Annotated in this window: 53 protein-coding genes and 1 riboswitch (2 of these 54 running past the window's edge); of the genes, 31 read left to right on the forward strand and 22 right to left on the reverse strand. The window is 57.4% G+C overall.

Annotated features, from left to right (window positions below):
* The 7 genes from trhP to AC6I8D_RS13425 all read left to right on the forward strand — a co-directional run.
* A protein-coding gene (trhP, locus tag AC6I8D_RS13395; protein WP_497820338.1) for a prephenate-dependent tRNA uridine(34) hydroxylase TrhP crosses the window boundary here: on the forward strand, positions 1 to 738 show its 3' portion. The gene continues 645 nt to the left of window position 1, outside the view; 738 of the gene's 1,383 nt are visible here — the last part of the coding sequence; the start codon falls outside the window, past its left edge; it ends in the stop codon at positions 736 to 738.
* Positions 739 to 960: 222 nt separating this feature from the next.
* Positions 961 to 1,860, forward strand: coding sequence for a lipid kinase YegS (gene yegS / locus AC6I8D_RS13400; protein WP_312055465.1), 900 nt, complete (start codon positions 961 to 963; stop codon positions 1,858 to 1,860).
* A 145-nt stretch (positions 1,861 to 2,005) separates the two neighbouring features.
* Entirely contained in the window at positions 2,006 to 3,220 is a 1,215-nt protein-coding gene (manD, locus tag AC6I8D_RS13405; protein ID WP_031377175.1) for a D-mannonate dehydratase ManD, read from the forward strand.
* Positions 3,221 to 3,230: 10 nt separating this feature from the next.
* Positions 3,231 to 4,241 carry a Zn-dependent oxidoreductase gene (locus tag AC6I8D_RS13410; protein ID WP_031377176.1) on the forward strand — a complete coding sequence of 337 codons (1,011 nt, stop codon included), beginning with the start codon at positions 3,231 to 3,233 and terminating at the stop codon, positions 4,239 to 4,241.
* An 80-nt stretch (positions 4,242 to 4,321) separates the two neighbouring features.
* Positions 4,322 to 5,605: an MFS transporter gene (locus AC6I8D_RS13415; RefSeq protein WP_031377177.1), complete on the forward strand. Its 1,284-nt coding sequence runs from the start codon at positions 4,322 to 4,324 to the stop codon at positions 5,603 to 5,605.
* A gap of 67 nt (positions 5,606 to 5,672) precedes the next feature.
* The gene (locus AC6I8D_RS13420) at positions 5,673 to 7,136 is read left to right on the forward strand and encodes a mannitol dehydrogenase family protein (protein ID WP_497820339.1); all 1,464 of its coding nucleotides are present in this window, start codon (positions 5,673 to 5,675) and stop codon (positions 7,134 to 7,136) included.
* Between the two features lie 100 nt (positions 7,137 to 7,236).
* A complete protein-coding gene (locus tag AC6I8D_RS13425) occupies positions 7,237 to 7,923 on the forward strand; it encodes a GntR family transcriptional regulator (RefSeq protein WP_312055462.1) in 687 nt (228 codons plus the stop codon).
* Positions 7,924 to 7,973: 50 nt separating this feature from the next.
* Here the strand turns inward: AC6I8D_RS13425 and thiD are convergent, their stop codons facing one another.
* Both thiD and thiM read right to left on the reverse strand, forming a co-directional pair.
* A complete protein-coding gene (gene thiD, locus AC6I8D_RS13430; protein ID WP_312760300.1) occupies positions 7,974 to 8,774 on the reverse strand; it encodes a bifunctional hydroxymethylpyrimidine kinase/phosphomethylpyrimidine kinase in 801 nt (266 codons plus the stop codon).
* On the reverse strand, positions 8,761 to 9,558 hold the full coding sequence (gene thiM, locus AC6I8D_RS13435) for a hydroxyethylthiazole kinase (protein ID WP_497820685.1): 798 nt from the start codon (positions 9,556 to 9,558) through the stop codon (positions 8,761 to 8,763). The genes thiD and thiM overlap by 14 nt, the downstream gene beginning before the upstream one ends.
* A 34-nt stretch (positions 9,559 to 9,592) precedes the next feature.
* Positions 9,593 to 9,694, reverse strand: a riboswitch (TPP riboswitch).
* A 321-nt stretch (positions 9,695 to 10,015) separates the two neighbouring features.
* On the opposite strand from thiM, the gene AC6I8D_RS13440 reads away from it, so the two are divergent.
* Both AC6I8D_RS13440 and AC6I8D_RS13445 read left to right on the forward strand, forming a co-directional pair.
* Positions 10,016 to 10,213 (forward strand): hypothetical protein, encoded by a 198-nt coding sequence (locus AC6I8D_RS13440; RefSeq protein ID WP_312055507.1) that lies wholly within the window; start codon positions 10,016 to 10,018, stop codon positions 10,211 to 10,213.
* A gap of 98 nt (positions 10,214 to 10,311) precedes the next feature.
* Complete coding sequence (locus tag AC6I8D_RS13445; protein ID WP_312055460.1) at positions 10,312 to 11,271, forward strand: AEC family transporter; 960 nt, start codon at positions 10,312 to 10,314, stop codon at positions 11,269 to 11,271.
* Between the two features lie 52 nt (positions 11,272 to 11,323).
* Here the strand turns inward: AC6I8D_RS13445 and ahpF are convergent, their stop codons facing one another.
* Both ahpF and ahpC read right to left on the reverse strand, forming a co-directional pair.
* On the reverse strand, positions 11,324 to 12,892 hold the full coding sequence (gene ahpF / locus AC6I8D_RS13450; RefSeq protein WP_312055459.1) for an alkyl hydroperoxide reductase subunit F: 1,569 nt from the start codon (positions 12,890 to 12,892) through the stop codon (positions 11,324 to 11,326).
* 71 nt (positions 12,893 to 12,963) lie between these two features.
* Positions 12,964 to 13,527: an alkyl hydroperoxide reductase subunit C gene (ahpC, locus tag AC6I8D_RS13455; RefSeq protein ID WP_010617942.1), complete on the reverse strand. Its 564-nt coding sequence runs from the start codon at positions 13,525 to 13,527 to the stop codon at positions 12,964 to 12,966.
* A 237-nt stretch (positions 13,528 to 13,764) separates the two neighbouring features.
* Here ahpC and AC6I8D_RS13460 point away from each other — a divergent pair, with 237 nt between their 5' ends.
* On the forward strand, positions 13,765 to 14,220 hold the full coding sequence (locus AC6I8D_RS13460; protein ID WP_312760303.1) for a GNAT family N-acetyltransferase: 456 nt from the start codon (positions 13,765 to 13,767) through the stop codon (positions 14,218 to 14,220).
* On the opposite strand, the gene apbC is transcribed toward AC6I8D_RS13460, so the two are convergent.
* Complete coding sequence (gene apbC, locus AC6I8D_RS13465; RefSeq protein ID WP_312055457.1) at positions 14,217 to 15,329, reverse strand: iron-sulfur cluster carrier protein ApbC; 1,113 nt, start codon at positions 15,327 to 15,329, stop codon at positions 14,217 to 14,219. The genes AC6I8D_RS13460 and apbC overlap by 4 nt on opposite strands.
* Positions 15,330 to 15,506: 177 nt before the next feature.
* Here apbC and metG point away from each other — a divergent pair, with 177 nt between their 5' ends.
* The 6 genes from metG (at position 15,507) to sanA (ending at position 22,678) form a co-directional block, all read left to right on the forward strand.
* A complete protein-coding gene (gene metG / locus AC6I8D_RS13470) occupies positions 15,507 to 17,540 on the forward strand; it encodes a methionine--tRNA ligase (RefSeq protein WP_497820340.1) in 2,034 nt (677 codons plus the stop codon).
* A gap of 228 nt (positions 17,541 to 17,768) precedes the next feature.
* The gene (locus tag AC6I8D_RS13475; RefSeq protein WP_031377136.1) at positions 17,769 to 18,161 is read left to right on the forward strand and encodes a CidA/LrgA family protein; all 393 of its coding nucleotides are present in this window, start codon (positions 17,769 to 17,771) and stop codon (positions 18,159 to 18,161) included.
* Positions 18,154 to 18,846, forward strand: a complete 693-nt coding sequence (locus AC6I8D_RS13480; protein WP_031377135.1) for a CidB/LrgB family autolysis modulator — start codon at positions 18,154 to 18,156, stop codon at positions 18,844 to 18,846. Before AC6I8D_RS13475 ends, AC6I8D_RS13480 begins: the two co-directional genes overlap by 8 nt.
* Before the next feature lie 120 nt (positions 18,847 to 18,966).
* Positions 18,967 to 19,857, forward strand: coding sequence for a cytidine deaminase (cdd, locus tag AC6I8D_RS13485; RefSeq protein ID WP_312760307.1), 891 nt, complete (start codon positions 18,967 to 18,969; stop codon positions 19,855 to 19,857).
* Between the two features lie 269 nt (positions 19,858 to 20,126).
* Complete coding sequence (locus tag AC6I8D_RS13490) at positions 20,127 to 21,824, forward strand: NAD-dependent malic enzyme (protein WP_312055454.1); 1,698 nt, start codon at positions 20,127 to 20,129, stop codon at positions 21,822 to 21,824.
* Positions 21,825 to 21,958: 134 nt separating this feature from the next.
* Positions 21,959 to 22,678, forward strand: a complete 720-nt coding sequence (sanA, locus tag AC6I8D_RS13495; RefSeq protein WP_312055453.1) for an outer membrane permeability protein SanA — start codon at positions 21,959 to 21,961, stop codon at positions 22,676 to 22,678.
* A 214-nt stretch (positions 22,679 to 22,892) separates the two neighbouring features.
* Here the strand turns inward: sanA and mglC are convergent, their stop codons facing one another.
* From mglC to AC6I8D_RS13530, 7 genes are all read right to left on the reverse strand, one after another.
* Positions 22,893 to 23,903 carry a galactose/methyl galactoside ABC transporter permease MglC gene (gene mglC, locus AC6I8D_RS13500; protein WP_312055452.1) on the reverse strand — a complete coding sequence of 337 codons (1,011 nt, stop codon included), beginning with the start codon at positions 23,901 to 23,903 and terminating at the stop codon, positions 22,893 to 22,895.
* A gap of 19 nt (positions 23,904 to 23,922) precedes the next feature.
* Positions 23,923 to 25,443, reverse strand: a complete 1,521-nt coding sequence (gene mglA, locus AC6I8D_RS13505) for a galactose/methyl galactoside ABC transporter ATP-binding protein MglA (RefSeq protein WP_312055451.1) — start codon at positions 25,441 to 25,443, stop codon at positions 23,923 to 23,925.
* Between the two features lie 68 nt (positions 25,444 to 25,511).
* Positions 25,512 to 26,507, reverse strand: coding sequence for a galactose/glucose ABC transporter substrate-binding protein MglB (mglB, locus tag AC6I8D_RS13510; RefSeq protein ID WP_312055450.1), 996 nt, complete (start codon positions 26,505 to 26,507; stop codon positions 25,512 to 25,514).
* Between the two features lie 321 nt (positions 26,508 to 26,828).
* Positions 26,829 to 27,869 (reverse strand): HTH-type transcriptional regulator GalS, encoded by a 1,041-nt coding sequence (galS, locus tag AC6I8D_RS13515; protein ID WP_312055449.1) that lies wholly within the window; start codon positions 27,867 to 27,869, stop codon positions 26,829 to 26,831.
* Positions 27,870 to 28,016: 147 nt separating this feature from the next.
* The gene (gene yeiB, locus AC6I8D_RS13520) at positions 28,017 to 29,177 is read right to left on the reverse strand and encodes a DUF418 domain-containing protein YeiB (RefSeq protein ID WP_497820341.1); all 1,161 of its coding nucleotides are present in this window, start codon (positions 29,175 to 29,177) and stop codon (positions 28,017 to 28,019) included.
* A 50-nt stretch (positions 29,178 to 29,227) separates the two neighbouring features.
* Entirely contained in the window at positions 29,228 to 29,893 is a 666-nt protein-coding gene (folE, locus tag AC6I8D_RS13525; protein ID WP_031377128.1) for a GTP cyclohydrolase I FolE, read from the reverse strand.
* 115 nt (positions 29,894 to 30,008) lie between these two features.
* Positions 30,009 to 31,145, reverse strand: coding sequence for a YbfB/YjiJ family MFS transporter (locus AC6I8D_RS13530; protein WP_312760312.1), 1,137 nt, complete (start codon positions 31,143 to 31,145; stop codon positions 30,009 to 30,011).
* Positions 31,146 to 31,262: 117 nt separating this feature from the next.
* On the opposite strand from AC6I8D_RS13530, the gene ptrR reads away from it, so the two are divergent.
* The 3 genes from ptrR (at position 31,263) to fghA (ending at position 34,382) form a co-directional block, all read left to right on the forward strand.
* Entirely contained in the window at positions 31,263 to 32,174 is a 912-nt protein-coding gene (gene ptrR, locus AC6I8D_RS13535; protein WP_497820342.1) for a putrescine utilization regulator PtrR, read from the forward strand.
* A 225-nt stretch (positions 32,175 to 32,399) separates the two neighbouring features.
* The gene (locus AC6I8D_RS13540; protein WP_031377125.1) at positions 32,400 to 33,524 is read left to right on the forward strand and encodes an S-(hydroxymethyl)glutathione dehydrogenase/class III alcohol dehydrogenase; all 1,125 of its coding nucleotides are present in this window, start codon (positions 32,400 to 32,402) and stop codon (positions 33,522 to 33,524) included.
* Positions 33,525 to 33,536: 12 nt separating this feature from the next.
* The gene (gene fghA, locus AC6I8D_RS13545) at positions 33,537 to 34,382 is read left to right on the forward strand and encodes an S-formylglutathione hydrolase (protein WP_312759692.1); all 846 of its coding nucleotides are present in this window, start codon (positions 33,537 to 33,539) and stop codon (positions 34,380 to 34,382) included.
* A 73-nt stretch (positions 34,383 to 34,455) separates the two neighbouring features.
* Here the strand turns inward: fghA and AC6I8D_RS13550 are convergent, their stop codons facing one another.
* From AC6I8D_RS13550 to AC6I8D_RS13570, 5 genes are all read right to left on the reverse strand, one after another.
* Positions 34,456 to 35,244, reverse strand: coding sequence for an ABC transporter ATP-binding protein (locus AC6I8D_RS13550; RefSeq protein WP_312055444.1), 789 nt, complete (start codon positions 35,242 to 35,244; stop codon positions 34,456 to 34,458).
* Positions 35,244 to 36,320, reverse strand: coding sequence for a FecCD family ABC transporter permease (locus AC6I8D_RS13555; protein ID WP_312759688.1), 1,077 nt, complete (start codon positions 36,318 to 36,320; stop codon positions 35,244 to 35,246). The genes AC6I8D_RS13550 and AC6I8D_RS13555 overlap by 1 nt, the downstream gene beginning before the upstream one ends.
* Positions 36,321 to 36,674: 354 nt before the next feature.
* Entirely contained in the window at positions 36,675 to 38,141 is a 1,467-nt protein-coding gene (locus tag AC6I8D_RS13560) for an amino acid permease (RefSeq protein WP_312055442.1), read from the reverse strand.
* Positions 38,142 to 38,258: 117 nt separating this feature from the next.
* Positions 38,259 to 39,125, reverse strand: coding sequence for a DNA-binding transcriptional regulator YeiE (gene yieE, locus AC6I8D_RS13565; protein ID WP_312055441.1), 867 nt, complete (start codon positions 39,123 to 39,125; stop codon positions 38,259 to 38,261).
* Positions 39,126 to 39,143: 18 nt separating this feature from the next.
* The gene (locus AC6I8D_RS13570) at positions 39,144 to 39,509 is read right to left on the reverse strand and encodes a YkvA family protein (RefSeq protein ID WP_069728973.1); all 366 of its coding nucleotides are present in this window, start codon (positions 39,507 to 39,509) and stop codon (positions 39,144 to 39,146) included.
* A 106-nt stretch (positions 39,510 to 39,615) separates the two neighbouring features.
* On the opposite strand from AC6I8D_RS13570, the gene AC6I8D_RS13575 reads away from it, so the two are divergent.
* Complete coding sequence (locus AC6I8D_RS13575; RefSeq protein ID WP_497820343.1) at positions 39,616 to 40,671, forward strand: YeiH family protein; 1,056 nt, start codon at positions 39,616 to 39,618, stop codon at positions 40,669 to 40,671.
* Between the two features lie 54 nt (positions 40,672 to 40,725).
* A complete protein-coding gene (nfo, locus tag AC6I8D_RS13580) occupies positions 40,726 to 41,571 on the forward strand; it encodes a deoxyribonuclease IV (RefSeq protein WP_497820344.1) in 846 nt (281 codons plus the stop codon).
* 248 nt (positions 41,572 to 41,819) lie between these two features.
* On the opposite strand, the gene fruA is transcribed toward nfo, so the two are convergent.
* From fruA to AC6I8D_RS13600, 4 genes are all read right to left on the reverse strand, one after another.
* The gene (gene fruA / locus AC6I8D_RS13585; protein ID WP_312055438.1) at positions 41,820 to 43,523 is read right to left on the reverse strand and encodes a PTS fructose transporter subunit IIBC; all 1,704 of its coding nucleotides are present in this window, start codon (positions 43,521 to 43,523) and stop codon (positions 41,820 to 41,822) included.
* A gap of 16 nt (positions 43,524 to 43,539) precedes the next feature.
* Positions 43,540 to 44,478 carry a 1-phosphofructokinase gene (gene fruK / locus AC6I8D_RS13590; RefSeq protein ID WP_031377223.1) on the reverse strand — a complete coding sequence of 313 codons (939 nt, stop codon included), beginning with the start codon at positions 44,476 to 44,478 and terminating at the stop codon, positions 43,540 to 43,542.
* On the reverse strand, positions 44,475 to 45,605 hold the full coding sequence (gene fruB, locus AC6I8D_RS13595) for a fused PTS fructose transporter subunit IIA/HPr protein (RefSeq protein ID WP_312055437.1): 1,131 nt from the start codon (positions 45,603 to 45,605) through the stop codon (positions 44,475 to 44,477). The genes fruK and fruB overlap by 4 nt, the downstream gene beginning before the upstream one ends.
* Positions 45,606 to 45,876: 271 nt before the next feature.
* Entirely contained in the window at positions 45,877 to 46,131 is a 255-nt protein-coding gene (locus AC6I8D_RS13600) for a zinc/iron-chelating domain-containing protein (protein WP_031377225.1), read from the reverse strand.
* Positions 46,132 to 46,294: 163 nt separating this feature from the next.
* On the opposite strand from AC6I8D_RS13600, the gene yeiP reads away from it, so the two are divergent.
* The 10 genes from yeiP (at position 46,295) to yejF (ending at position 57,129) form a co-directional block, all read left to right on the forward strand.
* Positions 46,295 to 46,867, forward strand: a complete 573-nt coding sequence (gene yeiP, locus AC6I8D_RS13605; RefSeq protein WP_031377226.1) for an elongation factor P-like protein YeiP — start codon at positions 46,295 to 46,297, stop codon at positions 46,865 to 46,867.
* Positions 46,868 to 46,948: 81 nt separating this feature from the next.
* Positions 46,949 to 47,923 (forward strand): CobW family GTP-binding protein, encoded by a 975-nt coding sequence (locus tag AC6I8D_RS13610; protein ID WP_312055436.1) that lies wholly within the window; start codon positions 46,949 to 46,951, stop codon positions 47,921 to 47,923.
* 44 nt (positions 47,924 to 47,967) lie between these two features.
* Positions 47,968 to 48,675, forward strand: a complete 708-nt coding sequence (locus tag AC6I8D_RS13615; RefSeq protein WP_312055435.1) for a phosphatase PAP2 family protein — start codon at positions 47,968 to 47,970, stop codon at positions 48,673 to 48,675.
* Between the two features lie 21 nt (positions 48,676 to 48,696).
* Positions 48,697 to 48,972 carry a hypothetical protein gene (locus tag AC6I8D_RS13620; protein WP_312055434.1) on the forward strand — a complete coding sequence of 92 codons (276 nt, stop codon included), beginning with the start codon at positions 48,697 to 48,699 and terminating at the stop codon, positions 48,970 to 48,972.
* Between the two features lie 217 nt (positions 48,973 to 49,189).
* Entirely contained in the window at positions 49,190 to 49,765 is a 576-nt protein-coding gene (gene mepS, locus AC6I8D_RS13625) for a bifunctional murein DD-endopeptidase/murein LD-carboxypeptidase (RefSeq protein ID WP_312055433.1), read from the forward strand.
* A gap of 224 nt (positions 49,766 to 49,989) precedes the next feature.
* Positions 49,990 to 51,552 carry a cyclic di-3',5'-guanosine monophosphate phosphodiesterase PdeN gene (pdeN, locus tag AC6I8D_RS13630; protein ID WP_312055432.1) on the forward strand — a complete coding sequence of 521 codons (1,563 nt, stop codon included), beginning with the start codon at positions 49,990 to 49,992 and terminating at the stop codon, positions 51,550 to 51,552.
* A 38-nt stretch (positions 51,553 to 51,590) separates the two neighbouring features.
* Positions 51,591 to 53,399, forward strand: coding sequence for an extracellular solute-binding protein (locus AC6I8D_RS13635; RefSeq protein WP_312055506.1), 1,809 nt, complete (start codon positions 51,591 to 51,593; stop codon positions 53,397 to 53,399).
* Between the two features lie 11 nt (positions 53,400 to 53,410).
* Positions 53,411 to 54,502, forward strand: coding sequence for a microcin C ABC transporter permease YejB (locus tag AC6I8D_RS13640; protein WP_031377232.1), 1,092 nt, complete (start codon positions 53,411 to 53,413; stop codon positions 54,500 to 54,502).
* Complete coding sequence (locus AC6I8D_RS13645; RefSeq protein ID WP_312055431.1) at positions 54,502 to 55,524, forward strand: ABC transporter permease; 1,023 nt, start codon at positions 54,502 to 54,504, stop codon at positions 55,522 to 55,524. The genes AC6I8D_RS13640 and AC6I8D_RS13645 overlap by 1 nt, the downstream gene beginning before the upstream one ends.
* Complete coding sequence (gene yejF, locus AC6I8D_RS13650; protein WP_312055430.1) at positions 55,525 to 57,129, forward strand: microcin C ABC transporter ATP-binding protein YejF; 1,605 nt, start codon at positions 55,525 to 55,527, stop codon at positions 57,127 to 57,129.
* Here yejF and AC6I8D_RS13655 read toward each other — a convergent pair.
* Positions 57,116 to 57,208, reverse strand: partial view of a YejG family protein gene (locus AC6I8D_RS13655; protein WP_312055429.1) — the 3' portion only. Its footprint extends 228 nt past the window's final position; 93 of the gene's 321 nt are visible here — the last part of the coding sequence; its start codon lies beyond the right edge, outside the window; its stop codon occupies positions 57,116 to 57,118. The two genes, yejF and AC6I8D_RS13655, sit on opposite strands and share 14 nt — an antisense overlap.

Consider the following 57,208-nt stretch of genomic DNA (forward strand, 5'->3'; position numbering starts at 1 on the left):
ATTCACCAGCCGATCCCGGTGCAGGATGTGACACCAACCCTCGGCCTCGGTCAGCCAACGGATAAAGTCTTTCTGCTGGAAGAGAAGATGAAGCCGGGCGAAGTGATGAGCGCCTTTGAAGATGAGCACGGCACCTACATCATGAATTCCAAAGACCTGCGCGCGGTGGCGCACGTCGAGCGTCTCAGCCAGATGGGCGTTCATTCGCTGAAGATTGAAGGCCGCACCAAGTCCTACTATTACTGCGCCCGCACCGCGCAGGTTTATCGTCGGGCGATTGACGATGCCGCCGCCGGTAAACCTTTCGATCCTTCGCTGCTGGAGACGCTGGAAGGGCTGGCGCACCGTGGCTACACCGAAGGCTTTTTGCGTCGTCACACCCACGACAGCTACCAGAACTATCAGCAGGGCTTTTCGGTCTCCGATCGTCAGCAGTTTGTCGGTGAATTCACCGGAGAGCGACGGGATGCCTGGGCGGAAGTGGCGGTGAAAAACAAGTTTATGCTGCACGATACGCTGGAGATCATGACCCCGGCCGGGAATCTGCTGTGCCAGCTGGATGCGCTGCAAAACGGCCGCGGCGAGGCGATTGACGTTGCGCCGGGCGACGGCCACCGCGTCTGGCTGCGGGTGCCGGAAGAGGTTGATTTGCGCTTTGGGCTGCTGCTGCGCAACTTCGATCACGGTCAGGACACCCGCGATCCGCATGCAAATCGTTTACCATCTGAAACATTTTGACGAAGTTAGAACAGGATCACAGACCCCTGCGCGCCACTGCCTTATAGTCCCGCCTGCTGCTAACGAGTAACAATAATCAGCAGGTTATTACTGGAACCACCTCATTCACCCGCCCGGCTCCCCCGTGCGGGTTTTCTTTTTTCTCACTTTCGCCAATAATTTTCAGCTGTCAGCTGTGTTATAACCCCCCTTCTCACTCTGGTGATCTTCAAGGAACAGATAATGGATAAAAAATCGCTTACGCTGCTGATCCTGAATGGAAAAGGCGCAGGCAATGACGATCTGCGTGACGCGATCGGCTCGCTGCGTGAAGAAGGCTTTGATATCGCCGTGCGCGTGACCTTTGAAAAAGGTGATGGCGACCGCTACGTCAAAGAGGCGATTGCACTGCAGGCCGAGACCGTGGTCGCCGGCGGCGGTGACGGCACCATCAATGAAATCGCCACCGCGCTGGCGGCATCTGACGCAGCCCATCGACCGGTACTGGGCATTCTGCCGCTCGGCACCGCCAACGATTTCGCCACCAGCGTCGGCATTCCCGAAGAGATGGAACCGGCGCTGCGGCTGGCGATCCAGGGCAAAGCCAGCAGCATCGATCTGGCGCGGGTGAATCAGACTCACTACTTCATTAATATGGCGACCGGCGGTTTTGGCACCCGCATCACCACCGAAACGCCGGAAAAGCTCAAGTCCGCCCTCGGCGGCGTCTCCTACTTTATTCACGGTCTGATGCGGATGGATACCCTGAAGCCCGATACCTGTGAAATCAGCGGACCTGACTTTCAGTGGCAGGGCGATGCGCTGGTGATCGGCATCGGCAATGGCCGTCAGGCGGGCGGCGGACAGCGCCTCTGTCCGTCAGCGCTGATTAACGATGGACGGCTGGATGTCAGCATCGTTACCGCGCAGGAGCTGCTGCCAACCCTGCTGCATTCGCTGACCGGTGATGATGATAATCCGGGTATCGTCACCACCCAGCTGGAGTCGCTGACTATCCGTTCGCCGCATGAAATGACCTTTAACCTCGATGGCGAACCGCTGTCCGGCCGCGAGTTTGTGATTGAAGTGCTGGCGGGCGCGCTGAGCTGTCGCCTGCCGCCGCAGTGCCCATTGCTGGCCTGATACACAGACAAGGGGGCGAAAGCCCCTTTCTTTTGGCAAATGTAAATGCTTTGTGATTGCCTTCACAACTCTGCCCGGCCAACTTGTATGGTAGTATTAAAGCGCGTATTTTTTCATCATTGAATGCTGACTGAAGGCTACCAGGATGAAAATTGTTAACGCTGAAGTATTTGTGACCTGCGCAGGCAGAAACTTTGTCACCGTCAAAATCACCACCGATCAGGGCCTGACCGGGATTGGTGATGCCACGCTGAATGGCCGCGAATTACCGGTCGCCTCCTACCTGAAAGATCACGTTTGCCCGCAGCTGATTGGCCGCGATGCGCATCAAATCGAAGATATCTGGCAGTACTTCTATAAAGGCGCTTACTGGCGTCGCGGTCCGGTCACCATGTCAGCCATTTCGGCGGTGGATATGGCGCTGTGGGATATCAAAGGCAAAGCCGCCAACATGCCGGTTTATCAGCTGCTGGGCGGCGCGTCGCGCACCGGCGTCATGGTCTACTGTCACACCACCGGTCATTCGATTGATGAAGTGATGGACGACTACGCGAAGCACAAAGAGCTGGGATTCAAGGCGATTCGCGCCCAGTGCGGCGTGCCGGGCATGAAAACCACCTACGGCATGGCCAAAGGCAAAGGGCTGGCCTACGAGCCGGCGACCAAAGGCAACTGGCCGGAAGAGCAGCTCTGGTCGACCGAGAAATACCTCGATTTCACGCCAAAACTGTTCGCGGCGATCCGTGACAAATTTGGCTTCGATGAACATCTGCTGCACGACATGCACCACCGCCTGACGCCAATTGAAGCGGCGCGTTTCGGCAAGAGCGTGGAAGATTATCGCCTGTTCTGGATGGAAGATCCGACGCCGGCTGAGAACCAGGAGTGCTTCCGCCTGATCCGTCAGCACACCGTGACGCCAATTGCGGTCGGTGAAGTGTTTAACAGCATCTGGGACTGTAAGCAGCTGATTGAAGAGCAGCTGATTGACTACATCCGCACCACCATCACCCATGCGGGCGGTATTACCGGCATGCGCCGCATCGCCGATTTCGCCTCACTTTACCAGGTGCGCACCGGTTCACACGGCCCGTCCGATCTCTCACCCATCTGCATGGCGGCGGCGCTGCACTTCGATCTCTGGGTACCGAACTTCGGTGTGCAGGAGTACATGGGCTTCTCTGAGCAGATGATGGAGCTGTTCGAGGCGAACTGGACCTTCGATCAGGGCTACATGCATCCTGGCGATAAACCGGGTCTGGGCATTGAGTTCAACGAGAAGCTGGCTGCGAAATATCCCTATGAACCCGCCTATCTGCCGGTGGCCCGTCTGGAAGACGGTACGCTGTGGAACTGGTAAGGAGACCCTGATGAAAAGTGTGGTGATTGAACAACCGGGCGAGCTGGTGCTGGCTGAACGTCCTCTGCCGCAACCGACGGCCGGTGAAGTCCGGGTCAAAGTGGCCTATGCCAGCATCTGCGGTTCGGATGTGCATATCTGGCACGGCCACAACCCGTTTGCTAAATATCCGCGGGTGATTGGTCATGAGTTTTTCGGCGTGATTGATGCGCTGGGTGAAGGCGTCGATCCGGCCCGGCTGGGCGAGCGCGTGGCGGTCGATCCGGTGGTCAGCTGCGGTCACTGCTACCCCTGCTCGGTGGGTCGCCCCAACGTCTGTACCTCACTGCAGGTGATTGGCGTGCATCGCGACGGCGGCTTTAGCGAATATGCGCTGGCGCCGGCCAGCAACGCTTATCATCTGCCGGATGCGATCCCCGACCGGCTGGCCAGCCTGGTCGAGCCGTTCACCATCGCGGCTAACATCACCGCTTTCCTGCAGCCGCAACCGCAGGATGTGGCGCTGATTTACGGGGCCGGTCCGATGGGACTGACCGCCATCCAGGTGCTGAAGGGCGTTTACAACGTCAGAGAGGTGATGGTGGTGGATCGTCTGCCGGAACGGCTGGAGCTGGCGCAGCAGAACGGGGCCGATCGGCTGTTTAACAACAGCGAGATCCCGCTGGCGGCGCAGCTGGAAGGCATTCAGCCGACGCTGATTATCGACGCGGCCTGCCATCCCACCATTCTGGCAGAAGCGGCCGCCCTCGCCTCTCCGGCGGCGCGCATCGGTCTGCTGGGCTTTTCCGGCGAACCCTGCAGCATTACCCAGCAAAGTCTCACCAGTAAAGAGTTGTCGCTGTTTACCTCACGTCTCAACAGCCACCGCTTTCCGCAGGTGATTGACTGGATGGAAAAAGGGTTAATCCAGCCAGAGAAGCTGGTCACCCACTATTTCCCGTTGCAGGAGATTGAACGCGCCATGACGCTGTTCGAAAAAGATCCGCGCACCTGCTGCAAAGTGATCCTTCAAATGGGCTAATGCCCACTGAACACCAGGTGTCCTCAGCCGGTGCGTACCCGCCGGCTTATTACAAAGAGAAAACAGATCACGGAGTTTTTATGTTCAAGAATCTGCGCTGGACCCTCGTTTTGCTGTTGTTCCTGGTTTACATGATCAATTACCTCGATCGTGTTGCCTTATCACTGACGGTGCCGCTGGTAGAGAAAGATCTGGCGATCAATGCTGAGCAGTTCGGCATGATCTTTGGCAGCTTCTTCTTCGGCTACGCGCTGTTTAACTTCGTCGGCGGCCTCGCCACTGACCGCTTTGGCCCAAAAATCGTGCTGGCCGTCGCGGTAGGCGCCTGGTCGATTTTCTGCGGCATGACTGCGCTGGCGACCGGTTTCTGGTCGTTGCTGATCCTGCGCGTGCTGTTCGGCATGGCTGAAGGCCCGATCTGCGCCTCGGCGAATAAAGCGATCAACGGCTGGTTTCCCAAAAAACAGGCAGCCACCGCGATGGGCTTACTCAGCGCCGGTTCGCCACTGGGTGGCGCGGTTGCCGGTCCGATCATCGGTTATCTGGCGCTGGCGTACGGCTGGCGTCCGGCCTTCATCATCGTCTGCTGCATCGGTCTGGTGTGGATGACCTTCTGGCTGTTCTTTGCCGCGGATAACCCGGCGAAAAGCAAACGGGTCAGCGAAGAGGAACGTCTCTTAATTGAACGCCTGAAAGCGGCTAACCCTAACGATGAGGCCGATCTGTCAGAAACTGCCCATCCGTTTGGCTACTACCTGCGTCAGCCAATCATCCTGGTGACCGCCTTTGCCTTCTTCTGCTACAACTACATCCTGTTCTTCTTCCTGAGCTGGTTCCCGGCCTATCTGGTGCAGGCGCATGGTCTGGATATTAAGTCGATGAGCATTACCACAATGATCCCGTGGATTGTGGGTTTCGTCGGCCTGGCGCTGGGCGGCTGGATCTCCGATAAAATCTTTAACATCACCGGCAAACTGTTGTTGTCACGTAAAATTGTGCTGGTGGTCTCACTGCTGGCGGCGGCAATTTGTGTAGCGCTGGCAGGTACGATAAAAGAGGTGGTTCCTGCGGTGATGATGATGTCGGTTTCGATCTTCTTCCTCTACATTACCGGCGCGATCTACTGGGCGATTATCCAGGATGTGGTGCACAAGAGCCGCGTCGGCAGCATCAGCGGCTTTATCCACCTGGTCGGCAGCCTTTCCGGCATCATCGGCCCGATTGTGACCGGCTTTATCGTTCAGCACACCGGTAAGTTTGACAGCGCCTTTGTGCTGGCGGGCGCTGTTGCCGCACTGGGTGCCTTCCTGGTGCTGTTTGTGATCCGCAGCCCGAAGACCCAGGATAAGCCGGTTTCGGTGTAACCCTCATTACGCAACACGATCACTGATTTCGGGGCGCCTCGCGCCCCGTTTGCCATAAGGACGGACTATGTTACAGATCGATCGCCTGCCCGCTGAGATCCAGCGCCCTGCCTATGACCGGGCCCAGCTTAAAACCCGTATGGTACATATCGGCTTTGGTGCCTTTCACCGCGCGCATCAGGCGCTGTGCAGCGATAAGCTGGCCGCCGAACACGGCAGTGACTGGGGTTACTGCGAAGTGAACCTCAACAGCGGCGAACTGATTCAGGCGCTGCGTGAACAGCAGTTGCTCTATACCCTGACCGAAATGGCGAATGATTCGCTGCAGACCCGGGTGATCGGCGTGATTACTGCGGCGCTGCACGGCAAAGGCGACGGCATTGAGGCGGTGATTAACGCCATGTGTCAGCCCGAGGTGGCGATTGTTTCAATGACCGTGACTGAGAAAGGCTATTGCCATCAGCCAGCCAGCGGCAATCTGAACCCGGATCATCCCGATATCCTGCATGACCTCGACAATCCACAGACGCCGCGTTCGTTGCCAGGGCTGATTCTGGCTGCGATTAATCGCCGTCGGCAACTCGGTCTGCCGCCCTTCAGCGTGATGTCGTGTGACAACATGCCGGAGAATGGCCACGTCACCCGCAACGTGATTGTGCAGCTGGCGCAGCGCCAGGATGCGGCGCTGGCTGAGTACATTCAGCAACATGTCACTTTCCCCTCGACCATGGTTGACCGCATCGTGCCGGCCATGACCGAGGCAGCTTTTGACGCGCTGGCCGGGCGGCTCGGCTCCCGTGACCCGGTGGCGGTTGAAGCGGAACCGTTCTTTCAGTGGGTTATTGAAGATAACTTTGTCAGCGGTCGTCCGGCGTGGGAAAAGGCGGGTGCAGAGCTGGTCAGCGACGTCTTGCCGTATGAAGAGATGAAACTGCGGATGCTGAATGGCAGCCACTCGTTTCTCGCCTACCTCGGCTATCTTGCCGGTTATCAGCACATCAGCGACTGCATGGCCGATCCGCACTTCCGCGCCGCTGCCCGTTCACTGATGGTCGATGAGCAGGCTCCCACCTTGCGCACCCAGGGCGTGGACCTTGAAGCCTATGCCGATTCGCTGATCGCCCGCTACGAAAACCGCGCCATCAAACATCGTACCTGGCAAATCGCTACTGACGGATCGCAAAAGTTACCGCAGCGTCTGCTGGACAGTCTGCGCTGGCATCTGAGCAATAACAGCCGCTGTGAACTGCTGCTGCTCGGCGTGGCTGGCTGGATGCGCTATGTCGGGGGGACCGACGAACAAGGTCAGCCGATTGAGGTTCGCGATCCGCTGAAGACGACGCTGGCAGAATGCGTGGCCAGCAGCGAAGAAGGTGAAGCGCGCGTGCGTGCGCTACTCGGCCTGCGCCAGATCTTCGGCGACGACCTGGCAGGCAACGCCGATCTGGTCGCCCGGCTGACCGCCTGTTATCAGCAGCTGACTACCCAGGGTGCGCGTGCGACGGTGCAGCAGTACATGACCCGCGCCTGATGCTGTGATGACAAAGCACTGGCGCAGACGCAGCGTGCTGATTAGACTGACTCTTTCCCTTCGGGCTGGCACCAGCCAGCCGTAATATGGATATTGCTGCATGTCGATCGCCTATACCATTACCACCAGCGAACCGGTGAATCAGCAGATTTACCGGTTTTTGCGCAAAGATATCGTGACCTGTGTGATTCAGCCGGGTTCGCTGCTGTCGGAAAAAGAGGTCTCTGCGCGTTTTAACGTCTCACGCCAGCCGGTGCGCGAAGCGTTCATCAAGCTGGCCGAAGCCGGACTGGTACAGGTATTGCCGCAGCGCGGCACCTTTGTGCGTAAAATTTCCGCCAAACGGGTGGCGGACGGCCGTTTCATCCGTGAAGCGGTGGAGGTTTCCGTGGTGCGCCGTGCGGCGCTGGAAATTGGCGAGCCGGCGCTGATGATGCTGGAACACAACCTTCAGCTGCAACGCATGTCGGCTGAGCGGCATGACAGCCAGGCGTTTCTCAGCCTTGATGATGAGTTTCACCGGCTGATTGCCGAGAGTATTGATTGCAAGCTGGCGTGGGAAACCGTCGAGAACATCAAAGCAGCGATGGACCGGGTGCGTTTTCTCACCCTGAGTGAAGTTTCACCGCCGGAAAGCCTGATTGAGCAGCATGAGGAGATTTTTTCAGCGTTGAAACATCACGACGCAGACGCCGCCGAAGCCGCGATGCGCCGTCATTTGCAGGAGATGATTTTCTCAATAACCCCTATCGCCGAGCGCAACAGCGCCTGGTTTGAAGCACCCTGACACGGTAATGTGCCGTCCCGCCGCCTCAGCGCGGGATGGCGCATCTACCGCTACCACCACTGATGAAAATGGTGCACCGGCCCGATTCCCGTACCGACCTCCAGTGTATCCGCCTGTAACAACGCCTGCTGCAGCCAGGCTTTCGCTTCGGTGATCGTATCAGCCCAGTCGGCGTGACGCGGACGCAACGCCGCCAGCGCCGCTGACAGCGTGCAGCCGGTGCCGTGAGTATGACGGGTATTGACCCGCGCGGTGCTGAACCGCTGCTGGCCCGACGGGGTGATCAGCCAGTCCGGGCTGTTATCAGCCGTCAGGTGACCGCCCTTGATCAATACTGCCTGACATCCCGCCGCCAGCAACGCCTCGCCCTGCGCCCGCATCTGCGCTTCGCTCTCCGCCACCGCGCACCCCAGCAACGCTGCTGCTTCCGGCAGATTCGGCGTAATCAGCGACACCTGCGGTAACAGCAGTTCGCGGACGCTGGCAATGGCATCGGCGGATAACAGCGGATCGCCGCTTTTCGCCACCATCACCGTATCCAGCACCACGAAAGGAATTGCGCTGCGTTTCAGCCGCGCCGCAACCTGCCCGACGATGGCGGTTTCCGACAACATGCCAATTTTAGCGCTGTCGATGCGCACATCGTCCAGCACCGAGTCGAGCTGGGCGGCCACAAAGTCTGCATCAATCCGGTAGACCGACTGAACGCCACGGGTATTTTGCGCCACCAGCGCGGTGATCACGCTGGTGCCATACGCGCCCAGCGCTGAAAAGGTTTTCAAATCAGCCTGAATCCCTGCCCCGCCGCTGGGATCGGTCCCGGCGATGGTCAGTGCATTAATGCGTTTCATGGTCAACCTCCAGCGTCCAGAGCGCATCAAGAAACGCTGTGGCAAAACTGCCGGGGCCGGCTGAGCTTGCCGCCGCCTGTTCACCGGCCCGCGCCATCACCTGACAGGCACTGGCAACGTTGAGCAGCCGATCGCCGCTCAGACTGCTGAAGCCGGCTACCACCGCCGACAGCGCACAGCCGGTGCCGACCACCCGCGTCATTAACGGGCTGCCGCCGCGAATGGCAAAGGTGCGCTGGCCGTCGGTGGCGTAGTCTACTTCGCCGGTCACAATCACCAGCGTTTGATAGTCGCGGGCCAGCTGCCGGGCAGCCTCCAGCGCTGCATCCGCCTGATGCAGGCTATCCACTCCGCGTCCGCCGCTGGCCTGTTGCGCCAGCGCCATGATCTCTGACGCGTTACCGCGGATCACCGCCGGCTGCTGGCTCAGCAGCCGCTGGCAGAAAGTGGTGCGCAGCGTCAGTGCGCCGACCGCCACCGGGTCCAGTGTCCAGGGCGTTCCCGCCTGCCTGGCGGCCATGACTGCCGCCTGCATCGCCTGCTGGCGCTCAACGGTCAGCGTTCCGACGTTTATCAGTAAGGCATCGGCAAAGCCGCTGAACTGCGCGGCTTCCTCCGCATCAATCACCATCGCTGGCGAAGCGTTGAGCGACAGCAGCACATTGGCGGTGAAGTTTTGTACCACGTCGTTGGTCATGCAGTGCACCAGCGGTGACTGACGGCGGAAACGGTGCAGAATGGGCGCGAATTGCGCAGCAGAAAGGTGTTGAGATTGATGTGTCATCATAGCTCCCAACCGGCGAACAAGAAGGCGAATGCGGTCAGGCATCAGACTTCCCTACGCTGGCATTATCCAGTTCAGGTAATACGGGTATTTCTCAGCCCTCTCCGTATGGAAAGCGGCACCCCGAGTCGTGTTACAGCCTGCAGCATAAGGAGGTGGCGCCGCGAAAGCAAGCCACAGCCACGTCACCCATCCTCGCGCCGCTGACACTTCGCATGATCCTGATCAATTCTCGCTACGGCAAAAACAGGCTTAATGCTGCGGGCCATAAAACTACCTCTTTTGAGGTAGCCATTTAAGCCAGAGCACAGGTGCTGCCCATCGCGGCATCGGGTTCCGCCCATAAGCGGTAGCCAGCCATAATAATTAGCCTGCGTAGAGCATCGCCGAAAAAACACCTCATTTCATGGAGTTAAACCACTCCAGGAGCGGAACTTCATACTATTCAGGATGTATGATGCGATTGTCAGCGCTTATTCCACACCGTCATCGATGGCAGGACATTATTATCGAACGCCGTGGCGCTATCGCGCCAAACGGCAGATACTATCTTTCCACCTATATTTCCGCCCGCTGTCTGCGCTGCGGCGAAACAATTCATCGTGTTTATTATCGGGATATCAGCGATCAACAGGCGCGCCGCTGGCTGGGATAGCGGCCCTGACGGCGAGCGGCTCAGACACAGTTAAAGTTAACAGTTAGTTAGCAATTTGTTAGTCTGGTAACTAATCATCGTCTGATCAGACTCTCTCTATGCCACTGCTGTTTGAAAGCTTAAGTCATCAAATCTATCTGTCCGCACCGCTGTTTATTCTTATCCTGCTGGGCTACGGCCTGACGCGATTGGGTAAATGGCCCGCCAGCATCAGCGAAGGGATGAACCGCTTCGTGTTCAACGTCGCGCTGCCCTGCATGCTGTTTGGCGTGATGAGCCATTTCTACCAGAGCCCGCCGGTTGACGCGCGGCTGCTGCTGGCCTTTTTTGGCAGCTGCCTGCTGGTGTTTATCGTCGGCCGGATAGTGGCAAAACGGCTGTTTAAGCTGGATGGCGTTGCTGGCTCGGTCTTCGCGCTGGGCGGCATCTTTTCCAATAACGTGATGCTCGGCATTCCGGTGGCGACGGTGCTGCTGGGGCCAGCGTCCCTGCCCTCGGTGGCGCTGGTGCTGGTGTTTAACAGCCTGATCCTCTGGACCCTGCTGACAATCTCGGTTGAGTGGGCGAAACAGGGCAGCTTCTCGCTGCAGGGGCTGGGACGCACCGCGATCGGCGTGCTGAAGAATCCGCTGATTATTGGCATTCTCAGCGGTACCGGCTGGAGCTTTTTGCAGCGTCCGCTGCCGCTGCTGGCCGCGGAACCGCTGCGGATGCTGGGATCGATCGCCGCCCCGCTGTCGCTGGTTACTCTTGGCATGAGCCTCGCTCATTACCGGGTGCGGGAAGGACTGAAAGAGAGTTATACCCTCTGCCTGCTCAAGCTGGTGCTGCAACCGATGACGGTGTGGGCCATCGCCTGGCTGACCGGCCTGCCGCCGCTGGAGAGTAAAGTGGTGGTGCTGCTGGGATCGATGGCGGTCGGGGTCAACGTCTACCTGATGTCGCAGAAGTTTAATGTGATTACCGGCCCGGCCGCTGCCAGCATGCTGTTTTCGACGCTGTTTGCTGCGGTGACCACGCCGCTGTGGATGATGCTGATGACGCTGGCGGGATATTAAAAAAAAGCCCCTCAACATCAGTCGAGGGGCTGTTGCGTGGCTATCGCAAAACTTATTCAGCCGCTTTGGTACGAATCAGGTAATCAAAGGCGCTCAGTGAGGCTTTCGCACCCTCGCCGCTGGCGATGATGATCTGCTTGTACGGAACCGTGGTACAGTCACCCGCCGCGAACACGCCTTTCAGGCTGGTTTCGCACTTGGCATCAATGATGATTTCGCCCATTTTGTTGCGCTCAACCGCGCCTTCCAGCCATGGAGTATTAGGCAGCAGGCCGATCTGAACGAAGATGCCGGACAGCGCCAGTTCGTGCGTGGTCTGGCTGGTACGGTCGATATACTGCAGACCGGTCACCTTGCTGCCGTCGCCTTTCACTTCGGTGGTCTGGGCATTCAGGATCACATCTACGTTTTTCAGGCTGCGCAGTTTATCCTGCAGCACCTGGTCAGCGCGCATTTCACCGGCAAACTCCAGCAGCGTCACATGTTCAACAATACCGGCCAGGTCAATCGCCGCTTCAACGCCGGAGTTACCGCCGCCGATAACTGCGGTGCGCTTGCCTTTAAACAACGGGCCGTCACAGTGTGGGCAGTAGGTGACGCCTTTGGTGCGATACTCTTCTTCGCCCGGCACACCCATGTTACGCCAGCGTGCGCCGGTCGCCAGGATGATGCTGCGTGATTTCAGTACCGCGCCGGAAGCAGTTTCAACCGCATGCAGGCCACCCACAGCAGCAGCCGGGATCAGCTTGATCGCGCTCTGGCTCTCAATCACATCAACATTGTAATCATCGACGTGAGCGCGCAGTGAGCCCGCCAGTTTTGCCCCTTCGGTTTTCGGCACAGAAATATAGTTTTCGATATCAACGGTGTCCAGCACCTGGCCACCGAAACGCTCGCCCATCAGACCGGTACGAATGCCTTTACGGGCAGAATAGATCGCTGCTGCTGCGCCCGCCGGGCCGCTACCGATAATCAGTACGTCATACGCATCACGCTTGTTCAGCTCTTCTGCGGCACGTTTGTCGGCGTTGGTGTCTACTTTGCTGACGATTTCCGCCAGGCTCATGCGACCCTGACCAAACTCTTTACCGTTGAGGTAAACCGCCGGCACGCCCATCACGTTGCGTTCCTGAATTTCATTCTGGAACAGGCCACCGTCAATCGCGGTGTGGCTGATGCGTGGATTCAGCACCGCCATCAGGTTCAGCGCCTGTACCACGTCAGGGCAGTTATGGCATGACAGCGAATAGTAGGTTTCGAAATGGAAATCGCCATCCAGCGCGACAACCTGATCCAGCAGGCTCTGCGCTTCTTTTGACGGATGCCCACCGGTCTGCAACAGCGCCAGCACCAATGAGGTAAATTCGTGACCCAGTGGCGAACCGGCAAAACGCGGACCGCTGTTCGAGCCTGGGTTAGTGATTAAAAACGATGGCTTGCGGACCTGACGATCGTTCTCTTCGCGGAAGCTGACCTTATCAGACAGGCCTGCGATATCGACCAACAGCTCACGGATCTCGGTTGATTTGGCACCCTCGTCCAGAGTGGCAATCAACTCAACAGGTTTGGTTAATTTCTCAAGGTAGGCCTTGAGTTGCGTCTTCAAATTTGTGTCGAGCATAGTGATATCCTGGTCAAAAAATCGGGTGCCGTGGCACCCGATGAGAGAAAGATCGAAAGGCCGAAGCGGGATTAGATTTTGCCAACCAGGTCCAGAGATGGAGCCAGTGTTGCATCACCTTCTTTCCATTTCGCCGGGCACACTTCGCCTGGGTGAGAAGCAACGTACTGTGCCGCTTTCACTTTGCGCAGCAGGTCAGACGCGTCACGGCCGATACCTTCAGCAGTGATTTCGATCGCCTGGATGATGCCTTCCGGGTCAACGATGAACGTACCACGGTCAGCCAGGCCTTCTGCTTCACGCATGATTTCGAAGTTACGGGTCAGCGCGCCAGTCGGGTCGCCGATCATTGCGTACTGGATCTTCGCGATGGTGTCTGAAGAACCGTGCCAGGCTTTGTGGGTAAAGTGGGTGTCAGTTGAAACGGAGTAGATATCTACGCCCAGTTTCTGGAACTCTTCATAGTGATCGGCCACGTCGCCCAGTTCGGTCGGGCAAACGAAAGTGAAGTCAGCCGGGTAGAAGAAGAACACACTCCATTTACCTTCAACGTCTTTCTCGGTTACGTCGATGAACTCGCCGTTTTTGAATGCTGCGTTTTTAAACGGCTTGATTTTGGTATTGATAATAGACATCTGATGGCCTCCGTTGAATTATGTGATGTACGTTACAGAATTTTCGGGCCAACATCTAATATGCAGTCGTTATCAATCAAATAAACGAAAGCTATCAAACGCGGAAAGCTGGGTGCTCTCTGGCCCGCGAGGCAGTGTACAGGGAATGCCGGGACAATTAACCCGCTTTATACTTTTCAAATCTTTTCGGCCAATCGCTGCTAGCTTTGTAAGACCGGAGATAAAGGGAGCTGACTTGTGGAGATTCGTCCGTTTACTGAAGCCGATCGGCCTTTTTTGCGTACGCTGTTTCTGGCGGCGCGGCGGCATAACTGGCGCTGGCTGGATGGCAGCGAGTGGCAGCTGGAAGATTTTGATAGTGTCATCCTCGGTGAAACCGTACTGGTGGCGGAATGTGACGGTCAGCGCGTCGGATTTGCCGGCCTGCTGGAGAATGATAATTTTCTGCACAGCCTGTATGTCGATCCCGACTGGCAGGGCCGCGGCGCAGGCAGCGCGTTGCTGGAAGCGGTTCAGGCGCGCTTTACCTCGACCGGGGCGCTGAAGTGCCTGACGAAGAACAAAGCGGCGCAGGCATTTTATCTGAAGCACGGCTGGAAGATGATTGCGCAGGGCGAAGGGGATCAGGGAGGCTATGTGCTGATGCACTACCCGCTGGCGTCTGAATACACCAGCGGGTCGGGTCGGGCTTAAAGTGCGCGGAAGGCGATGTCGCCAGGAATGACCTCGCCCTGCCAGTAAAGCTGGGCGGCGACCCGTCCGGCAAGCTGGCGGTAGAGCGCGGTGAATTCACTGTCCGGACGGCTGATCACCGTCGGCTGGCCCGCATCCAGATCTTCACGCAGGTTAATGTGCAACGGCAGCTGTGCCAGCAGCTGCGTGTGGTAATCAGCCACCAGCTTTTGCGCCCCGCCAGTGCCGAAAATCGGTTCGTGGAAGCCACACTGGCTGCAGATGTGCAGGCTCATGTTCTCGACCACGCCCAGCACCGGCACGCTGACTTTTTCAAACATCACGATGCCTTTGCGGGCGTCGATCAGCGCAATATCCTGCGGCGTGGTGACCACCAGCGCGCCGGTCACCGGGACATTCTGCGCCAGCGTCAGCTGGATATCGCCGGTGCCCGGTGGCATATCCAGCACCAGATAATCCAGCTCCGGCCACATCGTCTCGTTCAGCAGCTGCATCAGCGCTTTGCTGGCCATCGGCCCGCGCCACACCATCGCGTTATCGTCAGTCACCAGATAGCCAATCGAGTTGGTGGCCAGCCCGTGCGCCATAATCGGTGCCATGTGGGTGCCATCGGGTGAAGTTGGCCGTTCATGTTCGGTGCCCAGCATGTTGGGCACCGAGGGGCCATAGATATCGGCGTCGAGGATACCGACGCGCGCGCCCTCGGCGGCCAGCGCCAGCGCCATATTGACCGCAGTGCTGGATTTGCCCACCCCACCTTTACCTGAGCTGACGGCGATAATATTTTTCACGCCGTTAACGCCAGGCTGGTTTTTCACCCGCTTCAGAGTGGCGATATCATGGCTTAAACGCCAGTCAATCGCGCGCGTGCCGGTCAGGCGCAGCAGCTCGGCGCTGGTCTGCGCCTTCAGCTCTTCAAAGGCACTCGCCCAGGCGAACGGCATGATCAGCTCGATATGCAGCTTACCGTCCAGCTGTGCCACGTGATGCAACGCTTTCAGCGCGGTGAGATTCTGTTGCAGCGTCGGATGCTCAAAGCCTCTCAGTACGCCGACCACGATGGCGCGCAGCGCTTCAGGCGTATGCGGTTCCCGGGATTGTACTGTCATCCCCCACTCCTTTTTTATGCTGTTCTTACGCTGAGCTTCAGCGATGTATTTTCAATGATATCAGATGGCCACCGTTTCGCGGCGACTGCCGGTGGCGAATCCCTTGTGTTTACGCCAGCGGAGCCTTCGGTTACCATCTAAGCCCGTTTTTTCAATCAACAGAAAGCTACGCAAACTATGACTCAAGTCGCTAAAAAAATTCTGGTAACCTGCGCGCTGCCGTACGCGAACGGATCAATCCATCTCGGCCATATGCTCGAGCATATCCAGGCAGACATTTGGGTGCGTTACCAGCGAATGCGTGGCAATCAGGTTTACTTCATCTGCGCTGATGACGCGCACGGCACGCCGATTATGCTGAAAGCCCAGCAGCTGGGTATTGCGCCAGAGCAGATGATTGCTGAAATGAAACAAGAGCATGAAGCCGATTTTTCCGGTTTCAACGTCAGCTATGACAACTATCACTCAACCCACGGTGAAGAGAACCGCCAGCTGTCGGCGCTGATCTATGGTCGCCTGAAAGAGAACGGTTTTATTAAGAACCGCACCATTTCTCAGCTCTACGATCCGGAAAAAGGGATGTTCCTGCCGGACCGTTTTGTTAAAGGCACCTGCCCGAAATGTAAGTCTGCCGATCAGTACGGTGATAACTGTGAAGTCTGCGGCGCGACCTACAGCCCGACCGAACTGATTGATCCAAAATCGGTGGTCTCCGGTGCGACGCCGGTGCTGCGCGATTCAGAACACTTCTTCTTTGATCTGCCATCATTCAGCGCCATGCTGCAGGCCTGGACCCGTTCCGGTGCATTGCAGGATCAGGTCGCTAATAAGATGCAGGAGTGGTTCGAATCGGGCCTGCAGCAGTGGGATATCTCACGTGACGCGCCCTATTTCGGCTTTGAAATCCCGGATGCGCCAGGCAAATATTTTTACGTCTGGCTGGATGCGCCGATCGGCTACATGGGCTCGTTCAGGAACCTGTGCGACAAGCGTGGCGATATCGACTTCGACGAATTCTGGCGTAAAGATTCCACCACCGAGCTGTATCACTTTATCGGTAAAGATATCGTCTACTTCCACAGCCTGTTCTGGCCAGCGATGCTGGAAGGCAGCGACTTCCGCAAACCGAACAACCTGTTTGTCCACGGTTATGTGACGGTCAATGGCGCCAAGATGTCGAAATCGCGCGGCACCTTTATTAAAGCCAGCACCTGGCTGCAGCATCTGGATGCAGACAGCCTGCGTTACTACTACGCGGCAAAACTCTCTTCACGCATCGACGACATCGACCTGAACCTGGAAGATTTCGTTCAGCGCGTCAACGCTGACATCGTCAATAAAGTGGTGAACCTGGCGTCACGTAACGCCGGCTTTATCACCAAACGCTTTGACGGCAAGCTGGCGGCTGAACTGGCCGATCCGGTGCTCTATCAGACCTTTGTTGATGCGTCAGAGAAGATCGGTGAAGCCTGGGCGAGCCGCGAATACAGCCGCGCGATCCGCGAAATCATGGCGCTGGCTGACCTGGCAAACCGCTACGTTGATGAGCAGGCACCGTGGGTGGTCGCGAAGCAGGAAGGCCGCGACGCCGATCTGCAGGCGATCTGCTCGATGGGGATTAACCTGTTCCGCGTGCTGATGACCTGGCTGAAGCCGGTGCTGCCGTCGCTGAGCGCGCGCGCAGAAGGCTTCCTTAACTGCGAACTGAGCTGGGATGCGATTCCGCAGCCGCTGCTGGATCATCAGGTTGCGCCATTTAAAGCGCTCTACAGCCGGATTGAAATGGCGAAGGTCGAGGGTCTGATTGAGGCGTCGAAAGAGGATGCCGCCGCGGCCAGCGTCCCGGCGGTTAGCGGTCCGCTGGCAGATGCGCCGGTTGGTGACACCATCACCATCGATGACTTCGCTAAAGTCGACATGCGGGTAGCGCTGATTGAGCAGGCGGAGCTGGTCGATGGCTCAGACAAGCTGTTGCGTCTGCAACTCGACCTGGGTGGCGAGAAGCGTCAGATCTTCTCCGGCATTCGTGCGGCCTATCCCGATCCGTCGGTGCTGGTCGGCAAGATGACTATCATCGTTGCTAACCTGGCGCCGCGTAAAATGCGCTTTGGCATCTCCGAAGGGATGGTGCTGTCGGCGGGACCGGGCGGTAAAGATCTGTTTGTCCTGTCGGTAGACAGCGGTGCGGTACCGGGTATGCCGGTCAAGTAATCCCACACGCTTGACTCCCCTTACGCCAGGTTGCCGGTGCAAGGGGAGCTTCCGCTTTATCTCTGCAATTCAGCCGTCCGGTATTCCCTCCGTGCTTTTTGGTTTCTTCTCCGCTCTGCTTTGTCTGTTTAACGCTAACTCAGCCGAACCGTCGCGGCTTTTATGTGATCGCTAGCACGCTAAGCGGTTAATGCGTATGATGAAGAACAGTGAAAACAGGAGCCTGTCATGCTCACCGTGCTGTCTGTCTGCGGGCGCTACCTTCGTGCCTTTATCATCATTTATCTCTGCTTATACAGTGGCAACGGCATCGCCTCGCTGCTGCCGATAACCATTCCTGGCAGTATTCTCGGGATGCTGATTCTGTTTGCCCTGCTGGCGTCGCAAATCCTGCCGGTGAACTGGGTCAAACCGGGCTGCCATCTGATCATTCGCTATATGGCGCTGCTGTTTGTACCGATCAGCGTCGGCGTGATGAGCCACACCGATATTCTCAGCGCCCAGTTTGGTCCAATCGTCATCTCCTGCGTGGTCAGTACTTTTGTGGTGCTGGCGGTAGTCGGCGTCAGCGCCCACCAGTTGCACAGCCGCCGTCCGCTCCGGGAGCCGAACGATGAGTGATATCTGGTGGTCCCTGCCGCTGACCCTCGCGGCGTTCTTTCTGGCACGCAAGCTGGCGCTGACCCTGAAAATCTCGCTGCTTAATCCGCTGCTGGTGGCGATGGCGATCATCATCCCGATCCTGCTGCTGCTGCAGTTGCCCTACTCGCGCTACTTTGCCGGCAGTCAGATTCTTAACCAGCTGCTGCAACCGGCGGTAGTTGCGCTGGCGCTGCCGCTGTATGAGCAGATGCATCAGATTCGCGCCCGCTGGAAGTCGATCATTGGCGTCTGCTTTATCGGGAGCCTGACCGCCATGATATCAGGCACCGCTATCGCCCTGTGGCTGGGCGCCACGCCGGAAATTGCCGCCACCATTATTCCCAAATCAGTCACCACGCCCATCGCGATGGCGGTCTCCGGATCGCTGCACGGCATCCCGGCGATCAGCGCCATCTGCGTATTGATTGCCGGCGTGCTGGGGGCGGTGTTCGGGCATATGCTGCTGAACCTGCTGGGCGTCAAATCGAAAGCGGCGCGCGGTCTGGCGATCGGTAACGCCTCTCATGCGCTCGGAACCGCCCGGGCGGCCGAAGTCGATTATCAGGAAGGGGCGTTCAGTTCACTGGCGCTGGTGATTTGCGGCATCATTACTTCTTTGCTGGCACCGTTTATTTTTCCGTTACTGCTGCACTGGTTTGGCTAAAACTTTGCGATAGATCTCGCAAAGTTGAAACATGCAACACAGGTTGCATTGTCAGAGCGACGGGGATCACATATAAACCGGTGACTGGCATATCGCCCTGCTGAATTTAATGAGGCTCTCATGCATTCACGTTACCTCTCCGCCTTCGAGGCGTTGCCGTCAACCCTGCAAACCGCGCTGGCTCCGCTGCTGGACGCGCCTGACTTCCAGGCCGTGCTGCGCGCCGACCAGATCGCCTCGCTGCAGCAACAGACTCAGATGGACGCCGATGCGCTGGCGCTGGCGCTGCTGCCGCTGGCAGCGGCCTGTGCGGTGGCCACGGTGTCGCACTTTAACGTCGGGGCGATCGCCCGTGGCACCAGTGGTAACTGGTACTTTGGTGCCAACATGGAATTTGTCGGCACTCCGCTGCAACAGACGGTGCATGCTGAGCAAAGCGCGATTACCCACGCCTGGCTGCGCGGTGAACGCCAGCTGGAAACCATCACGGTTAACTACACTCCGTGCGGTCATTGCCGTCAGTTTATGAATGAACTCAACAGCGGTACCGGGATTCGTATCTCGCTGCCACAGCGCGCCATCAGTACCCTGGCTGATTATCTGCCTGACGCCTTTGGCCCGCGCGATCTCGACATCACCACCCTGCTGATGGATGCGGTCGATCACGGTTACAGCGCTGAGGGAGATGCGCTGGTGCAGGCCGCCGTAGCCGCCGCCAATGCCAGCCACGCGCCCTACAGCCAGTCACACAGCGGCGTAGCGCTGGAAACCGAGTCCGGCACCATTGTCACCGGTCGCTATGCTGAGAATGCTGCGTTTAACCCCAGCTTTCCGCCGCTTCAGGCCGCGCTGGTGCTGCTGAATATGCAGGGCGGACACAGCGGTCAGATAAAAAGAGCGGTGCTGGCAGAAGTCGAAAATGCCACGCTGAGCCAGTTTGCCGCCACGCAGGCAACCTTACAGACTTTTGGTTGCGCTGAGCTGCTGTCAGTAAAATTGCACAAAGGATAACCCACTGTCAGAAAGGCCACAGTTTTGTGACCTTTTATGAACAAATGCTGTACTTCTGCGGGAAATTTCATAGGATCTGGCGCCAGAATTCACGTCATGACAAATTACTCTGAATAATTCGGGTTGCAGGATGGCAGCAAGTACGTGAATGATTCGCAGCGGAGACCTGCCGCTGCACTGCTCCTGCAGCCTGAGCTATAACGGGTAAGTAAACTGGCGCTACCTTTCCGGCGTGACGCCAGACAACACTGCAACCGGAGCATTACTGCATGGAACTCGACTACGAAAGTAAACGCCCGCTCTACATCCCTTACGCTGGCCCGATTTTGCTGGAATTCCCCCTCCTCAATAAAGGCAGTGCCTTTAGCATCGAAGAACGTAACGAATTTAATCTCAATGGTCTGCTGCCCGAAGCGGTAGAGTCGATTGAAGAACAGGCGCAGCGTGCCTGGCGTCAGTTCCAGGACTTCAAAAACAATAACGATAAGCACGTCTACCTGCGTAACATCCAGGACACCAACGAAACGCTGTTTTATCGCCTGCTGGACAACCATCTCGAAGAGATGATGCCGATCATCTACACCCCAACCGTTGGCGCCGCCTGCGAACACTTCTCTGAAATCTATCGCCGGGCGCGCGGGGTGTTTATCTCTTACCCGAACCGCGACCGCATCGAAGATATGCTGCAGAACGCCACCAAACAGAACGTGAAGGTGATTGTGGTCACCGACGGCGAGCGCATTCTGGGTCTGGGTGACCAGGGCATCGGCGGCATGGGCATCCCGATCGGTAAGCTGTCGCTCTACACCGCCTGTGGCGGTATCAGTCCGGCCTATACCCTGCCGGTGGTGCTGGATGTCGGTACCAATAATCAGCAGCTGCTGAACGATCCGCTCTACATGGGCTGGCGTCATCCGCGTATTACCGGCGAAGAGTACGACGCTTTCGTTAATGACTTTATTCAGGCGGTTAAACGTCGCTGGCCGAAAGTGCTGTTGCAGTTCGAAGACTTCGCCCAGAAGAACGCCATGCCGTTGCTGAACCGCTATCGCGATGAAGTCTGCTGCTTTAACGACGACATTCAGGGCACCGCCGCGGTTACCGTGGGTACGCTGATCGCCGCCAGCCGCGCAGCTGGCAGCCGCCTGTGCGAACAGAAGGTGGTGTTCCTCGGTGCCGGTTCCGCCGGCTGTGGCATCGCCGAACAGATTATTGCCCAGATGAAATCGGAAGGCCTGAGCGATGAAGAAGCGCGCAGCCGGGTAATGATGGTGGATCGCTTTGGTCTGCTGACCGACAAGCTGCCTAACCTGCTCGATTTCCAGAGCAGACTGGTTCAGAAGAGCGAAAACATTCAGCACTGGGATGTCACCAGTGACGCGATTTCGCTGCTCGACGTGGTGCGCAACGCCCACCCGGATATTCTGATTGGGGTATCGGGTCAGCCAGGGCTGTTCACCGAAGAGATCATTCGCGAGATGCACAAACACTGCAAACGCCCGATTGTGATGCCGCTGTCGAACCCGACGTCACGCGTTGAAGCCACGCCAGCCGATATCATCGCCTGGACCGACGGTGCCGCGCTGGTGGCCACCGGCAGTCCGTTCTCGCCGGTCAGCTGGAACGGTAAAACCTACCCGATTGCCCAGTGCAACAACTCCTACATCTTTCCGGGAATTGGTCTGGGGGTTATCGCGTCAGGCGCCAGCCGCGTCACCGACACCATGCTGATGACCGCCAGCCGCGCGCTGGCCGACTGCTCGCCGCTGGTGAACGATGGCGAAGGTCCGGTACTGCCGGAAATCAAAGATATCCAGGGCGTGTCGAAAATCATCGCTATGGAAGTTGGCAAAGCGGCACAGCTGGCGGGTGTCGCCGTCGTCACCTCTGAAGATGTGCTGTCGCAGGCGATTGCCAACAACTTCTGGCTGCCGCAATACCGTCATTATCGTCGTACCTCGATCTAATCGTGCGCTGCCGGACCGATTCTGGTCCGGCAATGCTCAAAAAGAGACCAGCCAACCGGCACTAACTTGCTTCGCTGCGGCGGCTCAAGTAGCCTTGTGCCATCTCAAATTTCTGACATCGAGTCTCCAGGCGCATGCTGAAACGCGTTTTCATTGGACTGCTTTTCATCATCCTGCTGATGGTGGCGACGGCGCTTGGCCTTGATCGCTGGATCAGCTGGAAAACTGCGCCCTTTATCTACGAGAATGTCTCTTCACTGCCGCACCGCCAGGTGGGAGTGGTGCTGGGCACCGCCAAATATTATCGTACCGGGGTGATCAACCAGTATTACCTCTATCGGATGCAGGGTGCGCTCAACGCCTATAACAGCGGCAAAGTGAACTATCTGCTGCTGAGCGGTGACAATGCGCTGCAAAGCTACAACGAACCGATGACCATGCGCCGCGACTTAATTAAGGCAGGCGTGGATCCGGCGGATATCGTGCTGGACTATGCCGGTTTCCGGACGCTGGATTCGATTGTTCGTACCCGCAAAGTGTTCGATACCAACGACTTCATTATCATCACTCAACGCTTCCACTGTGAGCGGGCGCTGTTTATCGCCCTGCAGCTCGGCATTCAGGCGCAGTGTTATGCCGTGCCCTCGCCGAAAAACATGCTCAGCGTGCGTTTCCGTGAGGTCGGTGCGCGGCTGGGCGCGCTGGCTGACCTGTTCCTGCTGAAGCGAGAGCCACGCTTCCTTGGGCCGCTGGTGCCGATTCCGGCGGTACGTGAAGTGCCGGAAGATGCGCAAAGTTATCCGGCGGTGACGCCAGAACAGCTGCTGGATCTGGAGCAGAAGCTGCGTAAATAGCTCACGCACTGCGGCTTGTTACTATGTTGCTGGCTCCGGGAGCAGTTTCAGGCGCTCAGAAAGTCGCTTCAGACGGCTGACAGACCTGAACCAATTTCTGATTTGCCCTTATTCCCTGAGCCGTCCCGATCTCACCGTAACGACGCCAGCACTTTTTCCCATAAAAAAAGCGACCCGAAGGTCGCTCTGTTTTTCTGACTTCATCGCCTGCGCACTATTTTTTGCGCGAGTATTTCAGCGAATCCAGCGCCACGGCGAAGATGATGATGCCGCCTTTGATGATGTACTGCCAGTACGGGTTGACGCCGATATAGGTCAGGCCGTAGTTGATCACGGTGAAGATCAGTACCCCGGTCACCACGCCCGCCACGCTTCCGACGCCGCCGGCGAAGGAGACGCCGCCGACTACGCAGGCAGCAATCGCATCCAGCTCATACATAAAGCCGAGGTTGTTGGTTGCCGAGCCGATACGGCCCGCTTCCAGCATCCCGCCGAAGGCGTAGAACACGCCGGACAGCGCATAGATCATGATCAGGTTCAATGGCACGTTAACGCCAGAGACTTTCGCCGCTTCCGGGTTACCACCGATAGCAAAAATGTTTTTACCGAAGCGGGTTTTGTTCCACAGCACCCAGACAAACACAATCGCAATCACCGCGTAGAAGGTGATGAAAGAGAGTTTGAAGTCACCAAAGCGCAAAAACCCCTGGGCGAATTTCGAGAAACCGGCATCAAAACCGGCAATCGGTGAGGCGCCAACGAAATCGTAATAGAGCGAGTTAATACCGTAGACGATGATCATGGTGCCCAGAGTGGTAATAAACGGCGTCACCTTGAGGTAGGCAATGATTACGCCGTTTACCAGACCAATTACGCCGCCGATGATGCAGACGGTAAGGATCACCAGTGGAATTGGCACCGTATCCAGCGACGGGAACACCTTGTTGGCGTTGTCCATCGCCTGCAGCAGCGTGGCCGCGACCACCGCTGCCAGACCAACCTGACGACCGGCTGACAGGTCAGTACCCTGAGTGACGATCAGCCCCGCCACACCCAGTGCAATAATAATGCGCACCGAAGATTGGGTCAGGATGTTACTTAGGTTCATTAAACTTAAAAATGTCGGGTCCTGGAAAATAATAATAGCCAGCAATACCAGCAGAACGACATAAATGCCGCCCTCTTTTAACCAGGTTAGCGCATTCTTTTTTGTAGTCGCTTTCATGTTAACAGCCCTTGCTTCATTAAAGGTGTAATGACGCTAAACGCAATATTTCGTTCTGCGTGGTGGTTTTGGTATCAACAATGCCGGCAACCAGACCATTACTCATCACCAGAATACGGTCGGTAATGCCTAACAGCTCCGGCATTTCGGAAGAGATAATAATGATGCCCTTTTCTCTTTTCGCCAGCTCCGCAATCAGCTGGTAAATTTCGAATTTTGCCCCGACGTCAATTCCGCGTGTCGGTTCATCAAGCATCAGGATTTCAGGCTGGGTCAATAACCAGCGACCAATAATGACTTTTTGCTGGTTCCCACCCGAAAGCGAACCAATCTGCGTATGATGGCCCGGCGTTTTAACCCGCATAGAATCGATAACCCATTGGGTATCACTCTTCATGCGTTTATTATCCAGCAGCCCGATACTGTTTTTATATTTTTTGATATTGGAAATAAGCGAGTTAAAACCAATATCGAGAAAAGCATAAATCCCGGTCGAACGACGTTCTTCCGTTACCAGCGCAAAACCGTGGTTAATCGCTTCGTTGGCGCTGTGATTATTAATCGGTTTACCGTGCAGCTTAATGGTGCCGCCCGATTTTTCGCGAATGCCAAACAGCGTTTCGACGATATCGGTACGTTTAGCACCCACCAGCCCGGCAATGCCGAGAATCTCCCCTTTGCGCAGATCAAACGAGATGTCGCGAATTGATGGCTGACGCAAAGACGTCAGGTTACGCACCTCAAGAATGGTTTCACCCGGCACGTTGGTGCGGTCCGGAAAACGCTGGTTCAGTGAACGGCCGACCATCATCGAGATGATCTTGTCCATGTCCAGCCCGTCCAGCGGCTGGGTAGTGATCCACTGTCCGTCACGCAGAATGGTGATTTCGTCACACAGCTGGAAAATCTCTTCCATCTTGTGCGAGATATACACAATGCCGCAGCCGCGATCTTTCAGCTTACGAATAATGGTGAACAGATGATTAACCTCTTTCTCGGTTAACGAGGAGGTTGGCTCATCCATAATCACAATTTTCGCGTCATACGAGAACGCTTTGGCAATTTCAATCATCTGCATTTGCGACACGGAAAGATGCGCCACTTTGTCGCGCGGATCGATATCGATATCCAGCTCGTCAAAGATCGCCTTGGTGTCGTTATACATTTTGTCCTGATCGACAAAGAAGCCTTTACGGGGATAACGCCCCAGCCACATGTTGTCCATCACGGTACGCTGCAATACCAGGTTTAATTCCTGATGCACCATCGACACGCCGTTTTCCAGCGCCTCTTTGGAGCTTTTATAATCGATCTCTTTTCCCTGAAACAGAATACTGCCGGTATCTTTCTTATAAATACCAAACAGACATTTCAATAAGGTGGATTTACCGGCGCCGTTCTCGCCCATTAATGCATGAACAGAGTGAGGCCGCACTTTTAAATTCACATTATCTAACGCTTTAACGCCGGGAAATGATTTACTGACATTGGTCATTTCCAGCAGATATTCTCGCTGCGCGGTCGTATTATCACTGGCCATAATTTACCTGGCTAAAAAACGGTGGTGACGTAAAAAAGGCGCGACACTCGCCGCGCCCGGAATCGATATTATTTCTGGAACTGTGAGAGGTTTTCTTTATCAACCGGTACATAAGGTACGCGGACGATTTTGTCGACCATCTTGAAGTTAGTACCTTCGGTGGCGGCTTTGCCGTCAGCCAGGTTTTTCGCCATATCCAGCGTTGCTTTCGCCTGGTTTTCCGCATCATTCAGCACGGTACCGGCCAGTGCGCCCGATTTCACCAGCGCCAGCGCTTCTGGCAGTGCATCGACGCCGAACACCGGGATGGAGCTCATGTTGTGCGCTTTCAGCGCTTCAACCGCACCCATTGCCATCGCATCGTTGTTGGCGATGACCACTTCGATTTTTTTGGCATTCGGGCCTGACAGCCAGGCATCCATCTTATCTTTCGCCTGCGCGGTGTCCCACATTGCTGTGTCCATCGCTAACTGCTGGGTTTTCAGGCCATCTTTGTTCAGGGTGTCGATAACATATTTGGTACGCGCTTCAGCGTCCGGGTGGCCCGGCTCGCCTTTCAGCAGCACGAACTGAATCTGACCATCTTTGTTCAGATCCCAGGCCGGGGTCGCTTTCCAGTGCTTCTCAATCAGCTGACCCTGGATGATGCCGGACTCTTTAGAGTCGGTACCGACGTAGTAGGCTTTGTCATAACCGGCCAGCACTTTGGCGTTTGGCTCTTTGTTGAAGAACACCACCGGCACATCATTTGCGCGCGCTTTGTCTACCACTACCGCTGCTGCTGCCGGGTCAACCAGGTTAATCGCCAGCGCTTTCACGCCTTTCGCCATCAGTACGTCGATCTGGTCGTTCTGTTTAGACTGGTCGTTCTGCGAGTCATTCATCAGCAGCTGAATGCCACCGAGGGTTTTCGCTTCTTTCTCGATGTCTTTGCGCACCATCGACATGAAGTTGTCATCATATTTATAAATGGTCACGCCGATACGGGTGTCAGCTGCGTGAGCGGTTGCACCAAACATCATGCTGGCAACCAGTGCTGTGAGCGTGAAAACCTTCTTATTCATGGTATCTCCGGTTTTTTTATGCAGGGTCTTTTTAGCTCTGCCGCGCTACAGAGGCGGGAGAACAATCGGTAAAACTGATCGGGGAGGCGGAATAGACACAACGTTACGCTAAGCCGCTGAACCACCGTCCAAAATCTGACTTCCCTGTAGTCAAACGCTTCCGTAAATAGGAAATATGTTGTGAACCCTTTCATCCAGCGACTGAGACGGTGCCTGATGCGGTTAAGCGGGCGTTACATAATGTTTCAGTCCGGTAAGACGCTGCCATCATAGTGAGGGCAATGTTAATTAACTGTGAATGTAATCACAGATTGAAAACGGTTACATGGCTGAATCGCCTGAATTAGTGACGGACTCCACATTTTGCCGTTGCGCCACCGAATGACGGCGCACCAGGGTCGGCATAAAGATGTGCGTTGCGGTGTCATCCAGCAGCCCTGCCGCGCCCTGCAACGCCAGCTCAGTTGCCAGTTTTGCCATAGAAACAATGGGATAGCGCACGGTGGTCAATTGAGGATCGGTGTAACGCGAAATCGGGATGTCATCAAAGCCAATGACAGAAAAATGCTGTGGAACCTGAATGCCGTTGTCTTTCAACGCAGTGAGTGCGCCCGCCGCCATGCCGTCGTTATAGGCAAAGACTGCGCTCAGATTGAGATTACGCCCCAGCAGTTCGACCATTGCCGCTTCCCCGCCCTGCATATCCGGCTCGGCGCTGGCGATCCAGCTCTCCTGCGGCCGGATGCCCTGCTCCGCCATCGCCTGTAGCCAGCCTTCGCGGCGCTGGGCGACATCCTCAATCGGGTGGCTGGAGCAGAGGTAGCCAATCCGGCTATGTCCCTGTTGTAACAGCGTTCTTGACGCCATTAGTGCGCCGGTAACGTTGTCGAGACTGACGCTGCGATGTTCAAATCCAGGCACGATGCGGTTGATCACCACCATGCCCGGCACATGTTGCATAAACTCAGCCAGCTCGTGGTCTGAAAGCGTTTTCGCGTGTACCACCAGCGCGCTGCAACGTTGTCGGATCAGCACCTCGATTGCATGGCGCTCTTTCTCTTCCTGATGCCAGGAGTTGCTGATTAACACATGCTTGTGTACGCGCTGCGCCACGGTATCGACCGCTTTGACCAGCGCGCCAAAGAAGGGATCAGAAACATCCATCACCACCACGCCGATGGTGTCGCTGACCTGGGTGGCCAGCGCCTGGGCATTGGCGTTTGGACGATATCCCAGTGCATCAACGGCCTGTAACACCGCGTCACGGGTATCAGACGTGACGGCGCTACTGTTATTGAGTACGCGCGAGACGGTCGCCACCGACACGCCAGCCTGACGGGCAACATCACGAATCGTTATCATGCAGCAGTTCCAGAAAGGAAGAATAAGGCATCACGCCGGGTTGAACACCGGCGCTATTTTGTCAGGGGCGGGAGGCAGGCAGCGTGAATTGCGTCACATCAATGAAAACGGTTACATACAATTCTGTAACCTTTGTGATGGCGGTCATTATCTGGCGTTGTCAGTGACCGCAGGTTTACCGGCGGCCAGCAGCGTCAGACGCCGCCATAGCCACTCCAGCGGACCCTGAGCGAAGTAATGTAACCAGATGAGTGAAAACAGGATGTTAATCAGCCATACCGCGGGGACCATCATCACCAGTTGCAGGCGAGTGAAGTGCATGAACAGCCCGAAGCGATAGAACAGCGTGGTACAGATCAGGGTCTGTAGCAGATAATTGGTTAACGCCATGCGGCCAACGCACTGAATCGCATAGCAAATACGCCAGCGACTAATCCGCGACCAGTAACCAAGACAGAGTGCGGCATAGCCCAGGCTGATCAACGGGCTGGCCACATCACGCGGGGTTTGCAGATAAAAGCCGGTCCAGCGAAACTCCCAATGTAACAGCCATTGCGCTGCGACCCCGGCCACCGCAATCAACAGCCCCATCGTCAGCAGCAACGCTGCCGCCTGACGGTAATGCTGCGTTGAAAATTCGCCCGTCAGCCAGCCGCTGCGTAGCAGTGCGCCGCCAATCATCATCAGGCCGGCCAGCTGCCAGCCGTACTGCGCCGCCAGCGCCATCAGACCCGACGAGAGGTGATCGAGCCGGTTACTCACCGCTTCCCAGCCGCCGGTCAGTTTCCAGTACTGCTCATATTGCAGATCGGCCGCGCCCGGCAGCCAGGATCGGGTCGCCTGATGATCGGAAATCGATCCGAACACCAGCAATACGCCACAGCCGACCAGATAGAGCAGAATGCCGGTATTCATCAGGCTGCGGGTCGAGGGCACATCCTGCAACACCCGCCACACCACCAGGCCGATAATGCCGTAATCCAGCAGAATATCGCCTTCCCACAGCAACACCCCGTGCAGGAAACCGAAAAACACCAGCAGCGTCAGGCGTGCCGTCAGCCAGCGACTGCCGCGCGGCAGCTGCATTTGCAGGCCCGCACCAAACAGCAGCGCAAATAGGGTCAGGAATTTGAGTTGAGCCAGCGCGTCAGAAACCGCCCATGTCCAGGCGTCGGACAGCGTGACGCTGCCCTGCCAGGCAGGATTCAGGTAGGCGGCTGACGGCAGACCGAAACCGACAATATTAAGCAGCAGGATGCCGAGAATGGCACATCCACGTATGAAATCCAGCGCAAGATAGCGTTGCATGCGGCACCCTGAATTGACGATGCGGGCCGCTGAGTGCGCCCGCCGTTGACTCAACTATGGCGTACCGCGCGCAGAAATTCCTGGCGGGTATTCTGACTGGACTTGAACAGCCCACCCAGTGAGGTGGTCGTGGTGGCGCTGGTGGCATCTTTAACGCCGCGCGCTTTAACACAGTAGTGCACCGCGTCAATCGATACCGCGACGTTGTTGGTGCCCAGCAGCGTTTGCAGCGCGACCAGAACCTGCTGTGTCAGACGCTCCTGCACCTGCGGGCGCTGAGCGAAGAACTGCACGATGCGGTTAATCTTCGACAGACCAATCACCGTATCTTTCGGGATGTAAGCGACGGTCGCTTTGCCGTCGATGATCACGAAGTGATGCTCACAGGTGCTGGTCAGGGTGATATCACGCACCGTCACCATCTCATCAACCTTCATTTTGTTTTCAATGACGGTGATTTTTGGGAAGTTGGCGTAGTCGAGACCGGAGAACACCTCATCAACGTACATTTTGGCAATGCGGTGCGGGGTTTCGATCAGGCTGTCATCCTGCAGATCGAGATTCAGCAGCTGCATAATTTCGGTCATGTGGCCTGCAATCAGGCTCTTACGCGTTTCGTCATCGAGGTCGCGCGTCGGTGCACGTAACGGCGTTTCCAGGCCACGCGCTAACAGCGCTTCATGGACCAGGGCAGCTTCCTGACTTAAGGTGCTCATCGTACTCTTCTCCGGCTGGTGTTGCGCCCGCCGGTTAATGCCTGCGGGCCCTGTTACTGAGCGCGTATTGTGAAACTTTCTTTGCGGGGAATCCAGCAATCAATCAGATTGGTGATCAACCGGCATCGGCTGCGCGTCGCCAGACCAGCAGGCCGGCCCACACCAGACTGGCCCCCGCTACCCACAACGCCGGCTCCAGCCGGTGCAGCAGCGCGGTTGACAGAAACGACAGCAGCGGGCCGACCAGCTGCCCGACCGCATAACCGGTGGTCAGTAAACCGGCCATGTAACGCAAATGCTGCGGCGCCAGTTCACGTGCATAGAGCAGCGACAGCTGCACCACGCTGAGAAAGCCGCCGCCGACCAGCAGCGCGCCGATCAGCAAGCCACTGAAGCCTGGCAACAGCGCCGCCGCCAGTACACCCAGCGCCTGCGCCCACAGCACTAACGCCAGCCGCGCATGGCTGCTGCCCCAGCGCCGCGTCATAATGCCGATCACAATCCCGACCATCGCCGCCCCGCCAAATATCGGCCAGACAAACTGCGCGAACGCCCCGTCAGGAAAGCGTGCCGCCGCCATCTGCGACAGAAAGGTGGCAGGCAGAATGTAACCGAAGCCTGCCAGGCTGTAGCTCAGCACCAGCCGTTTCAGATTGCGGTTCAGCACCAGCGGTTCAGGTGCCTGATCCGGACGATGCAGTTCGCCCCGCCGCGGCAGATTACGGCTAATCAGCGCAATCAGCAGCAGCGCCAGCGCGCCGTAAGCAGCCCACGCCAGCGAGGCCGATACCTGGAAGCTGTGTAACGCCACCGCCAGCAGCCCGCTGACAAAAATACCGCAGCCCGGACCGGCAAACACTGCCGCCGATAAGCCGGCCCGGCCATGCCGGTGCAGCTGCTCATTGCTCCATGCCGCCACCAGCACCATCGCCCAGCCGCTGGCCCAGCCAATCAGGAAGCGAATCGCCCCGTGCAGCCAGGGACCGCTGACGCAGGCCGAGAGCAGCGTCAGGATCACCGCTCCCCAGACGCCAGCCAGTAACCGCAGCTCCACCCGGCGGTGCGCGCGCATCGCATCGAAGGAGCCACACAGATAGCCCAGGTAATTTAACGCCGCCACCAGACTGGCACTGGTCAGCGTCAACTGGTGCTCCTGAATCATCAGCGGAACCTGCGGCGTAAAGGCAAAGCGCCCGATGCCCATCGCCACAAATAAAGTTAAAAATGCGCTAAGCGCGACGCGTACCGCCATTGCTGAACTCCTGTCGTGATGGCCTGGGATCTTTTCTGACTTGCTTACAGCATGCAGGATGTTTAAACTCACGGAAAGTGAATAATATTAACCAAGTTGTTTACGAGAAGAGAAGATATGGATTTAGTTCAGCTACGTATGTTCTGTTCCGTCGCCGAAAGCGGTTCGCTGGCGCGCGCGGCAGAACAGCTGCATCGCGTACCCTCTAATCTGACCACGCGGCTGCGTCAACTGGAAGAAGAGTTAGGCGTTGATCTGTTTATTCGTGAGAAGCAACGCATTCGCCTGTCGCCAATGGGCCATAATTTCCTCAATTATGCGCAGCGTATCCTGGCGCTGAGTGACGAAGCGATGAGCATGACCCGCACCGGTGAACCGGCAGGTAACTTTGCGCTCGGCTCGATGGAGAGCACTGCCGCCACGCGGCTGCCCGGCCTGCTGGCAGCCTATCACCAGCGCTTTCCGAATGTGGCACTATCGCTGATCACCGGCACCTCTGGCGAGATTATCGATCGGGTGCGTGAAGGCACCTTAGCGGCTGCGCTGGTTGACGGTCCGGTTTCGCATGACGATCTCAACGGTTGCATCGCCTTCCGCGAGGAGATGGTGCTGATTACCGGACTCGATCACGCGCCGATTAACAGCGCGCGCGACGTGCAGGATGACACGCTGTTTGCCTTTCGCAACAGCTGCTCTTATCGGGTGAAGCTGGAGACCTGGTATCGCGACAGCCAGACCGCGCCCGACAACGTGATGGAGATTCAGTCCTATCACGCCATGCTGGCCTGCGTGGCGGGCGGCGCGGGGGTGGCGATGATCCCCGCCTCGGTGCTGAAGCAGATGCCGGACCGCTCACGGGTGCAGGCGCACACGCTGCCGCCGGGCTACCGCGATACCGCAACCTGGCTGATGTGGCGACGCGACGCGTTCACGCCGAATGTTGAAGCCCTGAAGTACCTGATCATCGAACAATTTGACGATCGTCCGCTCAACGATGAGCTGATCCATCCATTAGCGGCGGCGGAATAAGCGTTCCGCGCTATGTTTAAGAGCCTGGCGGGCCAGGCGTAACTGTTGCAGGCAGCCTGAACACGGCCAGCGCGGAACAACCGGAGCGTACACGGAGTACGTGAGGATTGTGAGCACTGCCCGGGTTCAGACTGGCAAATAAAATAGCCTGGAAGCCCAGGCTCTGAATCACCACCACCAACCGGACGCCTTCGCGCGTCACAATCTGACTGGAAGAGGGATTGCATGAATATGATCAAAACCCGTGCCGCTGTTGCCTGGGCTGCTGGCGAACCGCTGAAAATTGAAGAAGTGGATTTAATGCCGCCGCAGAAAGGTGAAGTACTGGTACGCATCGTGGCGACCGGCGTTTGCCATACCGATGCCTATACCCTGTCCGGCACCGATCCTGAGGGCGTTTTCCCGGCGATCCTCGGCCACGAAGGCGGCGGCATCGTTGAAGCCGTCGGCGAAGGCGTCACCAGCGTCGAAGTCGGCGACCATGTGATCCCGCTTTACACCCCGGAGTGTGGCAAATGTAAATATTGCCTGTCTGGCAAAACCAACCTCTGCCAGGCGATTCGTACCACCCAGGGCAAGGGTCTGATGCCCGACGGCACCACCCGTTTCTACAAAGACGGCAAGCCGATTTTCCACTATATGGGCACCTCAACTTTCTCTGAGTACACGGTGATCCCGGAAATTTCGCTGGCGAAGATCAGCAAAGAAGCACCGCTGGAAGAAGTCTGCCTGCTGGGCTGCGGCGTTACCACCGGCATGGGCGCGGTGATGAATACCGCCAAAGTGAAGGAAGGCGATACCGTGGCGATCTTTGGTCTCGGCGGCATTGGCCTGTCTGCGGTCATCGGTGCCAAAATGGCGAAAGCCGGTCGCATCATTGCCATCGACATCAACACCAGTAAGTTCGATCTGGCGCGCAAGCTGGGTGCCACCGATCTGATTAACCCGAAAGATTACGATAAGCCGATTCAGGAAGTGATTGTTGAGCTGACCGATGGCGGCGTCGATTATTCGTTTGAATGTATCGGTAACGTCAACGTGATGCGCTCCGCGCTGGAGTGTTGCCACAAGGGCTGGGGCGAATCCGTGATTATCGGCGTGGCCGGCGCGGGTGAAGAGATCTCAACCCGTCCTTTCCAGCTGGTGACCGGTCGCGTCTGGCGCGGTTCGGCGTTTGGCGGCGTCAAAGGCCGTTCACAGCTGCCCGGCATCGTGCAGGATTATCTCGACGGCAAGTTTGCGCTGAATGATTTCATCACCCACACCATGCCGCTGGAACAGATTAACGACGCCTTTGATTTGATGCACGAAGGAAAATCGATCCGCTCGGTAGTGCACTTTAACAAGTAATCAGGAGGCGTTATGGCATCCACTCTGGAGCTTCTGGAAGAACATCGCATTTTTGGCGGCTGGCAGCAGCGCTGGCGTCATCAGTCGGCGGTCCTCGACTGCCCGATGACCTTCAGCATCTACCTGCCGACTCCGCATGGTGATGCGCCACCGCCGGTGGTCTGGTTTCTCGCCGGGCTGACCTGTAATGATGAGAACTTCACCACCAAGGCCGGGGCGCAGCGGGTTGCCGCCGAACTGGGCCTGGTGCTGATCATGCCGGACACCAGCCCGCGCGGCGAAGGGGTGGCGAATGATGAGGGCTACGATCTCGGTCAGGGCGCGGGTTTTTATCTCAACGCAACCCAGCAGCCGTGGGCCAGCCATTTTCGGATGTTCGATTATCTGAGCAGTGAGCTGCCGGCGTTGATCGCCGATAACTTCAAGGTCAGCGAGCGTCAGTCGATTATGGGTCATTCGATGGGTGGCCATGGCGCGCTGATGCTGGCGCTGCGCCTGGGCGGCCGCTTTGCCTCGGCATCCGCCTTTGCGCCGATTGTGAATCCGATGGATGTGCCGTGGGGACAGAAAGCGTTTCAGGCTTATCTGGGCGACGATCGCGCCGCCTGGCGTGAATATGACAGCTGTCAGCTGATGGCGCAGGTCTCGCATCGGCTGCCGATGCTGATCGATCAGGGCGACAGCGATCAGTTCTTAGCCGATCAGCTGCAGCCGGAGCGGCTGGAGTCGGTGGCGCAGGAGACGGGCTTCCCGCTGACCCTGCGCATTCAGCCGGGTTACGATCACAGCTACTTCTTTATCGCCAGTTTTGTTGAAGATCACCTGCGCTTCCACGCGCAGCATCTGCTGGCCCGCTAATCTTCACCTCATCTTCCCGCGCCGGGAGGATGAGGTGCTTCTTCCTTGCTGCTGACCGCCCTCTCGCACCTGATTACACCAGCGCGTCGTGCACCAGTCCGTCGATCATCACCTGCGGCATTCCGCGGCTACAGTGCTCAATCCGTCCTTCAACACCATACACCTGAGCCAGCGTGGCCGGTGTAATCACCCGATCCGGCTGACCTTCGGCCACCAGACTGCCCTGCTTCAGCATTAACGCATGCTGAGCGTGGCGCAGCGCGATATTGATGTCGTGCACCACCACCACCGTAACCATGTTGCGCAGTGCGGTTTCGCGCCGCACCAGATCCATCACGTGGAACTGGTAATTCAGATCGAGCGCGCTAAGCGGTTCATCCAGCAGCAGCAGCGAGGGGCGACGGATCAACGACTGCGCCAGCCCGACCAGCTGCTTCTGCCCGCCCGACAGCTGATCGAGGTAGCGCATCGCCAGGTGGGCAATCCCCAGCTGTTGCAGCAGATGCATCACTTCCGCTTCGCTGTTGGCGCTGTGCAGGCCACCGGAGGCGCGCTGCGCCACGATAATCGACTCCAGCACGTGCAGATGCACCCCGGCCGGCAGCGACTGCGGCAGATAAACCACATGCTTTGCCCGCTGTGCAAACGGCTGGGTCATCAGGTTTTCGCCGTTGAGCCACAGTTCACCACGGCCTTTATTCAGGCCGGCCAGCGCCCGCAGCAGGGTCGATTTGCCGCAGCCGTTTGGCCCGAGCAGCACGGTAATCTCACCGCGCGGCAGCGGCGCGATATTCAGGTTTTCAATCACCTTGTGCTTAGGATAACCGGCGCTGAAACCGCGTAAGGTCAGACCCTGTTGCATCAGACTGTCCCCCGATGACGCAAAATAATACTCAGGAAGAACGGCACGCCAATCAGCGAAGTGACAATGCCGACCGGAATGATCACGCCGGGGATCAGGTTCTTCGAGGCGACAGACGCCAGCGACAGCACCAGCGCCCCCACCAGCGCACTGGCCGGCAGATAAAAGCGATGATCCTCACCGAACATCATGCGGGCGATATGCGGTGCTACCAGGCCAATAAAGCCGATCGGACCGACAAAGGCCACCGCCAGCGCAGAGAGAATACTGATGCGCAGTAAGGTCGCCAGCCGCAGACGGCGCACATCAATGCCAAAGCTTATCGCGCGGTCTTCGCCTAAGCGCAGCGCCGTCAGCTTCCAGCTGCTCAGCAGCGAAAACGGCAGCAGAATGGCCAGCGCCACGGTCAGCACGCCCAGCTTCTCCCACGAGGCGCGCGCCAGACTGCCCATGGTCCAGAACACCAGCCCCTGCAGCGTGTCTTCGCTGGCGATAAACTGCATCATCGAAACCAGCGCATTAAAGGTGAATACCAGCGCGATACCGAACAGCACCACGCCAGCCGAAGAAACCTGCGTCCAGCGGGTCACCGCATCCAGCATCAGGGCGGCAAACAGCGCAAACACGAAGGCGTTGGCGGAGATCAGCCACTGGTCAGGAACGCCGGGAATACCGATGCCGAGAATGATCGCCAGCGCGGCACCAAAGGCCGCCGCAGACGAGACGCCAAGGGTAAACGGACTGGCAAGCGGGTTATTCAGGATGGTCTGCATTTCTGCCCCTGCCAGGCCGAGCGACAGGCCGACCACGATCGCCATCAGCGCATACGGCAGGCGAATGTCCCAGACGATAACCCGGGTTCCGGCATCGACGCTAGCGGGGCTAAGCAGGGTATTCCACAGCGTCTGCAGTGACAGGCCCGCCGGGCCGAGAGTAAAGTCGAGGATCAGAGAGGCGAGAATCGCCAGCAGCAGTACGCCAATCCACATCATGCGACGCCGCAGTACCTGATGATAGTTTTGCACGCTGTGCTCAGGCGATTCAGTGCCTGTCAGCAGCGAAGATTCTGTCGTCATGTTTAACCCTGTTGTGACTATCCGGTCAGAAAACGCAGCCACAATAGTGCAGGTGATAATAATTATCAATTCGTGAGCATAAGCGAGGCGTGAAAAAAGCAGAAAAAAGCGCGTTAACAGGCAGGATACTGACTCAGGGAGCATACGCCTTTCGCAAAGAGGCAAAACCGCCCTTGCTGGCGGCTCAGTGCGGGCGATTACGCACCTCATCCCTGAGGTGCGCCGGTAGCCGGGCCAACGCGTTGCGCTTTTGTCCCTGGTCCGCGCTGCTTTGCTACAGGCGCAGGCTCCCCTCGCTTTATGTTTTACTTCGGTCATCCAAAACGACCGAAGGCACCACGCTTCAGCGCAGCGTTACTCTTTATGGATCGGGAATTCCATTTCGCTGTACTTCACGAAGCGGCTGCCGCGCGTCAGCTTGTAACCGAACCAGATAATCAGGAACAGCGGAATACCGATGTAGGTCGCCGCCACGCCGTACCAGTCGATACGGTCATTGAGGAACGCCTGGTAGTTCTGACCGAGGGTAATGATCAGGCAGAGCACAAAGGCGAAGATCGGACCCAGCGGGAAGAAGCCGGAACGGTAAGGCAGCGCGTTCACGTCATGCCCTTGCGCCACATAGCCGCGACGGAAGCGGTAATGGCTGATGGCGATACCGAGCCAGGCGATAAAGCCGGTCATGCCCGAGGTGTTCAGCAGCCAGAGATACACTTCCTGGTTGCCAAATTTTGAGGTCAGGAAGCACAGCCCCGCCACCACGGTAGTGGCCCACAGCGCATTGCGCGGCACGCCGCCTTTTGACAGACGGGCAAAAATCCGCGGCGCTTTGCCTTCGCTCGCCAGGTTGTAGAGCATGCGGGTGGAGGCATACATGCCGGAGTTACCGGCTGACAGCACCGCCGTCAGGATCACCGCATTCATCACCGCCGCCGCCGACAGCAGACCGGCATTACGGAACACCAGGGTGAACGGGCTGACGCTGATATCGTTGATATCATTGTGCAGCAGCTGCGGATCGGTATACGGCAGGATCAGGCTGATAATCAGAATGGCGAACACATAGAACAGCAGGATACGCCAGAAAATCTGCCGCACCGCCCGCGGGATGTTTTTGGCCGGATCTTCAGATTCGCCCGCCGCGATACCGATCAGCTCGGTGCCCTGGAAGGAGAATCCGACAATCATCGCCACCCCAATCATCGCCGCAAAGCCGCCGGCAAACGGTGCGTCACCGACCTGCCAGTTCTGCCAGCCTGCGTGCTCTGCACCGCGCATGATGCCGGTGATCATCAGCACGCCCACCACGATAAAGATAATCACGGTCGCCACTTTGATCAGCGAGAACCAGTATTCCGCCTCGCCAAAGCCCTTCACCGAGATGTAGTTCATCAGGAACATCAGGCAGAGGAACAGCGCACTCCAGATCCAGCCGGGCGTGTCGGGGAACCAGTAGTTCATCACCAGCTGCGAGGCGACCAGGTCAACCGCAATGGTCACCGCCCAGTTGTACCAGTAGTTCCAGCCGAGCGCGAAACCAAAGCCCTCTTCAACGTACTTTGCGCCGTAGGTGGCGAACGAGCCTGAGACCGGCATAAACGCTGCCAGTTCACCGAGGCTGGTCATCAGAAAATAGACCATCAGTCCGATCAGAATATAAGAGAGCAGCGCGCCGCCAGGACCAGCCTGGGCAATGGTCGCGCCGGACGCGACAAACAGGCCGGTGCCGATTGAACCGCCAATGGCGATCATCGTCAGATGACGTGCTTTTAACGCACGTCGTAACGCAGGTTGTTGTGTTGTTTTTGAGTCATTATGCATGTGTAAACGCTACGCTGGGTAAAAATGAGGCGCGATTGTAGCAGCTAAGCCCGCGCTGTATAGCGAATGCCGCACTGTTATAAGTTACGTTCATGATCGCGGCATAATTATTAGTAATCACTCGCGACAATAGGATAAAAAACGTGTCAGTGCCTTCGAGATATGTTTTTGCCGGTGGTGAATGCGGTACAGGGTGCGGGTCAGACGCGGCAGCGGCAGCGGCAGTTCCACCAGCGTGCCGGCATCCAGCAGATCGCTGATGACCCGCCGTGACAGGCAGCTGATGCCCATTCCGTGGCGCACCGCATGTTTGATCGCCTCGGAGTTGCCCAGCTCCATGCCCAGCTGAAAGGTCGGCAGATGCGACAGCAGCAGATAATCCACAATTTCACGGGTGCCGGAGCCGCGTTCACGCAGGATCCACGGCGCTGCCGCCAGCGTTTCCAGCGTCACCGGCTGTTGCAGGATCGCCGCATCCGGTGCGGCAAATACCACCAGCTCATCCTCCAGCCAGGGTTCGCTCACCAGCTCAGTCATGTGACAGGGGCCTTCAATCAACCCGACATCAACCCGGAAATCGGATACCGCATTGATCACATCCTGGCTGTTGCCGACGCTCAGCTCCAGCGGCAAACCGGGAAAATCACGCCGGTAAGCCGCCATCATGCCGGGCAGCAGATAGTTGCCGATGGTGCTGCTGGCAAAGATGCGAATCGCCCCATTGTCCTCTTTGAACAGCTGCTCAATTTCACCCGCCTGCTCCAGCAGCCCGACCGCGCGCGGATAGAGCAATCGCCCATGCTCATTCAGCACCAGCCGCTTGCCTACCCGATCAAACAGCTGTACCCCGAGCTGGTTTTCCAGATCGGCCAGCGCGGCGCTGACCGCCGACTGCGATAGCGCCAGCAGCTGCGACGCCTGGGTGGTCGAGCCGCTTTTTAACACTTCCGTGAACACTTCTATCTGCCGCAGCGTAATGTGCATCGGCGCTCCTTAAATCATTTATTGCCTGATGAGATAGATCACCACCGCCAGCCAGATCAGCGCAATCAGCGCAATCCCGCCAGCTATCTTTTTGCCGCGCGAGCGCTGGGTTTGCGCCCGCTGGCTGCTGCTGATGCGCACCTCACGCGGCAGCAGCCGCAGCAGAATCATGACCCCGGAGGGAATAATCACCGCATCATCCAGTAATCCAACAAACGGGATCACATCCGGAATGAGATCGATTGGGCTGATGCCATAGGCAACCAGTCCCAGCATCGCCAGTTTGTTCCACCACGGGGTGCGCGGATCGCGAAAGGCAAACCACAGCACCACCACGTCCCGTTTGATCAGCGTCGCCCATCGGCGCAGACGCGAAAATAGCATGATTGCCGCCTTATCGTTTATTCTGGTCAATTATAAATATATTATCAATTTCACTTTTAAGCCAGTCAGCGCGATGATCGGGCCTCAAGCAGAAGGAGGAACCACCATGACCGATCTGAGCATGACCAAAACCCATCATCCGATTCCGCGCTGGCTGCCTGGTTCGCTGCTGACCGCGCTGATTGCCGCTGCGGCCAGCTGGCTGGCCGGACAACCGGCGATTGCGTCGTGGGGGCTGGGATCGCTGACGCTGGCGATTGTGCTGGGCATCATCATCGGCAACAGCGTCTACGCGCCGCTGGCCTCCCACTGTGATGCCGGGGTGGTGCTGGCCAAGCAGAAACTGCTGCGGCTGGGGGTAATTTTATTCGGCTTTCGCATTACGCTGCAGCAGATTGCTGACGTCGGCGTCAGCGGCATCCTGATTGATGCGCTAACCCTGAGCAGCACCTTCTTTATTACCTGCCTGCTGGGGATGCGCCTGCTGAAGCTCGATCGCGATACCGTCTGGCTGATTGGTGCCGGCAGTAGCATCTGTGGCGCGGCGGCGGTACTGGCGACCGAACCGGTGGTCAAAGCGGCACCGTCAAAAGTCGCGGTCGCCATCGCGACGGTAGTGCTGTTTGGTACCCTGGCGATTTTTAGCTATCCGCTGCTGTGGCCGCTGGTGCATACCCTGCTGCCTGGTGTTGATCAGGCGCAGTTCGGCGTATTTACCGGCTCGACCATTCATGAAGTGGCTCAGGTGGTCGCGGCCGGACACAGTATCGGTCCGGATGCCGAGAACAGCGCGGTGATTGCCAAAATGCTGCGGGTGATGATGCTGGCCCCGTTCCTGCTGTGTCTCAGCGGCGTGCTGCGCCGCCAGAGCCCGGCGGCGACCGCATCGCGTCCGGTGACCTTCCCGTGGTTCGCGCTGCTGTTCATTGCCGTCGCGCTGTTTAACTCGCTGCACCTGCTCCCCGCTGGCCTGGTGGCGATGCTGAATCAACTGGCTGGCTTGCTGCTGGCGATGGCGATGGCTGCGCTGGGATTAACTACCCGTTTCAGCGCGTTACGTGAAGCGGGTGTGAAACCGCTGCTGCTGGGCGCGATGGTCGCTGTCTGGCTGATCGTCGGCGGCGGTGCCATCAATCTGCTGGTGCAACATTTCATGGGCTAACCGCATCGGGTATCATGCCTGCTCGTCAGTGCATAGCCCCTTCAGGAGAACGGCATGAAATATATCGGCGCACACGTCAGTGCGGCAGGTGGTGTGGATCAAGCAGTCATTCGCGCCCATGAAATAGACGCCACCGCCTTCGCCTTGTTTACTAAAAATCAACGGCAGTGGAAAGCCGCCCCGCTTTCCACTGAGGTGATTGATGCCTTTCGCGCCGCCTGCGAGAAATATCACTTCAGCTCGCAGCAGATCCTGCCGCATGACAGTTTTCTGATCAATCTTGGCCACCCGGTGGCTGATGCGCTGGAAAAATCCCGTGCCGCCTTTGTTGATGAACTGCAGCGCGCCGATCAGCTCGGCCTGACGCTGCTGAACTTCCATCCGGGCAGCCATCTGCATCAGATTGACGAGCAGGCCTGCCTGAAACGCATCGCCGAATCGATCAATATCGCCCTCGACCAGACTCGCAACGTTACCGCAGTGATTGAAAATACCGCCGGTCAGGGCAGCAACCTCGGTTTCCGCTTTGAACATCTGGCGGAAATTATCGACCAGGTTGAGGATAAGAGCCGCGTCGGCGTCTGTCTGGATACCTGCCACGCCTTTGCCGGCGGCTATGATCTGCGTACCGAAGCGGACTGCGTCGCCACCTTTGCTGAATTTGAGCGCATTGTCGGCTTTCGCTATCTGCGCGGCATGCACCTCAACGATGCGAAAAGCACCTTTGGCAGCCGTGTTGACCGCCATCACAGCCTTGGTGAAGGCAACATCGGCAAAACCGTATTTAGCTGGATGATGAAGGATGCGCGTTTTGACGGGATTCCGTTGATTCTCGAAACCATCAACCCGGATATCTGGAAAGATGAGATTGCCTGGCTGAAGTCAGAACAGCAGGGATAAAAAGGGAGCCAGCTGGCTTAATGCCGATCGGTTAAGGGACCGGTGATAACGCAGTCTGCTTAAAATGGCACGAGAGTAGAGGCCTGAGCGCCTCTGCTGCTGAAAGGGCTATCCGCAGCGCTGAGGCGTGACGCTTTACTCCAGGCGTATTCATCCATCGCTTTAACATTATTCACCGTCTGAAAAAGCAAGCAGGGAGCCATCTGGCTCCCTGTTTTTATACTTCAGCAGATTATGCCCTGAGCAAATCAGGCTTTGGCCAGCTGCTCTTCCGGACGTTTCAGTACCGCATAGCTCAGACCGGCAATCGCCGTACCGACCACAATCGCCACCAGATAACCGACCACCGGCGTAATCGCACCCGGGATCAGCAGGACAAACAGCCCACCGTGTGGCGCCATCAGTTTGGCACCCACCGCCATCGAGATAGCACCGGTGGTCGCGCCGCCGATGATGCAGCAAGGCAGAACGCGCATCGGGTCACGGGCCGCGAACGGAATCGCACCTTCAGAGATGAAGCACAGACCCAGCACCAGCGCCGCTTTGCCCCCTTCCTGCTGTCCTTTGTTGAACTTACGACGGGCAACCAGCGTCGCCAGACCCATCGCCAGCGGTGGCACCATACCGGCCGCCATGATCGCCGCCATCGGCGCATATGTCTGTGAACTCAGCAAACCGACACCGAATGCGTAAGCCACCTTATTGACCGGGCCACCCATATCGGTACACATCATGCCGCCCAGAATCGCGCCCAGCAGCACCGCATTAGCAGTACCCATGTTCGCCAGCCAGTGCGTCAGGCCGTTCATGATGCCGGCAACCGGTTTACCGACCACATAAATCATCAGCAGGCCGGTGATCAGACTGGCAAACAGCGGAATGATCAGTATCGGCTTCAGCGCTTCCATACTCTGCGGCAGTTTTACTTTGCCGCTGATCAGCTTCGCAGCGTAACCGGCGATGAAACCAGCGATGATCCCGCCGAGGAAGCCAGCGTTAATGCTGGTGGCGATCATGCCGCCAATCAGGCCTGGGGTCAGACCCGGACGGTCAGCAATCGAGAAAGCGATAAAGCCCGCCAGTACCGGCACCATCAGCGCAAAGGCGCTGCCACCGCCGATCTGCATCAGCGCGGCAGCCAGCGTGCCCTGCTCTTTAAATGCGGTGATACCAAAGGCAAATGACAGCGCGATACTCAGACCGCCCGCCACCACCATCGGCAGCATGTAAGAAACACCGGTCAGCAGGTGACGATAAGCGCCTGCGCCCTCTTTCTTCTCATTCTGATTGTCGCTACCTTGTCCACCCGCAGACTTATACGGTTTCGCTTCGGCAACCGCTTTGTCCAGTTCCTGAGCAGTTTTCTTCAGCGCCAGGCCGGTTGAGGTACGGTACATCGGCTTACCGGCGAATTTCGCCAGGTCGACTTCGATATCAGCCGCCACGATCACCAGATCGGCAGCTGCCACTTCTTCAGGGGTGATGGCGTTACCGGCACCGACAGAACCGCGGGTTTCAACTTTTACCCACCAGCCGCGCCGGGTCGCTTCAGCCTGAATCGCCTCGGCGGCCATAAAGGTATGTGCCACGCCGGTCGGACAGGCGGTAACCGCCACCACACGTTTCTGCGCGCCAGCCTGAGCCGCTGCAGGCGCACCTGCTGGTGCCGCAACCGGCACGGCGGCCTGCCACGGTTTAGCCTCGGCTTTGGCGCGATTGAGGAAGGTTTCTGGCTCACGGATCGCCAGCTGAACATCGCCCTGCCACAGCGGTTTGCCATTCAGCGCTGCGTCGTCCGGTACGTTTTTCCCCAGCACGATGACCTGCCCGGCCTCGGCGGGATTATCAGTCAGCGTCAGGCCAGCCGCCGCAGCGGCGGCAGCCAGGCGCTGTTGCGCCATATAAGCGGAAGCCAGTCCCAATGAAGGATCTTTTATCAGCAGCGTTTTCATTATCGCTCTCCTGCTGTCAGTTAACGGGTTGTAAGTCGACGCGCGCCATCATTGCGGCCAACTGGGTACGATCGGAAACGCCAACGTTGCTCTGGCTGACGGCCATTGCCGCCACTGCCGTGGCGAGACGCAGCGTGTGTTCACTGGATTCACGCATTAACAAGCCATAAATCAGCCCGCCGACCATCGAGTCGCCGGCACCCACGGTGCTGACCACTTCGCACACCGGCGGTTTGGCAATCCATTCGCCTGAGGCGTTAACCCACAACGCGCCTTCCGCACCCAGCGAGATCACCACATGAGCGATGCCCTGCTCGCGCAGCTGGTGCGCAGCATCAATCACATCCTGCAGGGTCGGCAGTTTGCGACCGGCCCAGATTTCCAGTTCACGACGGTTGGGTTTAACCAGCCACGGCGCGGCTTTCAGCCCGGCCACCAGCGCGTCGCGGCTGCTGTCAAAAATAATGCACGGACAATGGGTGCGCAGCTCGGTCATCCAGCGGGTGAAGGCGTCAGGATCGACTCCTTCCGGCAGGCTGCCGCTGACGCAGACCATATCGAACTGGCCCAGCCAGGTGAGTGAGTCGCTGGTAAAGCGATCCCAGTCCTGACCGTTAACCTGAAAACCGGAAAAGTTCAGGTCAGTGACATCGCCGGTCTGTTCAGTCAGTTTAACGTTGATTCGGGTACGGCCCGGCACCACCTGAAAACGGTTAGCAATGCCCAGCTCGCTGAACAGCTGCTGAAAGCCATCCTGGTTCTCTTTGCCGAGGAAGCCGCCGACGGTGACGTCGATGCCCAGATCCTTCAGCACTTTGGCCACGTTAATCCCTTTACCCGCCGCGTGCAGACCGGTGGTTTTCACCAGATTGACTTCGCCGCGTTCAATTTCAGGGGTATAACCCACCAGGTCATACGCCGGATTCAGCGTGATGGTAGCGACACGTCTGCTCATGCTGCCCCCTCGCCCAGTCCACTGGTGATCGCTTCTTCAATCGCATTCAGCGCCTGCTGTGCATCTTCACCGCTGGCGGTAAAGCGCAGGCGATGGCCTTTCTTCACGCCGAGCGCCACCACTTTCATCAGGCTGCGGCCGTTAGCGGGCTTGCCGCTGCCATCGAGGTTGGTGACGGTAATGTCGCTGTTGAATTGCTTGATCACACTGACCAGCGCGGTGCCCGGACGGGCATGCAGACCGTGTTCGTTACGGATGGTGAACTCGGCGGTCAGCACCTCGGCCTGCTCGTCAACTTCACTGGTGAGCAGCGCATAAACGCCTGCGGCATCGGCTTTCAGCAAGCGGTCTGCTTTGCCTTGCTGCAACAGGGCGCTGAGGTAACCCAGCACTTCCAGCGGACGTTCATCGACCGCGGCGACGCTGATCAACAGCGCGGCAGATTCGCCCTGATGGTCAAACGGATGAGCCGCCCGGCTAACGGCGACGCCGCTGCGCAGGTTGCCGAGGCTGCTGTCGCTCAGCCAGATCCCCTGTCCGAGACTCAGCGGCGCGTTAGAGACCACGTCAGCGACGTAGCTGGCATCGACCACGCCCGCTGACTGCAACCGACCGGCGTTCATCGCCTGTAAGGTGATTAAATCGCTGGCGGCGACGTTCAGGGTAATTAATGAGGTGTCGAAACTGAATTCGGCGGCTTGTTTCTCACCCATCAGCAACGCACGGAGATCTTCAGCAGAGGCGGTTTTAAGCTGTTCAGCGATGCTGTCATCGCTCAGAACGTGGGTTAACTGACGCAGCAGCGCCAGATGCTCATCCGATTTGGCGGCAATCCCGATCGCCACATAGGCGGTCTGATCGTCGCCCCAGCTGATGCCCTGCGGAAACTGGAACACCTGGACGCCGGTTTTCAGCACCAGATCGCGGGTATCGGTAGTGCCGTGCGGGATCGCGATGCCGTTACCAAGAAAGGTGGAGGTTTGCTGTTCACGCGCCAGCATCCCGTTGACGTAGCCTTCGGTCACATTACCGGCAGCGGTCAGCGCTGCGGCAACCTGGCGAATGGCCTCTTCTTTGTTCTGGGCGCTGGCTCCGGTATGGATGGCCTGCAATTCGAGCTGGAACATAATTCTCCTCGCTTGCTGAGATTGAATCGTTTCAGCCGATGGGGAAATTTTTACGCCATCTGTCACACAACAGGTGGCGCGGTCACCGCTGAAACGTTTCAAGGATTGTGGTACAGCCCCTTTCAGCAGGCAAGAAAATGCGCAAACGGCGTAGCAGATTTTTGACGTTACGCACATTTCATCGACGTTTCAGGATTTTGCCGCCTGCCAGCTGACGCGGTTGCTGTAAGCCTGGCATAAATTCGCCATAACGTTCAGCAACGTCAGCGCGTCAGGGGGCGGTGTCCGCTTCCAGCTGCAACAGATAGATCATCGCCTGCTGGCGCGAATCGCCGCACATGCTGTGCGACGGCTGCAGGCCGGCACAGACTGCGGGACGCAGGTCGGAGCCAAACAGCTTGCAGCGTAAGGCGTCGTCGAGCTGAACGCAGGGCGTATTGGCGGGTTTGCCGTTGGGCATGCCGGGAATCGGCGAAGAGATGGAGGGCGCCGTACAACAGGCACCGCAGTGGCTACGGCATTGCATGCTGCGCTCCAGCAGAGAAAGTCGCGGCGACAATAGCAGTCCGCCGCCACAATTACCACGTCTGCCGCCGTCCGGGCTAAAATTTCATTCTCGCCATATTGCCAGTTTTCACCGGCGCGAGTAACGTGGCGCGCACTTCACTTCAGAGATAGCGAGAACAGCAATGCCAAAAGCGAATGAAATCAAAAAAGGAATGGCCGTTACCCACAACGGAAAACTGCTGCTGGTTAAAGATATTGATGTCCAGAGCCCAAGCGCACGCGGTGCCGCCACCCTGTATAAGATGCGCTTCACCGATGTGCGCACCGGTATGAAGGTCGAAGAACGCTTCAAGGGCGATGAGATTATTGATGCGATTTCGCTCAGCCGCCGCAGCGTCACCTTTTCTTATATAGACGGTGACGAGTATGTCTTTATGGATGACGAAGATTACACCCCTTACAGCTTCAAAAAAGAGCAGATCGAAGAGGAACTGCTGTTTATTCCTGAAGGCGGCATTCCGGGCATTCAGGTGCTGACGATGGAAGGACAGGTGCTGGCGCTGGAGCTGCCGCAGACCGTCGATATGGAAATTGTCGATACGTCACCCGGCATCAAAGGTGCCTCGGCCAGCGCCCGCACCAAACCGGCAGGCATGAGTACCGGCCTGGTGGTTCAGGTGCCTGAGTACCTCAGTAACGGCGACCGCATCCGCATTCATGTCGCTGAACGCCGTTATATGGGCCGTGCCGACTAACCGCACTTCCTGAACGTTGCCGTGGCGCTGACTGTTATAAAGTAACAACTTTCACGGCAAATACTGACAGGAGCCTGACTAATGACGCGGGTGAATCTGATTACCGGATTTCTGGGCAGCGGCAAAACCACGCTGTTATGCCATCTGCTGGCCGCAAAGCCCGCTAATGAGCAGTGGGCGGTGCTGGTCAATGAATTTGGTGAGATTGGCGTCGATGGCGCGCTGCTGGCCGATCGCGGAGCCATCCTGAAAGAGATCCCCGGCGGCTGCATGTGCTGCGTCAACGGCCTGCCGATGCAGATCGGGCTGAACCGGCTGTTGCAGAACAAGCCCGATCGGCTGCTGATTGAGCCGACCGGGCTGGGCCATCCGCGCCAGCTGTTGCAGCTGCTAAGTTCGCCGACCTACCACGCCTGGCTACAGCTCAACGCCACCCTCACCCTGCTGGATGCGCGCCAGCTTGCCGATCCGCGGGTCGTTGCTAATGAAAATTTCCGCGATCAGCTGGCGGCGGCGGACATTATTATCGGCAACAAGCAGGATCGCTGGCAGCCGGAAGATCATCAGCGTCTGGCCGACTGGCAGCGTGATGCGCTGGATCAGCGGCCCTTTATCGCCACCGAATTTGGTCAGATTCCGCTGGCGCTGCTCGATACGCCACGCGGCCAGCCGCGTGAGTTGCCGGTGCCACAGCATCACCACCCTGCCGCCATCCCGGCCAGTGGCGTAGCGGCCATGCGGCTGACGCATCCGGCACGCTGGCGTCGGGCGCTGAATCAGGGACAGGACTACAGCGCCTGTGGCTGGCTGTTCGACGCCGCGACGCAGTTTGACCAGCAGGCGCTGCTGGAATGGGTACGCCAGGCGCCAGGCGATCGAATTAAAGGCGTGATGCATATTGAGGCAGGATCGCTGATGATTAATCGTCAGGGCGACGATCTGCAGATTGAAACGCGATCGCAGCCACCCGCCGACAGCCGTATCGAGATCATTGATTCGCAGCAGGCTGACTGGAATAGACTACAATCGGCGTTGTTGAAGTGCCGTTTACGCTGACACGGTTATTGTCGGCGGTTATTTTTTCAATCATGAGTTTAATTATGCGCGTAACTCGCCTTATTACCATCCTGTTGCTTAATGCATTGGGCGTGGTGCTATTCCTGTCGTGGTATCTGCCGCCTGAACATGGTTTCTGGTTCGGCATCGATAAAGCAATTTTCTTTGGCTTTAATAGTCAGATGATCATTCACTCCGGCTTTGCGCTGCTGGTGGCGATCACCAACTATCGTGGCTTTGATGCCGTCTCGCTGCTGGCGATGGGCCTGCTTTATCTGTCGATCTGGCGCAGCGAAACACCGCAGGCACGGCGTCGCATGCTGGCTATCGGCATCACCATGCTGTTAACCGCGGTAGTCCTCAACCAGCTGGGTCACCTGCTGCCGGTGAAACACTCCAGCCCGACACTGTTCTTCGACAACGTGCATCGGGTCAGTGAGCTGACCGGTATTCCGGCTAAGGATGCCTCGAAAGACAGTTTCCCTGGCGACCACGGCATGATGCTGATGATCTTCGCCTGCTTTATCTGGCGTTATTTCGGTTTCGGTCGGTTTTTAATTGCGGCGGCGATCGTGGTTATTTTCTCGCTGCCTCGCGTTATGGCTGGCGCGCACTGGTTCACCGATATTGCCGTTGGTTCACTGTCGGTAGTTTTAGTCGGATTGAGCTGGTGGTTATTAACCCCGGCCAGTGATGCGCTGGTAAATTGGTTTTATCGCAAATTGCCGGGTAAATATAAGCCGCTAAGCTGAATGATAAGCGCGGGCGTAATAATGGCATTATTCTTAACCGCCCGCGCTTATAAAAAAAGTCAGTACATTATTAGCAGGCTAATTAAATTGATTAAAAGAAAAGGTTATGACTCACCTCATCGGTTAAATAACCGCCATCTCTGTCTGTCTATAAAGAAAATTCCCAAACAGCAGGCTATAGGCGGAATTAGCGCGCTTTTTACCCCCTGCTCTCACCATCATTTCCCCACAATTGTTGCTAAAGTAGTCAGTGTGTTAAGGTTTGATTTCACATCAGAAAAACCTATAAGAATTTGACTGAAAGCACTCGCCACGGCGCTTGTAATCGGTTAACCTCAGTCGCTGTGGGGTAACAGCAGCAGCAAATTCGCTTTTTTTTACAGTAAAAATGTGTCCATTAACACATTTTAGTAATTAAGGAATTGTCTTAGTCTGTTTCGCTTATTAATCTCCCTGTTTTGTCATCTGGCTGGCGACAATCTTGTCGTAAGGACATCGAAGGAAAACCCGAATAATGGTCAAGTCTCAACCAATACTGAGATATATCTGGCGAATCGTGCCTGCAGTGGCACTGGCAACTCTCCTCTCAGCTTGTAGCAGTACCCATAACGGTCAAAACGCGAATAACGAGAATCATGAAGTTAACAACCACAATGGTTTTTTACTTCAGGCGTCTCAGGATGAGTTTGAAGAAATGGTGCGTAACGTTGACGTTAAGTCACGCATCATGGATCAATACGCCGTCTGGAAAGGTGTGCGCTATCGCCTCGGTGGCGATACCAAACGCGGTATCGATTGCTCCGCCTTTGTACAACGCACCTTCCGCGATCAATTTGGCTTAGAACTGCCGCGTTCTACCTCAGAGCAGCAGGGCACCGGTAAAGAGATTTCACGCACTAAACTGCGTCCTGGCGATCTGGTGCTGTTCCGCGCCGGTTCTACTGGCCGTCATGTTGGCATCTATCTCGGTAATGATAACTTCGTTCACGCTTCCACCAGCAGTGGTGTGATGATCTCCAACCTGAACGACAATTACTGGAAAAAGCGTTATCGTGAAGGGCGACGCGTATTAAGTCGTAACCCGACCTGATTACCGCCTTTGATCTCCTTCTCAGCCAGAGAATATGAAACGCTGCTTACGCAGCGTTTTTTTTCGTCTGATGCCCTTGCCCGCCTCAGACTGATGGCTTAAAAACCATTGCCTTTCAGAAGAATAACGAGACATTCCCCGCCTTCTCGTTATATTCTCGGTCGCTTACACCGAAGCAGTCGTGCGCAATAACATAATAATAATTTTATCAGAGGAAGCACCTCATGCCACTGTCGGGGGCGCTGATGCGCCATGCAACCTATCCTCGTCGAATCGCATGGAGTAGCGCGATGATCGGCTGCCTGTTCTTTTTATTATTTTCTGCGCTATCGTTTAACCATCTCTGGCATAAGCGCGATCGGCAGCACCAGCAATTATTAGAGAACAGCCGAATGGCCCTACAGCAAACGCTCTCTTCTCTGATTAACAGCACGCTCAGCCCTCTGCTTCCATTCACCGAAACTCCCTGCCAGACCATTAATCGTGAACTGACCTCACGCGCCGCCTTTGCCGGTAATCTTCGCGCCATTCTGCTGATAAATAACGGTAACGCTTTTTGTTCCTCTGCCACCGGCAGCTTTAGCCTGCCGCTCAGCGTTATTGCGCCAATGAGTGATACGACACGCGACATTGATCTGCAACTGATGCGCGGCACGCCGCTGCAACCCAATAAACCGGCGCTGGCGCTGTGGATCAGGAATCCAGGCAGCGTCCAGTCCGGGGTGTTTGCCACCCTCAATATTACGCTGGCGCCCTATCTGTTGCTGGCGTCGCGCCAGTCAGAGATTACCGGCATGGCGCTGGTGGCGCAGCGTACGGCGTTAACCAGCTGGCAGCCGGGCGTAGTGGAAAACCACGGGCTGCCGCCGCCGTTACGGCAACAGTCCCTGCCCGGTTACCCGCTGCAGTTTGTGTTATATGGCTCGACGCTGGCGCTCAGCGATTATCAAAATATTGTGCTGATTAGCCTGTTGCTCTCCCTGCTGGTGACCGGCGGCGGCTGGCTGCTGCTGTCAGCCTATCAGCGTCCCGGCAAAGATCTGATCCAGGGAATCAAGCGTGGCGAGTTTCACATTGAATATCAGCCACTGGTGACCTCGCATGATGGTCAGCCCTACGGCATGGAAGCGCTACTGCGCTGGACTCACCCGACCGAGGGGCCGATCCCGCCGGATGTGTTTATCAGCTACGCCGAAGCGCAAAACCTGATTATTCCGCTGACCCGCCATCTGTTCCAGCTGGTGGCGCGTGATGCCCACCTGCTCTGCCACACCATTCCCCGCCATGCCAGCCTCAGCCTGAATATCTCTCCGCTGCATCTGGCGGATAGCTGCTTCCGCCAGGATGTGCTGCGCTGGCTCGACACCATGCCCGCCGCGCACTTCAGTTACGTGTTTGAAATCACCGAGCGTGCGATGGTGCGCGATGAAAATGTCGGCGAACTGTTTGACTGGCTGCATCAGCAGCAGATTAATATTGCGATTGATGACTTCGGCACCGGACACAGTGCGCTGATCTATCTGGAGCGTTATGCGTTTGATTACCTGAAGATCGATCGCGGTTTTGTGCAGAGCATCGGAACCGACACCCTGACCTCACCGGTACTGGATACGGTGTTACAGCTGGCGAAAAAGCTCAATCTGAAAAGCGTGGCGGAAGGCGTCGAAACCGGAGAACAGGCCGCCTGGCTGATCAATCGCGGCGTGACGCATCTGCAGGGTTACATTTTTAGCCGTCCGCTACGTCCCGAAACGCTGATAGACTATTTTCAGCGTCACGATGCCTGACGCGCGGAATCGAAAAATTACAGGAGAGCGTAAACGTGGTGCTGCTTCGTGCTGGATTTTTATTGCTGTGCGGCGTCCTGAGCGGCCCGCTGCTGGCCGCCAGCATTCAACACAGCTTCGCTTTTACCCAGGCGGGCACAGCGAAGTATCCGCCAGACTTCAGTCATTATGATTATGCCAATCCGCAGGCCCCCAAAGGCGGCAGCATCACCATGGCGGTGGTCGGCACCTACGACAACTTTAACCGCTACGCCTCGCGCGGCAATCCCGGCATCTACACGGAAGCCCTGTATGACGGGCTCTATACCGGCTCAGATGATGAGCCCGGCAGCTACTATCCGCTGATCGCCGACTCTGCCCGCAACGCCAGCGACTTTAGCTGGATCGAGATCCGTCTTAAGCCGCAGGCCCGCTTCCAGGATGGCAGCCCGATCACCGCTCAGGACGTGGCCTTTTCGTTTGGCAAATTTATGACTGAAGGGGTGCCGCAGTTTCGCGTCGCCTATCGCGGCGTGACCGTAAAGGCGCTGGACCGCCTGACGGTGCGAATTGATGCCCAGCAGCCGGACAAAGATCGGATGCTGGGATTACTGACGCTGCCGGTGCTGGCTGAAAAATTCTGGCACGATAAAAAGTTCAACGAACCCCTGAGTTCGCCGCCGCTGTCGAGCGGTCCTTATCGCATCACTAAATGGAAGCCCGGTCAGTTCATTGAGTACAGCCGGGTAAAAGATTACTGGGCGGCCGATCTGCCGGTTAACCGCGGACGGTTTAATTTTGATCGCATCCGCTACGACTACTATCTGGATGACAACGTGGCGTTTGAGGCATTTAAAGCGGGCGCGTTCGATTTACGGGAAGAGACCTCAGCCAAAAAATGGGCCACCCAGTATCGCGGCCGCCATTTCGACGATGGCAGCATTGTGAAAGAGACGTTGCCCAATCAGGCCGCGATTGATACCCGCTGGCTGGCGTTTAACAATGAAAAACCGCTGTTTCACGATCGCCGGGTCCGCCAGGCGCTGACGCTGGCGTTTGATTTTGAGTGGATGAACAAGGCGCTGTTCTATGGTGCTTATCAGCGTGCCAGCAGCTATTTCCAGAATACCGGGTTTGCCGCCCGCGGTGTGCCCGATGCGCAGCAGCAGGCATTGCTGGCTCCGTGGCGGGCGCAGTTGCCGCCTGACCTGTTCACCCAGCCATATCACCCGCCGGTTACCGACGGCAGCGGTTACGATCGCGCCAGTCTGCTTCAGGCGTTTGCCTTGCTGAAACAGGCGGGCTGGCAGATTAACCATCGCCGGTTGGTGAACGAGAAAACCGGTCAGCCGTTTAGCGTTGAACTGCTGTTGCGCAGCGGCACCAGTACCGAATGGGCGCTACCGCTGCAGCACAATCTGGCGCGGCTCGGTATCACCCTGACTCTGCGCCAGGTGGACAGTTCACAGTATCTGCGGCGGCTGCGTGAGGGCGACTATGACATGGTCACCACCGCCTATTCTGCTATGCCGATCCCCTCCTCCAGTCTGCAGGTTTACTGGCAGTCGGACTACATCGCCTCGTCGTGGAATACCGCGCGGGTTAAAGATCCGCTGGTCGATCATTTCGTCAAACAGATTGTGGCGCATCAGGGCGATCTCCCTGCCCTTCGACCGCTGGCGCAGGTACTGGATCGCATTCTGCTGTGGAATGCCTATATGATTCCAATGTGGTACAACGCAGAGCAACGGCTGGCGTACTGGGATAAGTTTTCCCATCCGGCCGGCAAACCGGCTTACAGCCTCGGGCTGGAAAACTGGTGGTATGACGTGAACAAAGCTGCCCGGTTGCCGGCCAGCAAACGCTAAGGAGTGGACCGTTGGCAACTTACTTTCTGCGCAGGCTGTTGCTGATTATTCCCACCCTGTGGGCGATCATCACCCTTAACTTTTTTATTGTGCAGATTGCACCGGGCGGTCCGGTCGATCAGGCGCTGGCCAATATCCAGTTCGGTCAGACCACGGGTCTGGCTGGCGGCGGTGCCGACAGCGCGGGGTCCCGCGCCAGCCTGAATGCACTTAACCCGGCGGATAATCAGTATCGCGGCGCACGCGGGCTGGATCCCGAAGTGATTGCGGAGATTAAGCAGCGCTACGGCTTTGATAAGCCGATCTGGCAACGCTATGGCGAAATGCTGTGGGACTATGCCCGCTTCGATTTTGGCGACAGCCTGTTTCGCAGCGCCTCGGTGCTGCAGCTGGTGAAAGAGAGTTTACCGGTGTCGATCAGTCTGGGCCTGTGGAGCACGCTGATTATCTATCTGGTGTCGATCCCGCTCGGCATCCGTAAAGCGGTACGCAACGGCAGCGCCTTTGATATCTGGAGCAGCACCTTCATCATTATTGGCTACTCGATTCCGGCCTTTCTGTTCGGCATCATGTTAATCGTGCTGTTTGCCGGCGGCAGCTATCTCGACTGGTTTCCGCTGCGCGGCCTGACCTCACCGCAGCATGACAGCCTGCCCTGGTACGGCCAGGTGCTTGATTATTTCTGGCACATCGCGCTGCCGGTGCTGGCAACGGTGATTGGCGGCTTTGCTACTCTGACCATGCTGACAAAAAACGCCTTTCTGGATGAGATACGTAAACTGTACGTGGTCACCGCCCGCGCCAAAGGGGTGCCGGAGCGCCGCATTCTGTATCACCACGTGTTCCGCAATGCGATGCTGCTGGTGATTGCCAGCTTCCCCGCCACCTTTATCAGCATGTTTTTCACCAGTTCGGTGCTGATCGAAGTGATATTTTCACTTAACGGCCTCGGACTGCTCGGCTATGACGCGACCCTGCAGCGCGACTACCCGGTGATGTTTGGTACGCTCTATATTTTCACCCTGATCGGCCTGCTGATGAATGTTCTCAGCGACTTAACCTATACGCTGGTCGATCCCCGCATTGATTTCGAGGGCCGCTGATGCGCTTATCTCCCCTGAATCAGCAGCGCTGGCAGCGCTTTCGCCATAACCGACGTGGCTACTGGTCGCTGTGGCTCTTTCTGGTTATTTTCCTGCTGTCGCTGGCTGCCGAGCTGATCGCCAATGACAAGCCGCTGCTAGTGCATTATCAGCAGCGCTGGTATTTGCCGCTGCTGTTTGACTACAGCGAGACCGATTACGGCGGCGTGCTGCCAACCGCCGCCGATTATCAGGACCCGTGGCTGCAGCAGCGGATCGATCAGCAAGGCTGGGCAATCCGGGCGCCAATCCGCTTCAGCGACAGCACCATCAATTTTGCCACTCAGGTGCCCTTCCCTTCACCACCTTCAGCGCAGAACTGGCTGGGCACCGACGCGACCGGCGGTGATGTGATGGCGCGTCTGCTGTACGGCACGCGTATTTCACTGCTGTTTGGCCTGCTGCTGACGCTGTTTTCCAGCGTGATCGGTATGGTGGTCGGCGCGGTGCAGGGCTATTTCGGCGGCAGGATTGATCTGATTGGACAACGGCTGATTGAAGTCTGGTCCGGCATGCCGTCGTTGTTTCTGCTGATTTTGCTCTCCAGCGTGATTCAGCCTGGTTTCTGGTGGCTGCTGCTGGTGACGGTGACCTTTGGCTGGATGAGCCTGGTCAGCGTGGTGCGGGCCGAGTTCCTGCGCACCCGCAACTTCGACTATATCCGCGCGGCACAGGCGCTGGGCGTCAGTGACAGCCGGATTATGCTGCGCCATATGCTGCCGAATGCGATGGTGGCCACCCTGACCTTCCTGCCGTTTATTCTGTGTGGATCGATTACCACACTGACCTCGCTCGATTTCCTCGGCTTTGGTTTGCCGCTCGGTTCGCCGTCGCTGGGGGAACTGCTGCTGCAGGGTAAAAATAATCTGCAGGCGCCGTGGCTCGGCCTGGCGGGCTTTTTCTCACTGGCGATCCTGTTATCGCTGCTGATTTTTATCGGCGAAGCGGTACGTGACGCCTTCGATCCGGGCAAAGGAGTCTGAATGACTGCGCCACTGCTTGCTATCAACCACCTTTCGGTCGCCTTTCGTCAGGGCGAACGGCTGCAGCGGGTGGTGGATGAGGTTTCATTACGCGTTGAGGCCGGTGAAACGCTGGCGCTGGTGGGCGAATCGGGTTCCGGCAAAAGTGTCACCGCCCTGTCAGTGATGCGGCTGCTGCCTCCCTCGACGGTCGCCTGGCCGGGCGGGGAGATCCTGTTCAACGGTGAGGATCTGCTGCGCGCCAGCGAGCAGCGGCTGCGCGGCATTCGCGGCAACCAGATCGCGATGATCTTTCAGGAGCCGATGGTGTCACTTAATCCGCTGCATACCGTGGAGAAGCAGCTGTACGAAGTGCTGTCGCTGCATCGCGGTATGCGGCCTGCGGCGGCACGCGGCGAAATCCTCAGCGTGCTGGATCGGGTCGGCATCCGCCAGCCCGCCGCCCGGCTGCACGATTTTCCGCATCAGCTGTCGGGCGGCGAACGTCAGCGGGTGATGATCGCCATGGCGCTGTTAACCCGGCCAGCGCTGCTGATCGCTGATGAGCCGACCACCGCGCTGGATGTGACGGTGCAGGCACAGATTCTGGCCCTGCTGCGCGAGCTGCAACGCGAATTCAACATGGGGATGCTGTTTATCACTCATAACCTGAATATTGTGCGTCAGCTGGCGGATAGCGTCAGCGTGATGCGTCAGGGAAAGGTGGTTGAGCAGAATCGCTGCCAGACGCTGCTCAGTCAGCCGCAGCATCCCTACACCCAACAGCTGCTGGCGGCAGAGCCGGAAGGCAGGCCATTGCCGCTGCCCGCCGACGCGCCGGTGATCCTGCAGGTCGATCGGCTTCGGGTCAGTTTCCCGTTACGCCGTGGCCTGTTCCGCCGCCAGGTGGGCGAAAAACGGGCGCTCTCTGCGCTGAGTTTTACCCTGCGGCGCGGCGAAAGTCTCGGACTGGTGGGTGAATCCGGCTCAGGTAAAAGCACCACCGGCCTGGCATTGCTGCGGCTGATTGAGGCCGGCGGCGAGGTCTGGTTTGATGGCCAGCCGCTGCATCAGCTGTCACGGCGGCAACTGCTACCGCTGCGTCGGCGCATTCAGGTGGTGTTTCAGGACCCGAACTCTTCGCTTAATCCGCGGATGACGGTGCAGCAGATTATCGCCGAAGGGCTGGCGGTGCATCAGCCTGAGCTGACCGCACAGCAGCAGGAACAGCAGGTTATTGCGGTGATGCAGGAGGTCGGGCTGGAGGTGGAGAGCCGTCATCGCTATCCGGCGGAATTTTCCGGTGGCCAGCGGCAACGCATCGCCATTGCCAGGGCGCTGATCCTTGAACCGGAGATGCTGGTGCTGGATGAGCCGACCTCGTCGCTCGATCGCACGGTACAGAAACAGATTCTGACGCTGTTGCGTCGGCTACAGCAGCAGCGCCAGCTGAGCTATCTGTTTATCAGTCACGATCTTGAGGTGGTGCGCGCCCTGTGCCATCAGCTTATTGTGCTGCGTCAGGGGGAAGTGGTGGAACAGGGGGAGTGTGAAATGCTGTTTGCCTCGCCTGCGGCGGAATACACCCGCGAACTGCTGCGTTCAGCGCAACTTAGCGAGCGATAAACGTTTCGGCAATCGCCACGCCCTGATTTTTCAGGCAGCAGTTGGTGGCGCTTTCGTCGCGGCGCTGGATAAACAGACA

The sequence above is a fragment of the Pantoea sp. X-Soil-MYKO-1785 genome (assembly GCF_059730675.1).

Excerpts from the sequence above, each read along its gene's own strand:
- sanA (WP_312055453.1), top strand. The coding sequence starts at position 21,959 with ATGCTGAAACGCGTTTTCATTGGACTGCTTTTCATCATCCTGCTGATG.
- AC6I8D_RS13615 (WP_312055435.1), top strand. The coding sequence starts at position 47,968 with ATGCGCGTAACTCGCCTTATTACCATCCTGTTGCTTAATGCATTGGGC.
- mglC (WP_312055452.1), bottom strand. The coding sequence starts at position 23,903 with ATGAAAGCGACTACAAAAAAGAATGCGCTAACCTGGTTAAAAGAGGGC.
- mepS (WP_312055433.1), top strand. The coding sequence starts at position 49,190 with ATGGTCAAGTCTCAACCAATACTGAGATATATCTGGCGAATCGTGCCT.
- AC6I8D_RS13555 (WP_312759688.1), bottom strand. The coding sequence starts at position 36,320 with ATGACGACAGAATCTTCGCTGCTGACAGGCACTGAATCGCCTGAGCAC.
- metG (WP_497820340.1), top strand. The coding sequence starts at position 15,507 with ATGACTCAAGTCGCTAAAAAAATTCTGGTAACCTGCGCGCTGCCGTAC.
- AC6I8D_RS13645 (WP_312055431.1), top strand. The coding sequence starts at position 54,502 with ATGCGCTTATCTCCCCTGAATCAGCAGCGCTGGCAGCGCTTTCGCCAT.
- pdeN (WP_312055432.1), top strand. The coding sequence starts at position 49,990 with ATGCCACTGTCGGGGGCGCTGATGCGCCATGCAACCTATCCTCGTCGA.
- mglB (WP_312055450.1), bottom strand. The coding sequence starts at position 26,507 with ATGAATAAGAAGGTTTTCACGCTCACAGCACTGGTTGCCAGCATGATG.
- AC6I8D_RS13490 (WP_312055454.1), top strand. The coding sequence starts at position 20,127 with ATGGAACTCGACTACGAAAGTAAACGCCCGCTCTACATCCCTTACGCT.
- AC6I8D_RS13600 (WP_031377225.1), bottom strand. The coding sequence starts at position 46,131 with ATGCAATGCCGTAGCCACTGCGGTGCCTGTTGTACGGCGCCCTCCATC.
- thiD (WP_312760300.1), bottom strand. The coding sequence starts at position 8,774 with ATGAAACGCATTAATGCACTGACCATCGCCGGGACCGATCCCAGCGGC.
- AC6I8D_RS13620 (WP_312055434.1), top strand. The coding sequence starts at position 48,697 with ATGGCATTATTCTTAACCGCCCGCGCTTATAAAAAAAGTCAGTACATT.
- AC6I8D_RS13415 (WP_031377177.1), top strand. The coding sequence starts at position 4,322 with ATGTTCAAGAATCTGCGCTGGACCCTCGTTTTGCTGTTGTTCCTGGTT.
- AC6I8D_RS13410 (WP_031377176.1), top strand. The coding sequence starts at position 3,231 with ATGAAAAGTGTGGTGATTGAACAACCGGGCGAGCTGGTGCTGGCTGAA.
- AC6I8D_RS13425 (WP_312055462.1), top strand. The coding sequence starts at position 7,237 with ATGTCGATCGCCTATACCATTACCACCAGCGAACCGGTGAATCAGCAG.
- AC6I8D_RS13475 (WP_031377136.1), top strand. The coding sequence starts at position 17,769 with ATGCTCACCGTGCTGTCTGTCTGCGGGCGCTACCTTCGTGCCTTTATC.
- AC6I8D_RS13480 (WP_031377135.1), top strand. The coding sequence starts at position 18,154 with ATGAGTGATATCTGGTGGTCCCTGCCGCTGACCCTCGCGGCGTTCTTT.
- yeiB (WP_497820341.1), bottom strand. The coding sequence starts at position 29,177 with ATGCAACGCTATCTTGCGCTGGATTTCATACGTGGATGTGCCATTCTC.
- AC6I8D_RS13530 (WP_312760312.1), bottom strand. The coding sequence starts at position 31,145 with ATGGCGGTACGCGTCGCGCTTAGCGCATTTTTAACTTTATTTGTGGCG.
- yeiP (WP_031377226.1), top strand. The coding sequence starts at position 46,295 with ATGCCAAAAGCGAATGAAATCAAAAAAGGAATGGCCGTTACCCACAAC.
- ptrR (WP_497820342.1), top strand. The coding sequence starts at position 31,263 with ATGGATTTAGTTCAGCTACGTATGTTCTGTTCCGTCGCCGAAAGCGGT.
- fghA (WP_312759692.1), top strand. The coding sequence starts at position 33,537 with ATGGCATCCACTCTGGAGCTTCTGGAAGAACATCGCATTTTTGGCGGC.
- manD (WP_031377175.1), top strand. The coding sequence starts at position 2,006 with ATGAAAATTGTTAACGCTGAAGTATTTGTGACCTGCGCAGGCAGAAAC.
- nfo (WP_497820344.1), top strand. The coding sequence starts at position 40,726 with ATGAAATATATCGGCGCACACGTCAGTGCGGCAGGTGGTGTGGATCAA.
- AC6I8D_RS13420 (WP_497820339.1), top strand. The coding sequence starts at position 5,673 with ATGTTACAGATCGATCGCCTGCCCGCTGAGATCCAGCGCCCTGCCTAT.
- fruK (WP_031377223.1), bottom strand. The coding sequence starts at position 44,478 with ATGAGCAGACGTGTCGCTACCATCACGCTGAATCCGGCGTATGACCTG.
- ahpF (WP_312055459.1), bottom strand. The coding sequence starts at position 12,892 with ATGCTCGACACAAATTTGAAGACGCAACTCAAGGCCTACCTTGAGAAA.
- AC6I8D_RS13610 (WP_312055436.1), top strand. The coding sequence starts at position 46,949 with ATGACGCGGGTGAATCTGATTACCGGATTTCTGGGCAGCGGCAAAACC.
- ahpC (WP_010617942.1), bottom strand. The coding sequence starts at position 13,527 with ATGTCTATTATCAATACCAAAATCAAGCCGTTTAAAAACGCAGCATTC.
- AC6I8D_RS13550 (WP_312055444.1), bottom strand. The coding sequence starts at position 35,244 with ATGCAACAGGGTCTGACCTTACGCGGTTTCAGCGCCGGTTATCCTAAG.
- AC6I8D_RS13575 (WP_497820343.1), top strand. The coding sequence starts at position 39,616 with ATGACCGATCTGAGCATGACCAAAACCCATCATCCGATTCCGCGCTGG.
- AC6I8D_RS13540 (WP_031377125.1), top strand. The coding sequence starts at position 32,400 with ATGAATATGATCAAAACCCGTGCCGCTGTTGCCTGGGCTGCTGGCGAA.
- yegS (WP_312055465.1), top strand. The coding sequence starts at position 961 with ATGGATAAAAAATCGCTTACGCTGCTGATCCTGAATGGAAAAGGCGCA.
- AC6I8D_RS13440 (WP_312055507.1), top strand. The coding sequence starts at position 10,016 with ATGCGATTGTCAGCGCTTATTCCACACCGTCATCGATGGCAGGACATT.
- AC6I8D_RS13570 (WP_069728973.1), bottom strand. The coding sequence starts at position 39,509 with ATGCTATTTTCGCGTCTGCGCCGATGGGCGACGCTGATCAAACGGGAC.
- thiM (WP_497820685.1), bottom strand. The coding sequence starts at position 9,558 with ATGACACATCAATCTCAACACCTTTCTGCTGCGCAATTCGCGCCCATT.
- galS (WP_312055449.1), bottom strand. The coding sequence starts at position 27,869 with ATGATAACGATTCGTGATGTTGCCCGTCAGGCTGGCGTGTCGGTGGCG.
- yejF (WP_312055430.1), top strand. The coding sequence starts at position 55,525 with ATGACTGCGCCACTGCTTGCTATCAACCACCTTTCGGTCGCCTTTCGT.
- apbC (WP_312055457.1), bottom strand. The coding sequence starts at position 15,329 with ATGACAGTACAATCCCGGGAACCGCATACGCCTGAAGCGCTGCGCGCC.
- AC6I8D_RS13560 (WP_312055442.1), bottom strand. The coding sequence starts at position 38,141 with ATGCATAATGACTCAAAAACAACACAACAACCTGCGTTACGACGTGCG.
- mglA (WP_312055451.1), bottom strand. The coding sequence starts at position 25,443 with ATGGCCAGTGATAATACGACCGCGCAGCGAGAATATCTGCTGGAAATG.
- cdd (WP_312760307.1), top strand. The coding sequence starts at position 18,967 with ATGCATTCACGTTACCTCTCCGCCTTCGAGGCGTTGCCGTCAACCCTG.
- fruA (WP_312055438.1), bottom strand. The coding sequence starts at position 43,523 with ATGAAAACGCTGCTGATAAAAGATCCTTCATTGGGACTGGCTTCCGCT.
- yieE (WP_312055441.1), bottom strand. The coding sequence starts at position 39,125 with ATGCACATTACGCTGCGGCAGATAGAAGTGTTCACGGAAGTGTTAAAA.
- AC6I8D_RS13445 (WP_312055460.1), top strand. The coding sequence starts at position 10,312 with ATGCCACTGCTGTTTGAAAGCTTAAGTCATCAAATCTATCTGTCCGCA.
- fruB (WP_312055437.1), bottom strand. The coding sequence starts at position 45,605 with ATGTTCCAGCTCGAATTGCAGGCCATCCATACCGGAGCCAGCGCCCAG.
- folE (WP_031377128.1), bottom strand. The coding sequence starts at position 29,893 with ATGAGCACCTTAAGTCAGGAAGCTGCCCTGGTCCATGAAGCGCTGTTA.